Source organism: Ruania alkalisoli, assembly GCF_014960965.1.
Taxonomy (GTDB): domain Bacteria; phylum Actinomycetota; class Actinomycetes; order Actinomycetales; family Beutenbergiaceae; genus Ruania; species Ruania alkalisoli.
On the sequence record NZ_CP063169.1, the window covers coordinates 343,804 to 401,474 of the forward strand.

The following is a 57,671-nucleotide window of genomic DNA, read 5'->3' on the forward strand; positions in this document are numbered from 1 at the left end:
CACGATCCCGCTGGTCGCGAACTTCACCAGTCCGCCCGGGTTCGTGATCCGCCAGGACTTGGCCGACAAGTACGGCATCGGTGAGATCACCGACTACGAGACTCTCGAGAAGTTCCTCTATGACGTCAAGCAGAAGGATCCCGATCTCATCCCCTTCGGGCTCGACGCAGGATATGTGAACAACACCGTGGTGCCCAACCCGGTCGCGCTGTTCAATGCGCAGTCGTGGGACGACCCGGCCAAGTGCGTCCAGCTGCTCGGCACCCACTTCGAGGGGTCGGACCTGACCCCGGTGCCGTTCTGGGAGCAGCCGGACATCCTCGAGTCGCTCGATCGCATGCGGCAGTACTACCTCGACGGCATCCTGAACGAGGACGCGCTGACCCTCGACATGAGCGCGGTCCGCAGCCTATTCGCCCAGGGAAGGTACGCCTCGACCACTGCCGGTGCAGACGGCCTCACCAGCCCCACCTTCGGACCCGTCGCCGACAACGTCGAGGGAGCAGCGATCGCCCAGGTCTTCCCCTTCACGGCCGGCCTGGACGCCGTCATCCCGGCCACCTTCCAGGCGGCGAACAACATGGTCGTGCCCGCCTATGCCGAGACGTTGGAGGAGGTTTTCGAGATGATGGATTGGCTCTCTGTCCAGGAGAACCACGACCTGCTCTCGTACGGCATCGAGGGAGAGGACTGGGAGGCGACAGGCGAACACTCCTACGAACAGATCAGCGGCTATTCGTTCCCCGCGTTCGCGATGTCGTGGCGCACGCCGCTCGAGCGCGGTCTGGCCGGCGCGGTCGAGAGCGACCGCGCATGGGTGGAGTGGACCCGCGACTTCGAGAACTTCACGGCCGACCACCTCGCAGGCTTCTATTTCGACTCCTCCGCAGTGGCCTCAGAGCAGGCGCAAGTCAACGCCGTCTTCGACGAGTACGTCCTTCCGCTGTACGCCGGTGTCAAGGACGTCCAGCCGGGGCTCGACGAAGCGCGCAGCGCGATGGAAGACGCCGGCTACGAGACAGTCGTCGAGGAGTACCGCCGTCAGGCCACCGACTATCTCGCTGGCTCCTGATCGCGCCGGAACCGGACCCACGACCCCACCCCGATAGGACATGATGCTCAGCACCATCTGGCTCGACGGCGAGGACTGGACGCTCCTCGGCTGGCGTCGCAACGACTGGGAGCTGGCGAGGACGCCGGCGGCGGACAAGGTGGCCAACCCGGACGTGGCCCCGGTGGCGATGCCGATCCCGGGCTCGGTCCGTGGCGCGCTGCTCAGTGCCGGCGTCATCGCGGATCCGACGATCGGTCTGCAATCCCGGGACGCGGAGTGGGTTGAGCACCGCGACTGGGAGATCCGACGGCAGTTGCCCGACGGGCTACTCGGCGGCCACGACGGTGAGGCACAACTGTGGCTGCACTGTGCCGAGCTCGACTATGCCGGGGCAGTTCTGCTCGGCGATCGGGAAGTCGGGCGGTTCCAAGGCAGCTTCGTCCCTCATGAGTTCGACCTGACCGAGCCGTACGAGGACGGCGAACGGACGCTACGGATCATCCTCACCGCAGCGCCGGATGGTCTGGCGCAGAACGGGTGGACCTCCCGGATCCGGGCATTCAAGCCGCGTTTCAGTTACGGCTGGGACTGGACTCCTCGGATGGTTTCGGCGGGGATCCCGGGCCGGGTCCGGCTCGAGCAGCGGCCACGGGAGGGCGCGCGGCTTGTCGTCAGCGCTCGGGGTGACGTCGATGTCTCCCGTGAGACGGCGGTCCTGGAGGTCGCGGCCCGTGCCGTGGGCTCCAGGGCCGCGGAGGGCAGTGCCACCGTCGAGGTGCTGCTCGACGGCGAGGTCGTCGGCACGGGCCCGGCACCTGCACTCGATCTGCGCGTCGACGTGCCGGCCGATCGCTGGGAGCTGGCTGGTCGTGGCGAGCAGCCGTTGTACGAGTGTCGCGTGCGCCTTGTTTCCGGCGGCGGCTTGACCCTCGACGAGACGGTCCAGCGCCTGGGCTTCCGGAACGTCTCCTGGTCCTCGCCCGAGGGGGCCCCGGCCGACGCTGACACCTGGCTCTGTTCGGTGAACGGCACACCCATGTTCCTCGCCGGGGTCAACTGGGTGCCGATCCGGCCGGACTACGCCGATGTCACCGAGGCCGACTATCGGCTCCGGCTGCAGCAGTATCGGGAACTGGGTTTCGCGATGGTCCGGGTGTGGGGAGGGGCGGGCCTCGAACGCCCCATCTTCTATGACCTGTGTGACGAGCTGGGGCTGCTGGTCTGGCAGGAGTTCCCGCTGTGCTCCTCTGGTCTGGACAACGAGCCGCCGAGCGATCCGGAGTTCATCACCGATCTGGTGAGAGTCGCTGAGAGCTACGTGCAGCGCATCGGGCACCACGCGTGCCTCGCGCTGTGGGGCGGCGGGAACGAGCTGACCCGGGTGGACGAACCCGCGGTCCCTGGCTCGCCGCTGACGAGTGACCACCCGACCCTCGGGGCACTCCGCCGCGTGATCGCCGCCGAGGATCCGATGCGCAGATACATCGCCACATCCCCGACCGGTCCCCGCTTCGAGGCTGACGCAGCCGAGTTCGGACTGGGCCTGCACCACGACGTGCACGGTCCCTGGGAGTTCACCGGGACCAAGGAAGAGTGGCAACAGTACTGGGACCACGACGACGCCCTGATGAGATCCGAGGTGGGCGTCGTCGGCGCATCGTCCATGAGCCTGCTGGAACGGCACGGGCTGCTCGAGGCGAGCTCGGGGGCAGAGTTGCGACAGTTGTGGACCCACACCTCCGGATGGTGGTTGGCGCCGCTCGACGACTGGTTGGAGGAGGGGCACGACCTGTCGGAGCTGCCGCACTGGATCGAGCGAAGTCGGGTGCGCCAGGCCGAGATGCTTGCCTACGCGGCGCAGCGCAGCAAGGACAGGTTCCCCCAATGCACCGGCTTCTTCGTCTGGCTCGGCCATGACACCTTTCCGTGCGCCGTGAGTCTGTCGCTCCTCGACTATGACGGCGAGCCGAAGCCAGCCGCGCGCGCACTGGGTGAGGTCTTCACGGACTGAGTCAGCGGCCCTCACGCATTCCCCGTGCCCAGCGGCCCCGGTCGCACGGCCAGTCGCTCAGGGCCCACCGATTGGTATGACCGCACCAAGGAGATTTCGAATGGACCACCAACTCGCCGACGCTCCGGCCGCCAGAGCGCTGCGACAGACCGGGCCTGACCAGCAGCGCTCGCTGAGCGTGCCCAACAGTCGCATCGTGCTCAACCCACAAAACTTCTTTGCCGAGGCCAGCGAGGTCGAGCAGAACTGTGCCCCGTCGCTGCCGCTCGGACTCGGGTACTACGCCCACGACCAGGCATTGTTCCTGCCTCGGTTCCTCACCCTGTGGGCCGTGCCGCGCAATCCGACGCCTCCCGTGCCGGTGTGCGAGTATCTCGACGCTGCGCACTGGAGTGCGGGACCGGACATCCGGCTGCACGCGGACGGCACCGTACTCGAGGCAGCGATCGCCGCAGCGCACGCACACAGCGGGTCGATTCGGCGGCGAATCCGGGTCGATCCCGCGCGCCCGATCCTGCGGGTGGGTATCGGATCGGTACATGGCCAATGGGCGCTGCGCCTGCGCAACGATGCGGGCCGCACTATCCACGTGCAGGACGGTGCGGCCACGGTCGGCCTGCACCGCTACGACCTCGCCGCGCTGCTCGGCGACACGGACGGCTGCGATGTGGAGCTAATCCTGGAGCTCCTCAGCGCCGGGGCATCAGTGCGGGTCGAGGAGATGGCGCTGGTCCCGGAGCGGGATGAGTCCATTGCCGGGGCGCGGCAGTTCAGCACCGACTGGTCGCCGGGCGGCCTGGGCTTCGCGGCCGACTATCCCGGGGGGGGAGCGCTGCACGGCAACGACGTTTTCGTCGGCGAGCACGGCGTGCTCCGCGAGGTGACCCTCGACCATCGCCTGGGTGAGAGCGCCACCCTCGTAGTGGCCGGCGAGTACGTCGGTGACGTCGAACTCGACCATGCAGCTGGTGTGGTCCGGTTGCGCGCCCCGCACGCGTACCTGGCCGTCACCGTTCCGAACGGGTCGCAGATCCGCTACTACGCCGACGAGACCGAACTTCAAGCCGGTGGTCCGGGCTCGGCCGAACCGCGCGCGAGGACCGGGCTGTGGGCGGTCACCATCGCACCGGACGTCGGGTCGTTCCGCCTCGGTTGCGGCTTCTCGCCCACTGACCCCGACGGAGCCGCGCAGGCGGCCACGACTGCTGCTGCGCACTCCGCCGACGAGCGCGCCGAGCACTGGGACTCGTTCTGGGACGGCGTGCTCGCGCGGGTCCCGCACCCGCACTCGTTCTCGCTGCTTGGCCTCTCCGACGACGAGGGAGTGGGTCCGCAGGACGTACGGGCGGCCTACTACCGAGCATTCCTCGGGCTGTACGCGAATGTGTTGCCGGCGCAGCCGGAGAGTGGGTACCACCACCCCACCGTGGCCACCGGCAAAGGGTCGATGTGGAACTACGGCGCGCCGGGCGCACGCACCGCCGCCGCCTGGGAGACGTTCCTGGCGATCCAGTTCCTCGCGTACGTGGATCCGGAGGTGGCCTGGGCGTCGTTCCACGGGCTGATGACGCTCGTTGTCGAGGACGGCTCACTCGCCGGGGAGGGCCTGCCCAGCCGCAAAGCCCAGACGGCGTGGATCCTGTTCGCGCTCACCGGAGACCGCGACGCTCTCGCCGCCCACTACCCGGCGCTGCGCCGACTGCTGCACTGGCAGGCCCAGCACCCGCGATGGGTCTACGGCGACTACGACTACCTCGGCGAACAGGACGCGGAGTTCATGACCTCGGCGGTGATCGATCTCGGGTTCGCCCAGCAGATCGCTGCAGTGCTCGGTGAAGCCGCCGACGTGGCGAGATATGAGGAACGACGGACCGCACTGCTTGCCGATTATGCGGCGCACTGCTTCCGGGGCGTGGAACGCGCGGCGATCCAGCACTGGTTCCCGGATGACCCGGCCTGCGGACCACGAGGTGGTTGCGAGGGGCTGGGTTTGCAGGTAGCGATGGGCCTGGCGATCGACGGCCTGCCGGACTGGCAGCGCGCATCATTGCTCGCCCGGTTCGACGCCCAGTTCGATCCGCACGATCAGCTCGGGGGCTTCGACGTCGTCAAACACTCCAACCTCGGGTACACGGTGGATGGGCTGATGCTCAGCGGCAGATGGGAGCAGGCCCAGACGCTGGCGAATATCGCTCTCCGGGACGTGCTGCGGAGCGGATCCTTCGCCGAGGTGTACGACCGGAGCGCGTCCGGGCCGCGGCCCGGAGGCGTGCGGCCCTCGATCTTCGGCATGACCCAGGTCATCGACACGGTCTGGCTGAACAATGGAGTCCGGATGGACGGCGGGGCGCCCCAGGTCATCGGACTTCCGGACGTGCGTGGCGGGCTCGACGGTGTGCGTGTGGGATCGCGCACCTGGCAGGTGGAGGTAGACGTTCCCCGCGGTGGTGCCTGGCTCACCGACGCCACCACCGGGCAGCGACAAGCATTCGCCCTCCCCACGGGATCCAGCGTCCCCATCACTGCCAGCAGCCATCTCGAGACGGCGATGCCTGCGCCGCGCACACCGACCCCCGCCGCCCACGAGTAGGACTCAGCCGACCATGACCCTCACCGACGTGGATGTTGCCGCGATCGAGACCGCCATGTCCACCGGAGCACCCACCGGCCCGGACGCGCCGCCCCGGCGCCTGCCGCCCACGCTGACGAGCTCGGCCACGGGCCTCGACCGACTGTACGAGGAGGCGCTGCACAACGTGTTCGTGGTGAACACGCTGCGCGATAGCAACGGCCCCTTCGTCCGTGCTGGCGGTGGCTACCCCACGCCGTGGACGCGCGATGCGGCGATCAACTCATGGAGTGCGCTCTCACTACTCGCGCCCGGACTGGCCGAAGCGACGTTGCGAGCGGTGACCGAGTCCAGCGCAGCCGGTCCGATCGTGGCCCAGGACGACCAGTGGTGGGACCAGGCGATCTGGGTGGTGGCGGCGCGGCGGCACGCCTCGCTCACCGGGAATCGTGAGTTCGCCCGATGGGCGTACCAGGTGGGGCAGAACACCCTGGAGACGCTGGAGCAGTACCTCGATCCTCGATGGAATCTGTACACCGGACCTGCCGTCATGCAGGACGGGGTGGCGGGCTTTCCTCTGCCAGACGGCGCGAAGGAGTCCACGGCGTTCGTGCTCGATTACCCCTGGGCGCGCTCGCTCATGTGCTTATCGACGAACCTCATCTATGCCGCAGCCTTCGACGCGCTCGCCGCTCTCGCGCACCTCCTCGGAAAACCGACGACGCACCTGAGCGCCCGGGCGGACGGCATCCGATCGGCCATCGAGGAGCACCTGTGGACCGAGCGAGGTTACGCCTACCTTCGCCACACTGATGGCCGGCTCGAGCACTACCAGGAACTACTGGGCCTGGCCTTCGTTCTCGAGCACGGGGGTATCGATGATGACCGGGTGCGCAGCATCGTCACGGGCATCCATCGCTGCAAACGCGGTATCCCGCTCGTGTGGCCACACTTCCCGCGGTACGACGATGAGCGACCCGGCCGCCATAATGTCGCCTTGTGGCCGATGGCAACGGGACAGTGGGCCGTCGCTGCGGCCTATCGGGGGCAGGCCGCCGCATTCAGCGAGTCCTGGCACGACCTGTGCCAGCTGATCGAAGGTTCCGGCGGTGAGTACTACGAGCTCTACTCCGCCTCCGACGGCGCGGTGCACGGCGGGTGGCAGATCGGGCAGTTGTGGGCTTCCGAGCCGCACCAGACGTGGAGCGCCACCGCGTTCTTGCGCATGGTGCACGAGGGTCTGCTCGGTCTCAGGGTGAGCCAGGACGGACTGCGTCTCGCCCCGACCCTTCCCGATGGGGTCGAGGACGTCACTGTGCGCAACCTGCGGATCCGGCAGGCTCGTCTGACCGTTGAGGTGACCGGTCACGGGAACCGGGTCGAGTACGTCTCTGTGGATTCGATAGTGCGTGATGACCCGAACCGGCCGATCCCGCTTGCGGAACTCAGCGGTGACCACATCCTGCGCGTGCAGGTACGGTGACGCCGGAGCCGGCCATGTCCGCGCCCAGCAGGACCGGGGGCTACCGGACCCATCCAAACGGTAGATGCTGGACTCCTAGGAGCCGCGACGAGGTTGACCCTGGGGCGGCGGGAAGGCACAGCAAACGTGGCTAGGGTGGTGGAATGGCGAACCCGTCCCTGAACGCAGACGTCCTCGAGCAGGTGAGGGCCGCCGTCGCCCCGGACGCCTGGAGCACCGCACCGGCGGACTTGGCGGGGATGGCGCATGACGCCTCCCACTACCTGCTCCGCCCACGCGCGGTCGTCACGCCGCAGAGCTTTCCCGAGCTGGTCGCCGTCCTCACCTCCGCCCACCGGGCCGGGCAGCCGGTGGCCTTCCGTGCCGGGGGAACCTCCCTCTCCGGTCAGGCCGGGACCGACGGGATCCTTATCGATGTCCGCCGCCACTTCGATGCCGTCGAGGTGCTCGATGGTGGGGAGCGGGTGCGGTGCGGGCCCGGTGCGGTGCTGCGCCGGGTCAACGCGATGCTCGCCAGGCATCGTCGCAAACTCGGCCCGGACCCGGCCAGCGAGATCGCCTGCACCATCGGCGGTGTGGTCGCGAACAACTCCTCGGGCATGACCAGCGGCATCGCCGCGACGGCGTATCACACGATGGAGTCGATCCGGTTCGTGCTCCCCTCCGGCACGGTGGTCGACACTGCCGACCCGGGCGCTGATGCGCATCTGCGCGACCGCGAGCCGGAGCTGCATACCGGCCTGCTGCGGCTGCGCGACCAGATCCGCACCACACCGGCCCTGCGGCGCACCGTCGAGCACCAGTTCTCGATGAAGAACACCATGGGCTACGCCCTCAACTCTTTCCTCGACCACGATGAGCCTGCCCAGATCCTCGGCCATCTCATGGTCGGCTCGGAGGGCACCCTCGGGTATGTCGCCTCCGTGGTGCTGCGCACCGTCCCCGTGGCTACTGAGCACGCCACCGCGCTGCTCGTGCTGGACTCGGTGGACCGTGCTACCGACGCGGTGGCGGGCCTGCTCGGAGCGGGTGCCAAGGCGGTCGAGCTCATGGACGCCGCTGCCCTGCGGGTCGCGCAGGACCTGCCCGCCGCCCCCGACGTGATCCGTGACATCCAGGTGAAGGCGCATGCGGGCCTGCTGGTGGAGTTCCAGACCACCGATGCCGGCGAGCTCGCTCAGCAGGTCGCCGCCGCCGGCCCGGTGATCGAGGCGCAGCGGCCGACCACACCGGCCGCGCTGACCGCCGATCCGGCCCAGCGCTCGGCACTGTGGGTGGTGCGCAAGGGCCTGTATGCCGCGGTCGCCGGGGCGCGCCGGCCGGGCACCACCAATCTGCTGGAGGATGTCGCAGTCCCTCCGGAGGCACTGACCGCCACGGTGCAGGGGCTCATCGGGCTCTTCGGCCGCTACGACTACGACGACGCGGTCATCTTCGGGCACGCGCGGGACGCGAATCTGCACTTCATGATCACCCCCAACCTGGATGATCCCGCCGAACTGGCGGGCTACGAGGCGTTCACCGAAGACATGGTGGACCTCATCCTCGGAGCGAACGGCACTCTCAAGGCCGAACACGGAACCGGACGCATCATGTCCGCCTACGTGCGCCGTCAGTACGGGGACGAGCTGTACGCCGTCATGGGCGAGATCAAGCGGCTCTGCGACCCGCGGGGCATCCTTGCTCCCGGGGTGCTTCTCGACGACGACCCCCGCGCCCACGTGCGCCACCTCAAGGTGGTGCCCACCGTCAACGGCGCCGTGGACCGGTGCGTCGACTGCGGCTTCTGCGAGCCAGCCTGCCCGTCCCGGAACACCACCACCACGCCCCGGCGCCGGATTGCGCTGCTGCGGGAGGCGGACATTGCCGGTGCTGCCGGCGATGAGGCTACGCGGGAGGCGATCGAGTCCGCCTACTCCTACGACGCAGTGGACACCTGCGCCGCCGACTCCTTGTGCGCCCGCGCTTGCCCCGTGGACATCGACACCGGTGCGGTGATGAAGTCCTTCCGCGCCGAGCGGCATGGGGCGTTCGCTCAGCGGGCCGGGAGCACGGTGGCCAGCGCGTGGGCGCCGCTCACCTCGGTGCTGCGCACCGGTCTCACGATTGCCGACGGCGTCCCTTCTTCCCTGCTCGCGGGCGTCACCTCCGCAGCGCGCACCGTGCTGCCGCATGAGCTGCTGCCCGCTGTGGGTGAGGATCTGCCCGGCCCGGGGCGCAAGCGCAGCGACCTGGGCGTGCCCGAGACGGGTGGAGCGAGTGTGCCGGACGTGGTGTTCTTCCCCTCCTGCACCGGTGCCCTGTTCGGGCCGGCTACCGGGGATGTGGGGGCTTCGACGGCGATGCTCGAGGTGTGCGAGCGGGCGGGGCTCCGGGTCGAACTCGTGCAGGGTATCGACGGGCTCTGCTGCGGCACGCCGTGGGCGTCGAAGGGGTTCACGCAGGGTCAGAACACGATGGCGGCACGGGTGGCGGATGCTGTGATCGCGGCGACCGACGGCGGACGGGTTCCGCTGGTGTGCGATGCGGCCTCCTGCACGCACGGGATCGCTGATCTGGGCGGCCATCTCGACCCCGTGCGCGCGGCACTGTGGGACGAGATCGAGGTTCTCGACGCCGTCACCTATGCCCGGCGGGAAGTGCTGCCCCGGCTGGAGGTGCCGGACGACGCGCGCCTGGACTCCCTGGTGCTGCACCCCACCTGCTCGACCGAGCACCTGGGCACCGGAGCTGACCTGACGGCCGTGGGGGAGGCCGTAGCGCGCGAGGTGACGGTGCCGCCGTCATGGGGGTGCTGCGGGTTCGCCGGGGACCGGGGAATGCTGCACCCGGAACTGACCGCGGGGGCGACCGAGGCGGAGGCGAGAGAGGTCGCCGAGGTCGTGGCGACGATCGAGGCAGCGGGCGGGCCGGCTGATCGGACGGCGTTCGCCTCCTGCAATCGGACCTGCGAGATGGGCATGAGCCGCGCCACGGGTCAGGACTACGAGCACGTGCTGGAGACGCTGGCCAGGGTGACCCGGCCGGCGTAGAAGCGGCGCCACACCGAACAACCGAGAAGGGGCCGAACTTTCGGCCCCTACTCGGTTCAGGGGTGCAAAGTTCGGCCCCTTCTCGGGGTCGGTTGGCGCGGATCGACCGTCGAGCCGGAGCCGAGGTCGGGCCAGTCACCTCGTGCGCTCAGGCGTAGGTCGTGCGGCCCTGGTCGAACCAGGCCCTTGCGCGGAACAGCAGACCGCATGCGACCGCAACCCAGACCATGCCGACCACTCCCGCGCCTCCAGCCTCCATGATCATGCTGATGATGCTCATGATCAGGTAGATCGCCCCGAGCGCCAGCAGACCGTACAGCCCGACCTTGCTGCGCCGGAACGCCAGGATTGCCAGCACGATCGCGGCGATCCCGATCACCAGCATGACGCCTCCGAAGACGGGCATCATGTCGACGAATTCGCTGGTCATCCCGGCATCCATCAGTTCGTCGGCCACCCCAGAGGCGCCGAGCAGGACGAAGCCGATCACCACCAGGATGGCGCTGCCCACCCAGGTCATGATCGCGGCCGCGGTCACGCCGCCCGGTCGCGCATCTGACGCGGTGGAACCGGAGGTGCCGTAGCTGCCGTACTCACCCATGGCCGGTGCCGTCGGAGCGACGGGCGGCATCGGCCGATCAGTACCGGGACCTGGCACCTGCGCAGCGTAGGGCGGTGCTGCGGGAGGCACCTGGGGTGCGTTCGGGTCGGTCTGGCCGGGGCTGGTGCCGTAGCTCGGTTGATTCGGGTCCGGTCGCTGCTGTGCGTTGTATGGGTCGTTCGGCTGATTTGGATACGACATGTGTGGTCACCCTCTTCGTTCTCGTTCTGCCACGGTACGGCCACCGAGCGGGGTCTGCCATCGGCACTGCGGGGGAGAAGTCCCCGCCCGTCTCCGCCACGCGGTGGATCCTGGCTCCCATCGGGACCTACCGTGACGTCGCACACTTGATCCCGTGAGTCGGCCCGATGGCACCGTCACCCGGGCGCCGTATCTCCCGACGCCAACGTCCCCGAGCAGCTCAACCTCCGCCGTCGGGAACGACCAACGGAACGAACCGGTACTGGCCTGCCGTCCGGCAATGGAAGGACTCCCCGGCCCGGTCGACCACGGTCATCGTGGTGCCGACCGGGATCACCATCCGGCCGCCGTCGCAGAGCTGATCCAGAAGCGCTGGCGGAAGCGAAGGCGTCGTGGCGGAGACGAGGATGCGTTGGTACGGCGCCCCTTCCGGACGGCCCAGCACATCTGGGTGAGCGCTGTGGATCCGAGCCCACGGCACCCCCGCGGCACGCAAGTTCTTCCTGCCCATCCGTACCAGGGCCGGACGCACCTCCACCCCGTCCACCAGACCCTGCGGACCCACCAGGTGCGCGAGCAGCGCCGTGGTCCAGCCCGAACCGCTGCCGAGGTCGAGCACGCGGGCTCCGCGGGGCACCGCAAGCAGCGCCAGCATCTGCCTGACCGTGCTCGGCTGGGAGCAGGTCTGCCCCTCGCCCAAGTGCACCGGCCGGTCCTCGCCGGCCTCAGCCTGTGCCGCGGACGGCAGGAACAACTCCCGTGGGGTAGCTGCAAACGCGGCGTCCAGCGCAGCGTGCGGGGTCGTCTCGAGATCGTCGACGTTGTCCATGCTCACTTCCTGGATCTCAGAATACCGGCGACGCTCAGCAGCCTCCTTCCGAGGCGCTCACATCGGTGCCTTGAACGAGTCCGACATCTCGCGTTCAGCTAGCGAGTCACTGATCGGCGAGACCGCGTTCACCGAGCGTGCAGTGGTCGCGATCGGCACCCCCTGCCTCGTGACGTTACTCCTGACCCGGCAGCGCTCGCGGCGCTGCTCTCAGGCGTCCTCGCGGACCGTGGGTGCGTCGCCGGTGCCGCCCGGGGCTCGGCCTCCTTCGTTTCCGCCTGCCGGTGCACCACCACCGCCGCCCGCGTCGGTGGTGGTGTCCACGCCAACGGCCAGAGTCACCGTGTACCCGGCAGCGACATCCCCGGTGACGGTGGCGAGCTGGCTAGCACCGCCGTCGTCGGAGAAGACGTTGTCCGAGTCCAGGCTGACGCGGGCGAGATTGTCCACCGACGCCTCGTACCCCGCCTCGGCGTAGACGGTTTCGCAGACGTCCTGAGGGAGGGCCACCTGCGAAGTCGCGATGACGTTGGCGACATCGGTGATGCTCTCCTGGTCCGGATACACCTCGAAGTGGATGTGCGGCCAGCGTCCGTCGTAGCAGGCCGGGAAGATGCTGGTGTAGCTGACCAGGCCCGCCTCGTCGGCGATCTGTACCCCGCGCAGGAAGTTCTCCTCGGTCACGCCTTCGGAGTACATCGAATACCCACCCTCACGGGTGCAGTGCCACACGTACACCGCCACACCTTCGAAGGGTGCGCCGTCGTTGGCGAGGTCCACGATGGTCAGGTCGAGCGTCATCGGCACTCCCTCGGCCACCCCTGAGGACTCCCCGATGCTCGTCGTGATGTCACTGCGCACGATGCCGGATTCCTGCAGTACATCGGGCCCATTCGAGCCGTCGCCGGGGTAGGGGCCTGCCGTCTCCTCCGGGATCTCGGTCAGTGCGTCGGTACTGGACGTGGTGCTGCCCGCCGTGCCGCCGCCCGAACCATCTGTTCCGGTGACGGCGCTGCAGGCAACCAGACCGAGTCCGGCGGCACCGGCTCCGAAAGCGCCGAGCATCGTCCGCCGCGACATCAGCGTGGCCACGTCGAAAGCGAGGCCCTGATCCACGACCTCCTCGTTCTGGTGGGGCAGTACCCGGCCCTCGTAGGTCCGCAGCGTCGGGGTGGAACTCATGGCGATCTCCTCGCAATCGTGACTGTCGGTGATGACGCCAGACGCTAGAGCGCGCAACTGCGGTCCTTCCGGGAGAACGCTGGGAAGTTGCTGAGCCCGGCCGGGGATCGCTACAAGGCCCGTAAGGGTGTCATCGGCTGGGCGCGCCGGCTCCCAGGATCCGGCGAAGTTCCGCCGTGTATCGCGGGCCCAGATCCACCTCACGGCCGTGGTGGCGCCAGGTGATGAGATGCTCCGGCGAGAAGCGACGGGCGCACGTCGCGCAGGCCATCGGCCGCGTGGGCCGGCGATAGCGGTGGTGCACATGACCGGCGCGGCAGTGCCCCTCCCATGGGGCCGGCGGTGCGGGCGCATCCGCCGGCAGGCACCGCTCGCCACTGGCGCCGATCTGGACGGCGATCGCCCGCCACCGGGGTCCGTGGCCAGTGCGGGGGCCGGCCAGGGCGTGGGCGATCTCGTGCAGCACGGTGTCCCGGACCGCGGATTCCTCCAGTAGCGGGATGAGGTGGCGGCTCAGGCTGATCGTGCGCCGGTCGTAGCGGCACAGTCCGGCCCGCCGGCGCGCAGAGTCCAGCGTCAGCCGCCAATCGGTCAGACCGTGCTGGTCGAGCAGGTCACGCCCCAGAGTGAGGGCTGCGTTCAGGTCCACGTGCCTCCGCCTATCGTTGCGCTCTGATTGTCAGGGACGGTATCGGTACCCGCCGACATCGAGCCACGCGGGTGCCGATCTCGGTTCGCGGGTGCCCCACCGCGCAGCGCTCAGGCCTCCGCGAGCGCCTTGCGCAGTCGTTTCGGTGAGACGGGTTCGCTGGTGCCGAGTTGCTGGGCGAAGAAGCTCACGCGCAACTCTTCCAGCAGCCACCGCACCTGCTCGAGCCGGAGGCGCCGGGCCGGGTCGTGTTCGGCGCTGCGCGTCGCCGCCCACCACGCATCCCGCAGCTCACCGAGTTGCCAGGCCAGTGTCGCGTCCCGCCCGGGGTTCTCGGCGGCCTTCTGCAGGCGTACGACGGCGGAACGTAGGTACCGAGGCAGGTCGCCCAATCGTTCGGGCGGGGTGGTGGTGAGGAACCCGTCGTGGATGAGCGCCGCCTGCTGGTCTCGCACATCGGTGAGCACGTCGAGCAGCGTCATCGAGGTGGTCGCCTTGATCTGGGCATCCAGTTCCCGGGAGACCGTCAGGGTGTCTGCAGCGATGCCGGCGAGGCGGTGGGTCTCGTCCTCCAGTTGGTCGCGCAGGCCGGTGACGAGGGTCTCGAACGCGGACCGGGTGCGCAGCCCCGCCAGGTCGGTGCCGGCGGTGAGGGAGGCGAGTGCCGCGCGCTGTAGCTCGGTCACCAAGGCGTCGGTGCTCGCGTACGGGCTCGCGGCCAGGGCCAGGGAGCGCTGGGCGTCCCATCGGGAGGTCACCCGGCTGGTGGGGAGCACCAGCCGTTGCAGGAGGAGCGCCCTGATGCCTTCGCGGTGCTGCAGTGCCTGCTCGCCCGCGTCGGTCAGCACGGCGAGCCGGACAGAACTGACGGCCCTGGGGAACTCCGTGCCAGATAAGGCACGGAGTCGCCGTGGGCCGTCGGTTGTGTCCGCGGCTTCGTCCACCAGGGCCGGGTAGCCGCGCACCTCCAGCCCGCCCGGGCCGGTGGAGGTGACCGATGCCGGGATGGCATCGATCGATGGCCAGTCGGCCAGACCGGTTTCCTCGGCGAGCCCCGGGGTGAGCCCAGCACCGGCTGGGGTGGAGGAGCCAGCAGTCTGGGCCTGACCTCGGCCGCGATCACCGCCGCGCCGATCACCGTTCCTGCGGTCCTTCGGCAGCGGGCGACCGGCCTCCCGCAATGCGCCTCGTACGGCGGAACGGACGGCGTCGGCGGACTCGCGGGCAAGCCGGCGCTGCAGGGCCGCCAGATCGCTGCCGGTACCGAGCACAGCGCCACGCTCTGACTCCACCTGGAAGGTGACCTGCAGGTGGGCCGGGATACGGGAGGTGTCCACATCATCGGGACGTACCTCGACCTCGCGCACCTGCGCCGCGGCGGCGGCGAAAGCTCCCAAGAACGAGGGGTCGCCGTCGGGGGCCACCTGAGACCACGCGGGCAGGCGCGCCACGATCTGGGCCGCGACGTCCGGGGCGGGCACCAGCTGGCGCCGGATCGGCTTCGGCAGTGCGCGGATTGTGGCGACCGTCAGCTCCTCCACCAGCCCGGGCACCAGCCAGTCGAAGCCTTCCGGTCGCACCTGGTTGAGCACCGCGACGGGGATGTGCACGGTGATGCCGTCGGTCTCGGTGCCGGGCTCGAACTGGTAGGTCAGCGGCAGCGTGAGATCGCCCTGGCGCCAGATGTCGGGAAAGGCATCCGGGTCGAGTTCATCGGCCTGCGGGAGCAGCAGGTCGGTGGTGAAGGTCAGCAGGTCCGGGGTCTCATGGCGGACCTTCTTCCACCAGGAGTCGAAGTGCGCCGCCGTGGTGACCTCGCGAGGGATACGCGCGTCGTAGAAGTCGTAGATGCCCTGATCATCGAGCAGCAGATCGTGGCGGCGCTCGCGGGCGGCCAGCGACTCCGCCTCCGCGAGGATGCGGGCGTTCTCGGCCACGAACGCGTGGTGGGAGCGCCAGTCGCCCTCGACCAGCGCGCGGCGGATGAACATCTCCCGCGCGACCTCGGCGTCGATCCGGCCGAGCGGCACCATCCGATCGGTGACGATTGGTACTCCGTACAGGAGCACCTTCTCCTTGACCATCGCGGCGCCGCGCTTGGCCGACCAGACGGGCTCGTTGTGGACGCGCTTGACCAGGTGCTCGGCCAGGGGTTCGGCCCATTCGGGTTTGATCCGGGCCACGGTGCGGGCGAACAGCCGCGAGGTCTCCACCAGTTCCCCGGCCATCACCCAGGCGGGGTTCTTCTTCGCCAGATGGGAGCCGGGGAAGATGACGAACCGGGTGCCGCGCGCGCCGGCGTACTCGCGGCGGCGTTCGTCCCAGGCGCCGATGTGGGAGAGCAGCCCGGCGAGCAGGGCCTGGTGAATGGAGTCCGCCTTCTTCTCCGCCTGTTCCTTGGTGTCGAGGTTGCGGTCGTGCCGGTCAGAGTCGTTCGAGCCCATCGGCAGCTTCAGTTGCTTGACCATCTGCCGCAGCTGGGAGTGCACGTCCTGCCACTCCCGGATGCGCAGGAAGTGCAAGTACTCGGCCTTGCACTGGCGGCGGAATGCCGAGGAGGACAGTTCTCGCTGCTGCTCGCTCAGATAGCGCCAGAGATTCAGGATGGCGAGGAAGTCGGACGTGGGGTCGGCGAAGCGGCGGTGCTTCTCGTCGGCGGCTTGCTGGGCCTCGGCCGGCCGCTCACGCACGTCCTGCACGGACATCCCGGCCACGATCACCATCACCTCGCGCAGGCAGCCCAGGCGTGCAGCCTCGGTGATCATCCGCCCCATTCGCGGGTCGATGGGCAGATGGGCGAGCTGGCGTCCGACGGTGGTCAGCTGGTTCGTTCGAGGATCGATCGCGCCCAGCTCGTGCAACAGCTGCGTGCCGTCGCGGATCGCCCGCGGGTCGGGGGCGTCGAGGAAGTCGAAGGCGCTGATCTCACCGAGTCCGGCGGCGGCCATCTGCAGGATCACCGATGCCAGCGAGGTGCGCAGGATCTCCGGTTCGGTGAACTCGGGGCGCCCGGAGTAGTCGCGCGCCGAGTACAGCCGGATGCAGATGCCGTCCGCGACTCGCCCGCAGCGCCCGGCCCGCTGGTTGGCGCTGGCCTGGCTGACCGGTTCGATCGGCAGACGCTGGACTTTGGTGCGGTTGGAGTAACGGGAGATGCGGGCGGTACCGGTGTCGATCACGTACCGAATCCCCGGCACGGTCAGGGATGTCTCGGCCACATTGGTGGCGATCACGATCCGCCGGGTGGTGTGGGCCTCGAACACCCGGTGCTGCTCGGCGGCCGAGAGCCGGGCATAGAGAGGCACCACCTCGACGGCGTTCGCCGCGTGGGCGGACTGCCGGGCGGTGCCTGCTTTCACGTAGCGCGTGCCGAGGTGGGAGGCGAGGGCGTCGGTGGCATCGCGGATCTCGCGTTCGCCGGAGCAGAACACCAGGATGTCACCGGGGCCTTCGGCCATCAGCTCATCGGCGGCGAGGCAGATGCCGGTGGACTGGTCGATGGCGTCCTCGCCCTCGGCGACCCACGGCTCCGGTGACGTCTCGGGAGAGGAGGCTGCTGTGTCACTGTCGGCGGGTCCGTCTGCGTTTTCCACATCGGGCACGAGCGGCCGGTAGCGCACCTCGACCGGATACGTGCGCCCGGAGACCTCGATCACCGGGGTCTCACCGGCGGCCTTCGCGAAGTAGCCGGCGAACCGTTCGGAGTCGATCGTGGCGGAGGTGACGATCACCTTCAGGTCGGGGCGCTGGGGGAGGAGCTGGTGCAGGTACCCGAGCAGGAAGTCGATGTTGAGGGAGCGTTCGTGCGCCTCGTCCACGATGATCGTGTCGTAGCGGCGCAGCAGCGGGTCGCGCTGGATCTCGGCGAGCAGGATCCCGTCGGTCATCACCTTGACCAGGGTCTGCTCGGAGACCTGGTCGGTGAAGCGCACCTGGTACCCCACAACCCCGCCGAGGGGGACGGAGAGCTCTTCGCTGAGGCGTTCGGCCACCGTGCGTGCGGCGATCCGGCGCGGCTGCGTATGCCCGATGGTGCCGTGAATACCGCGGCCGAGCTCCAGGCAGATCTTCGGGATCTGCGTGGTCTTGCCGGAGCCAGTGGCGCCGGCCACGATCACCACCTGGTGGTTCCGGATCGCCGCGGCGATGTCCTCCACGCGCGCGCTCACCGGCAGCTGGGGCGGGTAGGAGATGGCCGGCCGGGCGGCCTCCCGGGTGGCGATCAATTCCGGCGACGGCGGCCGGTAGCCCTGGTGTTTCGGGTTCGGCCTGCGCTGAGGGGCACCTGAGCGGCCGCGGCGGGGGTTGCCGGAGCGGCCGCGGCGCCTGGGCTGCTGATTCGGGCGCGCAGGTTCGGGGCGGGGGTTAGTCTCGCTCACTCGTTCGGTGGGTCGGGGGCGGGAGTCTGGACGTGCTCTGCCCATTCTCCCTGATGTGTCAGCACCTTTTCCTGACAGTGCTCGCTCGTGCCGGTGCGAGCCACACTGCCGGCTGTCCACGGTCTCCGACACCGTGTGACCTGCTTCACCACCATATCGACGTCGGATCTCGGAACAGGGGCGGTGTGAGGGGTGTTGGGCCTGTTGTGAGATCCCCTGCGCCGAACGCCTCCCCCGCGTCAGAGCCGACCGCCCCCGCTGTGCCCATCCAGGAGCGACTCGGGTTCGGATTCGTGCTACTGCTCAGCGCGCTCGTGGCGGTCGGACCCCTCACCATCGACCTCTACCTCGCCGCATTCCCGCAGATCGTGACCGATCTGCGCACCACGCAGGCGAGCGTCCAGCTGACGATGACCGCCACGCTGGCAGGTCTCGCCGTCGGGCAGATCGTGATCGGCTCGCTCTCGGACTCCTACGGTCGCCGCCGCCCGATGCTCATCGCGCTGGTGGTGTACGTGCTCGCCTCGGTCGCGATCATCGGGGTACAGAGCATCGAGCTGCTCACCGTGCTGCGGGTGGTGCAGGGCATCACCGGCTCAGCCGGGATGGTGCTCGCCCTCGCTGTCGTCCGCGACAGGTTCGGCGGGATGGGCATCGGCACGGTGATCTCCCGGCTGATGCTCGTGGTCGGTGTCGCACCGATCCTCGCCCCCACGCTCGGTGCCCAGATCCTGCACTTCGGCAGCTGGCGGATGATGTTCGCCGTGCTGGCCGTCTTCGGGTTGGTGCTGTTCGCCGTCGCCGCCATCTTCCTCAAGGAGTCACTCCCACCGGAGCGCCGCCGCAGCGCCGGAGTCGGGGCAGCGCTGGTGTCCTACCGTTCCCTGCTGACCGACTGGTCCTTCATCGGTGCGGTGCTCATGGGAGCGATGTACATGGGCGCCCTGTTCACCTACGTTTCCTCCTCGACCTTCGTCTTCCAGGAAGGTTTCAACCTGACGGCGAGCGAGTTCGGCTACATTTTCGGCGCCGGGGCGCTCGCGGTGACCATCGGGTCCCAGATCAACGGTGCACTCGTGCGCAGGGTGCGTCCCGAGAGGATCGTGACGGCGGCCATCACCACAGGCTGGGCGCTCTCCCTGGCGCTGTTCGTGGTGACGCTCGCGGTTGCCGAGGGTGAGGGCTTCTGGTTGCTGCTCGCCTTCCTCATCCCGACGCTGGGCACCGTGGGTTTCGTGATGCCCTCGGTTCCAGCGATCGTGCTCGAGCACAACGGCCACCGGGCCGGGTCAGCCGCCGCGCTCAATGGCGCCATGGGGTTCGTCATGGGAGCCCTCATCTCCCCGGTCAGCGGACTGCTCGGGGGAACGGCCCTGGCGATGGCGACCGTGATGTTCGTCGTCATCAGCATCGCGGGGATCCTGTTGCTGGCCATGCGGCGGCAGTGGCGCCGAGCCGAGCGTGATCGTGTGGCGGCCCTCTCGGCCGCCGTCTCGGAGCGGGCAGCGCAGGAGGGGCCGGTGGATGTCGAGCGGGAGGCCGTCGGTCGCTGAGACGACCTCCCACCGGTGTCAGCCCGTTGTGGTGGCGACCGGCCGCGGACCGAGCGCTGCCGACCCGAGCAGCCGGCCGTGGGTGATGCGGTCAAGGTTGCGTGCGTAGATGCGGTGGCGATCAGCCTCGCCGATGTCGAGCGCATCGATGATCCGGATCATTTCGCGGATGTACATCGGGCCGCCCTCGGGATCGAAGGGGCAGTCCGAGGCGAACAGGACCCGCTCACTGCCGAAGAACTCCAGCCCGCATCGTGTGCCGATCGCCGAACCGGAGAGTGCGGTGTCGGCGTAGAAGGAGCGGAAGTAGTCGATCGGCTCCTGGGTGAGAGCGTCCAGGGCGGCTCGGGGCCCGTCACCGTGGGTGCGGCTACCGAACTGATCGGCCCATCCCAGTCTGATCCGCCCCTCCAGGAACGGGATCATCGCCCCCATGTGGTGGGTGATGATCGCCAGATTCGGGTAGCGTTCGAGCACGCCCGAGAAGACGAGCCGGGCCATGGCGGCGCTGCTCTCGTACGGCCACCCGAGTGCCCACCAGATCTCGTACTGTGAGGTCTCCTCGGTGGCGTAGTCGGGCGTCTTGGCTGATCTCGTCGGATGCAGCCAGATCGGTAAGTCGCGCCGCGACATCTCGGCATAGAGCGGCTCGAAGCCGGCGTCGTCGATGGGCAGCCCGTTCACGTTGGTGAACATCTGCACCCCGACCGCGCCGAGGGTGTCGATCGCGTAGTGCAGCTCCGCCAGTGCGGCCGGCACATTGTTCAGCGGCAGCGAGGCGACGAAGGCCGGAAACCGGCCCGGGTGCTCTTCGACCAACTCGGCGAGGGTCTCGTTGGCCAGGCGAGCCAGTGCCGCTGATTCCTCGGGAGGGGCCAGCAGCTCGATGGGTGGTGACGAGAGAGTGAGGACCTGCTGGTACTCCGGCCCGAACTCCTCCATCATCGCCAGTCGGGCCTCGATGTCGTGCAGCGCTGGCAGGTCGAGCCATCGGGTCAGCGCACGTGGGTCGGTCACCAGTTCCCGCATCGCCGCGAAGTAGCGCGGCGGGAGCACGTGACTGAACGCATCGATCTTCATGACTTCTCCTTGCTCGTATCCGGCACCCAGCCGGTCAGTGCCCGGTCGACCATCTGGACGAGTCCGACAGCGCCGAGGGCCACGACGATGATCACGATCAGCACTGCGAGCACCGCTGCTCCGTCAAAGGACTTTCCTGCCTGGGTGACAAGCCGGCCCAGCCCGGTCACGGCGATGAACATCTCACCGTTGATCATGCCGAGGACGGCGCGCCCCATCCCGAGCCGGATTCCAGCGAGCATCGTCGGGAGGGCAGCCGGGACGATCACCCGGGTGACGAGCTGCCACTCCGAGGCGCCGTAGCTGCGTCCCATCTCCAGCATCGATGCCGGAACGTTCTGTACGGCTGAGGCGGTGTTGATGATCATCACGAAGGTGGAGTACATGACCACGACGGCGATGATCGAACCCTGCCCGGCGCCGAAGATCGAGAAGAAGATGGGTGCGAAGACCAAGGACGGTGCTGTCAGGAGCGCATAGACATAGACGCCGAGGGCTGCACGCACCCGCCAGTACCGGCCCATAGCCGTTCCCACGACGACTCCGATGACCAGTGAGATGGTGAAGCCGGCCACGAGGTTGCTGAGGCTGACCGCGAGGTTCCCGACGATGTCGCCCCGGCCGATCATCTCCATGAGCGTGCCGACCACGACCGTGAACGGCGGGAAGAACGGGAGCGCGAACACGCGGCCGACCAGTTCCCAGACGAGTACGCCGAGAGTCAGGGACAGGGCGCTCATTCCGACACCGCCCAGCCGGAATCGGGGAACGGAGCGGGAGGTGCGCGGCGTGGTGCTCTGTGCGATGGCGGTCATCGCACGGCCTCGACGTCACGATGCTCGCTGTGCATGGATCGCAGTTGGTCCCACAGGTGCGCGGTGATCTCGGTGTACTCCCGCGATCGCTCGAGCCCACCGACGTCGCTGGACCGGGGCCGTGCGAGCGGGACCTCGACGATCTCGGAGATCTGCCCGGGCCGGGCACTCATCAGCACCACCCGGTCGCCGAGCAGGACTGCCTCCTCCATCGAGTGCGTCACGAACACGACGGTGAGCCGGTTGCGCTCCCAGATGCTGAGCAGCTCCTCCTGCAACAGTCGGCGGGTCTGCTCGTCGACGGCGCCGAACGGTTCATCCATGAGCAGGATCTGCGGATCGACCGCGAGTGCCCGCGCGATGCCGACCCGTTGCTGCATACCACCGGAGAGCTCACCGGGCCGCTTGGACTCGAAACCGGACAGGCCCACCATCTCGATGAGTTCCTGAGCCCGCTCTTCCCGGGCGCGGCGTTCGGTACCCCGCAGCCGTAGTCCGAAGCACACGTTGTCCATGACCGTGGCCCACGGCAGGAGTGCGAAGTTCTGGAACACCATGCTGCGATCCGGGCCCGGCCCGGTCACAGCCTTGCCGTCGATGGTGATCGTTCCCCCATCCCAGCCCTGCAGGCCGGCGATCATCTTGAGCATCGTCGTCTTGCCGCAGCCACTGGGGCCGAGCAGGGTGAGGAACTCGTTGTCGTTCACCGTCAGGTCCACACCACCGAGGGCGTGGACGGGTGTGCCGTCCTGGCTGGTGAAGGTCTTGGTGAGCTGATTGATCTCGATCATGAACGTGCCTTTCCTGCCGAGGGCGCCCAGGGGGCGATCCGCCGTTCCAGCCAATGGGCGGCGGAGATGAGGACGAGTGCTTCGGCGATGATCGCCACGATCACCGCGTACAGGGCCGGGCCGTTGAAGCTCCCGCGGTACTCGAGGATGAGGCCGCCTAGGGCCAGGGAGACCATGAGCAGCTCCACGATCACCATCCCGGTGACCGCTCGGCCCAGTCCGAGCCGGATCCCGGTCATGATCGACGGCAGCGCTCCGGGCAGCAGGATCTCCCGCCAGATCTGCGCTTCACCTGCGCCGAAAGTGCGGGCCATCTGTATCAGTGAAGGATCCACCTGCCGGATGCCTGCCCGGACATTGACGACGATCATCACCACCGCGAACAACGTCACCAGGATCACCCGGGAGAGGAGGCCGAATCCGACGGACATCACCAGCAGCGGGATGATCGCTGCCATGGGGGTGACGAGCAGGATGTTGAGGTAGACGTTCGAGAGCCGTTCGAGGGTGCGGAACCGGCCGAGCACGATACCGGTCGGAACTCCGATGGCGACGGCCGCGGCGAAGCCGAGGACCAGCGCCTGGTTGGAGACGACGAACGCCTCCCAGAACTCGGCGCTGGCAAACGTCGGCACCAGTGCTGTCACGGTCTCGGTGAAGGTCGGCACCAGCAGGCCACCGAAGTACGTGCCGTAGATCTGCCAGCCGATCGCGAAGAGGGCGAACGTCAGGATCTGGTAGGTGAGCGGTCTGTCCAGGCGGCTCAGCACCATCGACCGGTCAGGTCGTCCGGGTTCATGCGTGAGGCTCGTCATGAGGCGTTCTCGATGAAGGAGAGGTCGGCCACATCCTCAGCGGAGAGTTCTCCGACCACGCCGGCACCGACGAAGAAGTCGATCGTGCCCTGGACGTTCTCGGGTGTGAGCGCAGCGGCGTCGAAGAGACCGCGCTCGACGTAGGTCTCGGCGATCCGCTGCAGGTTCTCGTCTCCGACGATGCCCAGATGTTCCTCCGCGAGGGTCACCAGGAGCGCCGGGTCGGCGTTGATCTCGGCATGGGTATCGACCAGCGCGTCGACGAACGCCTGCGCGAGGTCCGGCTGGTCGGCGAGGAAGTCGGAGTTCGCGTAGACCGTCTGCGGATGCAGGTCCGGCAATGAGGTGCCGAAGTTCGCGAGCTCGTGCAGGTCGGCATCGGTGGTGCCGGCCAGGGTGACCACGTCGGAAACCTCGAGCGCGGTGGCGCTGATCTCGCCGGTGACGAGCGCCTGCGCCCGCACTTCGGAGCCGCCGATCACCAGATACTCCGGTTCACCGGCTGTGCACTCCTGCGCCACCCAATCGCGGACCATCGCCGTGGCTACCGCACCCTCGGAGAAGATGCCGACCGGCTCACCGACGAGGCTGTCGCAGGAGGTCAGGTCGGACTGGCTGTAGATGGCCCACTGGTTACCGATCACGTCGGCGATGATCTGGATGGGCGATCCGCGCTCAGCCGCGATGAGAGCAGGGCTCGTTGCCTCGGCCGAGATCTGGTAGTCGCCTTGTGCCAGCCCTTCGATGGCGAGCTCGGGCTCGGCGAGCTCGACGATGTCGATCTCCATCCCGTCCTGGCGCAGCTGCTCGGCTGCGGCCATCAGCGGCACGGTCGTGAGGTCGGGCTCGATCAGCGCGAGCGTGAAGCCGTTGTCGTCGCTGCCCGAGGTGGAGCAAGCGGCGAGCGCTGCTGCCAGCGCTCCAGCCGCGAGTGCGGCGGGGATGCGACGCGAACGAGATCGATCCCGGCTGGAAGGGGAGTGGGCTGGCGCGCTTGTGGCGCTGGTCATCGCGTAGGTAGGAGAACTCTGGGACATCGTCGTCGCCCTTCGTCGTTAGTGGACGAGCGACACGTTAGCGGGATCGATCCCGCTAGGTCAATCGTGACGACGAGGTGAGGTCACCGATTCACGCGAGACCAGGTGGGGTGCGCGCCTGGTGATCGGCTCACCGTCGGTCGCGGCTGCGCCATCCAGGAGCCTGCTGACGGCGTCCGCCGCGATCTGCGCGAACGGTACGGCCAGTGAGGTTAGGGGAGTGGCGAGGTGGGCCGCGATGGGGGTGTCGTTGTAGCCCACCAGCGACAGGTCCTCCGGCACCCGCAGCCCCGATCGCAGGGCGGCTGAGATCAGCCCGACGGCGAGACTGTCGTTGGCAGTGAACACCGCCGTCGGAACCTCGGCCAGTGCCAGGAGCAGGTGTCCGGTGCGCACCCCCGCCTGCATGCTGAAGTCCGTCTCGTGGATCAGCTCCGGCGGTGCGCTGAGCCCGGCTTCGGTCATGGCCCGCAGGTAGCCCGCGCGGCGCCCCTGAGACGAGGAGGCGTACGGAGCGCCACCGACGAAGGCGATGCGCTCGTGTCCGGCTTCGATCAAGTGCCGGGTTGCCATCCAGCCGCCGGCTTCGTCGTCCCCGAGGGCGGACGGGCTCTCGCCGTCGGTGCGCAGGGCGAGGCAGAAGGGCACGCCGCGTTCACGTAGCTCCAGCAGGAGCGGGTCCGCACCGTCCGTACGTGCTGTGGTCACGATGAAGCCATCGACGCGCTGGTCCAGCAGCGCCCGCCCCCGCTCGAGCTCGGCTCGGTGGTCATCGTCGGTGGTGACGACTGTCGCCTGGCATCCGCGCTTGGCGCACTCGGCCACGATCGCCTCGTAGAGCATCGCCATGACGGTGTCGGTCAGGCGCGGGACGACGACCCCGATCAGCCCCGTTCGTTGCCGCCGGAGATTGGCCGCGCGGGAGTTGGGGACGTAGCCGTGCGCTGCCGCGATCGCCCGCACGCGTTCTGCCCGTGCGCCTCCGACGGGGGCGACGCGATCAAGGGCGCGCGAGGCGGCTGATCGGCTCACCCCCGCCAGGCGTGCGATGTCGGCCAGCGTCAGTGGTTTGGAGTCGTTGCTGGAGCTCACCAGGTATTCCCTTCCATCGGGATCGATCCCGAAGCGACGGCCAGTCTGCCATCAGTGTGAGGGCCGAGGTGAGGTCCTGGCACGACGGAGCCGTCACAGTGGACCCGGCCGATCGTCGTCGGGGCGTCGTTGCTGCTCGGGCTGGGACGGCTCTCAGACGAACCGGATCGACTGCTGCAATCGTGTGCGCTGGTCGAAGAGCTGGTCCTCGGTGAGGATCTGCACCCCGGGGAGGCCGACGGTCAGCGTCCCGGCCAGCGCGCTGCGGCGGATGGCGAACCTCGGCACCCGGCGGCCCGTCCCCAGGGGGAGCAGCAACGTCTCCAGCTGATCGTCCGCAACGACCACGAGGATTGCATCCAGGCGCACTCGCCACCGCTTCGTCACGCGTGCTCGCCGGCTGAGCGCTTTCACCGGACGGGCCTTCTCCGGCAGTCCGGCGCTCGCGAGATCGCGTCCCTTGCGGCGCACCGGAGCACCCCAGTCCTCGGACTGCACCACGAAGAGCCCCGTCGGGCCCAGCACGACGTGGTCGAGCTTGGCCGGATCGGTTGCGGGAGCGCTCGCATCCGCGCTCCAGCCGTCGTGGCCAAGCGCTGTGGCGACATCGTGCCAGACGGTGAAAGCCGAGCCCAGCTCGGCCAGCCGCTTGGCCGTCGCCTCCTCGGCGAGGGCATCGGCGAGGGCGTGCCGGATCTCCTGGGGTGCGCGGGCGACCAGATCAGGAGCGTAGGGGTTCTCGACCGTGACGCCTCGTCCGACCCACTCCCGAAGCAACGTCAGATAGCGCTCCCGGGACCATCCGCCTGGGTGACCGTAGGTCCGGGCCTTCGGGCGCGGGCGAGTGCCACCCGGGGTGCGGCCTGCTGTCCACACTCGAGGGCCGTCGTCGGGGCTGCTTGCGGACGGGGCCTCGCTTCCACGGGGGCGGGGTCGAGCGCTGGCGGTGGTGCTCGAGCGGGCGTCGTAGCGGCGCCGGGCGGCCGGTGTTCCCACGAGTTCCCAGGCCAGCTGGACCTCGTGGAAGAGCTCTGCGCTGCCTCCGGTGTCGGGGTGAGTTTCCCGCAGGCGCCGACGGTAGGCGCGGCGCAGGTCCTCGGCAGGTGCGTTGTGGGGCACCCGGAGGATCTCGTACGCGGTGCCACCGCGGGACTGCTCGCTCACGTGTGCAGTACGCCCCTTCGTGCCCGGAAATTGTCGCCCTCAGGCTACCTGGGGCTGGCCGCGACGCCGTCCGTCACCAGGCGTCCAGGTGTCGGTGGTGGGCGCCGGGCGGCGGGGTGTACTCGGTCCGGTCGGACTCGTCGAGATAGGTGCGCGCGAATGTCAGCGACGCCTCCAGGTCGTCCACGCGCTCGGCCGCTGTACGGGCGCGCCGGGTCTGGATCTCGATCACCACGTCGCCTTGGAAGTCGCGCCGGGTCAGCTCGCGCAGCAGTTCCCGGCAGGGCTGATCGCCCCGTCCGGGCACGAGGTGCTCGTCCATCATCGACGCCGTGCCGTCGGCCAGGTGCACGTGCGCCAGCCGGTCTGCGAATACGTCGAGGAGGTCGAGACTGCTCTGCCGGGCCACGGCGGCGTGCGAGACGTCGAGGGTCACCTGGTCGTAGTCGTGCTCAGTCGGGTCCCAGCCAGGCAGGTAGGCCTTCATCTCGCGGTTCGCGCCCCGCCACGGGTACATATTCTCGACGGCGATCGTCAGGTCGTCCTCGGCGTTGACCTCGCGTACGTGCTCGGCGAAGCCCCGGGCGTAGCGGTACTGCCAGCGGAACGGCGGATGGACCACCACCGTGGGTGCGCCGAGGGCCCGCGCAAGTTCGGCGGTGCGGTCGAGCTTCTCGCGCGGGGAGGGCCCCCACACCCGGCGGGAGAGCAGCAAGGTGGGAGCGTGCACGCTCGTGACCGGCAAGTCGAAGCGGTTGCTGAGCCGCTCCAGGTGCGCGACATCCTGGCTGGTCGGATCGGACCAGACCATCAGCTCCAGCCCGTCGTAGCCGAGCTCGGCGGCGATCTCGAAGGCGTAGGGCGTCTTGCGCGGGTAGACGCTGACGCTGGACAGGGTCACCGGGATGCGCCGGGGCGACTGAGGTGCGGACGTGGTGTCCGGGTTCTCGTCGGCCATGCGCCCAGGGTAGCCCCGGCTCCTGGGAATCGCCTGGGAGGTGGGTGTGCGTCTCGACGGCCGGAGAGTCGTAGTTTCACAACGCGTGCTTTGCGTATTCCCGGATCGCGTGTATAAGGTGAGGCTGTCCTCACTTAGGCAAACCTTATTGATCTCACGCGTTCGATCGCGCTGCTGATCCCCAACATCTCTGGAGACGTGATGCCCCCATCTGCTGTCGCGCGCGGTCGAGGCCTGTTGGCCGCGATGCTCGCGCTCGTCCTGAGCATGCTCGGCCTGACCGTGGCCACTCCCGCAGCCGCTGCGACCGGAACCGTGACCGATGCCTCCGTCAGCTGGGGCGTGCGTGCGTCCTTCGTGAACTATGTGCTCGGACCGATCGCCCACGGGTCGATCGAGACGGACGGTGTGAGCGAGTCCGGCGGCATCTTCACGTGGAGCGGTGGAGCAGGTGCCGTGGACACCGAGGAGCAGACTGCCTCAGCAGCGAGCACCGGCTCGGTGCGATTCACCGGTCACGATGGTCAGCTCGACCTGACCGTGGCGGACCTGCGCGTGGAGGTCGGTCCCGAAGCCGCCTACCTGGTGGCCGACTTGACGTCCAAGGCGATCGGAGCGAGCGAGGCCACGGTGATGACCGGGGTGCAGGTGGCCACGATCGATTCTGCGGCCATCACCTTCGGGGCTGAGGACGTGGCGGCCACCGGTGCGGCCACCACCCTGACGGCCGCGGGTGCCGAGGCGTTCGCGGGCTTCTACGAGGCGGGTGAGTCGATGGACTCTGCGAGCTTCGTGCTGCCGTACACGGTTGATGAGCCGTCTGAGCCGTCTGAGCCGTCTGAGCCGTCTGAGCCGTCTGAGCCCACGGAGCCGACCGACCCGAGTGAGCCGACGGAGCCGACGGAGCCGACGGACCCGACGGACCCGACGGACCCGACGGACCCGACGGACCCGAGTGAGCCGTCTGAGCCCACAGACCCGACCGACCCGAGTGAGCCCACGGACCCGACCGGTCCCACAGATCCCACCGATGACGATGAGAACCTCAGCCTCACTGTCACCGACAGCACCCTGACCTGGGGCATCAAGGACTCCTTCGTCTCTTACATCCAGGGACCGATCGCGCACGGCTCGATCGAGACCTCCGATGGCGTGACCTTCAACGGATCCGTCTTCTCCTGGACCGACGGCACCGGAACCGCTGACGACGAGTCCCAGACCGGTCTCGTCGCCTACCCCGGTGAGATCCGGTTCACCGGGCACGGCGGTCTGCTCGACCTCACCATCTCCGATGTGCGACTGCGCCTCGACGGCCCGGAAGCGGGCACCATCGTCGCCACGCTGGTGTCGAAGGCGCTCAGCTCCGGCGAGTACGAGACCTACATCGGTGTGGACCTGGCCACCCTCTCGTTCGAGTCCGGCGCGATCGCCCTCGATGTGCCGGCACGGGTCTCGGGCAGTGGCGGCACCGCCAAGTCCCCGTTCGTGGCGCCGGTGGTCCGGGCTCCCGCGGCTGCGACCGGCACCCTCGCCGTGAACGATGCGGTCGCCGAGCTGACCGCGGACGGTGCGCAGGCCTTCGCGGGCTTCTACGAGCCCGGCACGGCCCTGGATCCGGTGAGTGCCTCCGGGCAGCTCAGTGCCGAGTCCGAGCAGACCGAGGTTCCTGACCCGGTCGACCCGGGGACGCCGTCAACGGATGGCTCCTCCGGTGACCAGACCGCAGACTCCGACGGGGACGGCTCGAACGAGGAGAACGGCACCGGCGACGAGAGCCCAGGCGGCAGCACCGACGTCGAGGAACAAGTGTGCGTGGCCAACGCGGTCTCCGGTGCGAGCCTCACCTGGGGCCTGAAGTCGAGTTTCCGCAGCTACATCTCCGGCGGCATCGCCAACGGAGGCTGGGACCTGGCCGGTCCGATCTCCGACGTCTCCGGCGGATGGCGATGGACCGGCGGCTCCGGCAGCATCAACACCAGCACGCTCACCGGCACGGTCTCCTTCGGCGGCTCGCTGCACTTCACCGGTCACGACGGCGTTCTCGACCTGACCCTGAGCAACCTGGTGCTGCGGATGACCGGACCCACCAGCGCCACGCTCTACGCCGACGTCACCTCCAGCGACATGGAGGGCAACCCCGGCTCCTACCCCGGTGTCGCGTTCGCATCCGTCGCCTTCCCCGCCACTTCGGCCTCGGGCGGCAGTGTGAACGTCACCGCAGCGACGACGACGCTCACCTCGGCCGGTGCCGAGGGCTTCGCCGGGTTCTATGAGGCGGGGACGGCGCTGGATGCGCTCGCCTTCGAGCTCCCGGTCGGCGGTGAGGTGGAGTGCTCGGCCGCGACCGGCACGCTCGCCGAGACCGGTGCCGAGCCCAGCGGGCTGCTGGCGGTGGCGGGCGTCATGGTGCTGCTCGGTGCGGTCGTGCTGGTGCGCCGCCGCGCGATGCACAGCTGACGATGCGCATCCCACGTAGCCTGCGATGCCTGATCGCCGCCGTCCTGGCGCTGGTCACCCTCACCGGGTGCACCGGCGCCGGGACGGCGGCCGGCCCAGCCGGGTCCTCGCCCTCGGTCTCGCCTGCGTCACCGTCCTCTACCTCGTCACAGTCACCCTCGTCGCCGTCGGAGGATCCCGACGGCGCAGCCTCACCTGGACCGGACCCGCGCACCCTCGTAGGCCCCTCCTCCGCGGCCGCCCTGCCCGAGGTGGAGCCGGTCGCCGAGGGCGCCTCCCCGCAGCTTCCGGTCACCACAACCGGAGTGGACGGCGTGGATGCCACGTTCACCGACATCTCACGGCTTCTGGCGCTCGACCTCTATGGCACTCTCACCGAGACCGTCATCGGGCTCGGCCTCGGTGACAGGCTCGCCGGCAGGTCGACCTCCAGCACCGAGGCCTCGATCGCGGACCTGCCGGTCGTCACGCAGAACGGTCATGAACTGAGCGTCGAGGCCATCCTCGGGCTCGACCCGACGGCGGTGATCATGGACACCACGATGGGACCGCCGGAGGTGCCCGAGCAGTTGCGCGCAGCCGGGATACCCGTGCTCGTCGTTACCTCCGAGCGTGGGGTGGACCTGATCGCCGACCAGATCACCACGGTGGCGCAGGCGCTCGGAGTTCCGGAGGCCGGGAGCGCGCTCGTCGATCGGTTCGACGCTGATCTCACCGAGGCCCAGGTGTACGTGGAGCAGGTGGCCGGCGACTGGGATCCGCTGCGGATGGTCTTCCTCTATGTGCGCGGGACCGGAAGCGTGTTCTTCGTGATGGGTGAGGGGTCCGGCGGTGACGACCTGATCGAGCACATCGGCGGGATCGACGCCGCCACCGACGGCGGGGTCAGCGACATCGCACCCGCCACGGCCGAGGCTGTGATCGCGCTCCAGCCGGAGGTGATCCTTACGATGACCGGTGGTCTGGAGTCCACCGGGGGTGTGCCGGGTCTGATCGAGCGGCCCGGCATCGCGCAGACGCCGGCGGGGGCCAGCGAGCGGGTCGTCGACGTGGCCGACGGTGATGTGCTCTCGTTCGGTCCCTCGTTCCCGGCGGTCCTGGTCGCCCTGGCCGACGCGGTCTACCAGCCGTGACCGTGGCGACCAGGCCGCTCGGTCGGCACGGTGGGGTCGGCGTGAAGGCGAGCTCCGCCGTCGTGGGCCGGCGCACATCCCGGGCGACGGTGACCGCGGTGGTGCTGGTGGCGACGATCATCGCCCTGTCGATCGTGTCGCTGCACCTGGGGCAGTACCGGATCTCGCTGCCTGAGGTGGCCGACAGCCTGTTCGACCGGGTCGGGTTGGGTGACGGGGCGTCGTCCATGGCGGACGGCGTGCTCTGGGACGTGCGCCTGCCCCGGATCCTCGCCGGGCTGCTGGTAGGGGCCGGCCTCGGGGCGGCCGGGGCGATCACGCAGGGCCTGTTCGGCAATCCACTGGCCGAGCCGAGCGTCGTGGGTATCACCTCCGGCGCCGGGGTCGGCGCCGCTGCGGCGACGGTCCTCGGAACGGCTGCGACCATGACATTCGTGGTCCCGGTCGCCGCATTCGCCGCCGGTATCGCGACCACGATGCTCGTCTGGGTGCTCGCCGGATCGGTCCGCGGCGGCGGAACTGTGGCGCTGGTCCTGGTCGGGATCGCGGTCAACGCCGTGGCGGGAGCGGCGTCGTCGTTGCTGATCTTCCTCGCTGACAGCACCAGCCGGGAGGCGGTCGTCTTCTGGCAGTTGGGTAGCCTCAACGGCGCGATGTGGTCTGATGTCCGGGTCGCCGGTCTCCTCGTCGGTGCCGGTCTGGTCTGGGCGCTCTTCCTCGCCCCCGGCCTGGACTCGCTCGCGCTCGGTGAACGCGCCGCCGCGCACACGGGCCTGGATCTTCGCAGGTTCCGGATTCAGGCGGTCCTCGTGGCCGCCCTGCTGACCGCGGCGGCCGTGGCGGTGGCGGGCATCATCGGCTTCGTCGGTCTGATCGTGCCGCACCTGCTGCGCTTGGTCGTCGGACCTCGCCAGCGTTCCATTCTCCCGCTCTCCGCGCTCGGTGGAGCCGCCCTCATCGCCGGCAGCGACCTCGTGGCGCGCACCACTGTGCCCTTCGTGGACCTGCCCATCGGTGCGCTCACCGCCGTCGTCGGTGGCCCCGTCTTCTTCTTCCTGCTACGCACGCGGATCTCGGCATGAGCAGGATCGAGCTCGACGGCGGCCCCGCCCTGGATGTGCCCGTCACCGGGGGTGGAGGTACAGCGGCGCGCACCGGCCCAGCGGTTCGGGTCGAGAACCTCAGCGTCGACCGGGGCTCGCGGCGGGTGCTGGACGGCGTCAGCCTGGCGGCCGTGCCAGGTACGGTGACCGCCGTCATCGGACCGAACGGCAGCGGGAAATCCACCCTGATCGGTGCGATCGCCGGTGACGTTCCGCTCGCCGACGGCCGGGTGTGGGTGGCCGGCCGGAACGTGCACAGCATGCGCCCGGCCGAAGCGGCGCAACGACGGTCGGTCTACACCCAAGAGACAGCCGTCTCCTTCGACTACTTCGGTGCCGAGATCGTCGCGCTCGGGCGGCGGCCCTGGCGCTCGCAGGAGACTGCGGCCGAGCGCGAGGCGATCGTCGCCGCAGCGCTGGACGAGACCGAGATGGCGCAGGCATCGCGCCGTCGGGTGCTCACCCTCTCCGGTGGTGAGCGGGCACGGGTGCAGCTCGCTCGGGTGCTGGCCCAGGATGCGGCGGTGGTGCTGCTGGACGAGCCCACCGCAGCGCTCGACCTGCGCCACCAGGCACTCGTGCACCGGTTGTGCCGCGACGTTGCGGCTGCCGGCGGCACGGTCCTGGTGGTGCTGCACGACGTCGATGCGGCGCTCGCGGTGGCAGACCAGGTGCTGTTGCTCGATGAAGGTCGGGCAGTGGTGCAGGGGTCACCGGCTCAGGTCAGGGCCGAGCATCTCGAGCACGTCTACGGCTATCCCGTCGACATCGTGACCCATCCGGTCGACGGGCGCCGTCTGGTGCTCCCGCGGCGGGTTCGGCACTGAGCCGGGAGTGCCTCGACATGCCTAGCTGATCTGGAGTGCCTCCAGCACTGCTGCCACTCGTCGCCGTTGCTCCCCGTCCAGCCCACGGATCGGAAGCGGGAGGCACGGCTGCTCGGCGATCCCGAGCAACTCGGCGATGGTGGCGATCACCCGGATGCTGCCTCCCATCTCGGTGAACAGTCGCCATAACGGTGCCAGCCGCACGTTCTCGGCCTCGGCCTCTGCGGCGTTGCCTGCCAGTGCCGGGCGTGCCAGTCGTAAGGCCACCTCGGGCAGGGTGCCGGCGATCACCGAATACCAGGCGTCGCACCCGGCAGCGAGGCCCGCCGTGGCGAACGGGTCGCCGGAGACGCCGATGGTCACGCTCTCGCCGACCGCCCCCCGGATCCTCGCAACATGCTCACGCGCCGCCGCCGGTTCGGTCGGCACGCCGGGAATCTTGATCGACGCCACCCCTGGCACGCGCGCCACCCGCGCGTACAGTTCCGGCGTGAAGGTGACGTGTGTCGTCCCCGGGTTGTCGTAGACGATCACGGGCAGCGGGCTGTGGGCCGCGACCGTCTCCACGAGCCCGACCACGTCGTCATCGGTGAGCGGGTGGTAGGACATCGCGGGCAGCAGCACGGCCGAGGCGCCCGCATCCGTGGCGTCGTCGACATGCCCCAGCACGTGCGAGGTGCGTAGTGCTCCGACCCCCACGATGACCGGGACGTCGCCCGCATGTTCCACCGCCACCCGCGCCACCCGCGCCCGTTCGGCTCGGCTCAGATAGGGGTACACCCCGGTCGATCCCAGCGCGGCGATCGAGTCGACGCCCGCCGCCGCGACGCGTGTGACCTGGGCGGCGAACGCGCGCTCGTCCACGGAGTCCTCGCGTATCGGGGTGAGGGGGAATGCGCTCAGTCCTGTGCAGGTGATGATGGGCCTCCTTGTTCCCACCACTCTAGCCCTGTGTACTGTATACAGCGACGGAGACGAGGAGGCCCGTGTGACCCTGCGATCTGACCGGAGCGCCTGGCAGGACCATACCCAGCTGCACCAGAACAGGGCGCCCGCCCGTGCCTACCTGGTCGGCTATCAGGACGAGCCCGCCGCCCGGAGCATGGCCCGCGAAGCGAGTGCCCAGTGGCGTTCCCTGAATGGTGACTGGCACTTCCGCTTCTACGAGCACCCGCTCGACGTGCCAACCGGCGTCGCCGAGCACCCGCACCCCGACGGGGCCGTGATCACCGTGCCGAGCCTGTGGCAGCTGCAGGGCTACGGCCGCCTGCAGTACACCGACGAGGGCTATCCCTTCCCGATCGATCCACCGCTCACGGTCACCGCGAATCCCACCGGCGTCTACCAGCGCACCATCCACGTCGACCCCGACGACCTCACCGGGCAGGTCCTGCTCCGGTTCGACGGCGCCGACTCCTTCCTCCAGGTCTTCCTCAACGGCACCGAGATCGGCTTCTCCAAGGGCAGCCGCCTCACCGCCGAGTTCGACATCACCGCGCACCTGCGCCCCGGTGCGAACCTGCTGACCGCCCTCGTCCACCAGTTCAGCGACGCCAGCTATCTCGAGGACCAGGACATGTGGTGGGCCTCCGGCCTGTTCCGCGAGGTCAGCCTGCTGGTCCGCCCCGCGGCCCGCCTCGACGACGTGCACACCTGGACCACCTTCGACGCCCCGCCGGACCAGGTGCCCACGGACGCCATCCTGCACGTGCGCGCCCGGGCGAGCTCCGCCGTCGGGAAGCTCGGCTACCGCCTGCTGGACCCCGACGGAGCCGAGGTTGCCACGGGGCACCTTGCGGAGTCGGCCGACGGTCTCACCCTCGACGTCCCCGTCCACGCTCCTGCCCAGTGGAGTGCCGAGGAGCCGCACCTGTACCAGCTGCTGCTTGAGACCCACGACGGCGCAGGTGCCGTGACCGAGATCGTCCCGGTGCGCATCGGGTTCCGCGAGGTGACGATCTCAGGTGGCGTGCTGCGCCTGAACGGGCGTTATCTCGCCCTGCACGGGGTGAACCGGCACGACCACGATGACGTCACGGGCCGCACGGTCAGCCTGGAACGGATGGAGCAGGATGTGCGGCTGATGAAGGCGCACAACATCAACGCCGTCCGCACCTCGCACTACCCGAACGACCCCCGCTTCTACGAGCTGTGCGACGTCTATGGCCTCTACGTGCTCGCCGAGACCGACTTGGAGACCCACGGCTTCAGCTACACCGACAACCTGTCGCGGCTTGCCGAGGATCCTGAGTGGCGTCCGGCGTTCGTGGACCGGATCGAACGACACGTGCTCGCCCAGCGCAACCACCCCAGCATCGTGATGTGGTCCCTGGGCAACGAGTCCGGCATGGGGGAGAACTTCGCTGCCATGTACCGCCGGGCGAAGGGGCTCGACCCGACCCGCCCGGTGCACTACGAGGAGGACCGCGACGCCGAGGTGATGGACGTGGTCTCCACCATGTACTCCCGGGTGCAGATGATGGACGAGCTCGGCCGGTACCCCCTCGGCAAGCCCCGGATCCTGTGCGAGTACGCCCATGCGATGGGCAACGGACCGGGCGGGCTGGCCGAGTACCAGGAGGTCTTCGACCGCCACCCCTCGATCCAGGGCCATTTCGTGTGGGAGTGGATCGACCACGGCATCCGCACGAACAGCACAGACGGGTCCGACGGTCAGGTGTACTGGCGCTACGGCGGCGACTTCGGGGACGAGCCGCACAACGGCAACTTCTGCATCGACGGGCTCGTGCTGCCGGACCAGACCCCGAGCCCGGGCCTGCGCGAGTACGCCCAGGTGATCTGCCCCGTGGTGGTCGAACCAGCCCCCGACGGCGGACCTTCCGCAGGCGTGCGCGTGCGGTTGCGTAGCCGGTACGGCGTGCGCGACACGGCCGGGATCGACCTCGAGGTGCGGACCCTGCACGACGGCGAGACCGTCGCCACCCGCACCGTGCCCGCCCCGGTGCTGGGCCCGGGAGAGGGGGCCGTGGTGGAGGTGGCCCCAGCTCCACCTTCGACCGGTACAGCGACCGAGCGCTTCCTCACCATCACCGTGCGGCACCGGGAGGCCACCCGCTACGCCGCGGCCGGACACCCGCTCGGGGTCTACCAGGTGCCCCTGCCCCCGGGCCCGAGTACCGCGCCGCCCGCTGCCCAGGTGAGACGCGGCAGGCTGGAGATCGAGGACGACGGACGGGGCGCCGTCGTGCGCCTCGCCGAGCAGACCTGGCGATTCTCCCGCCGGGAAGGCGCCCTGGTGGGCCTGACCGACGGCGGCCGAGACCTGCTCCGCCGGCCTCCCCGGGTGCAACTCGACCGCCCCACGATCGACAACCACCAGGTGGAGCGGGACACGCTCTGGGCGCCGCGGTTCTGGCATCTGATGCGCACCCACCCGCGGGCTTTCGCGATCGAACGCGAGGGCGAGACAGTCCGGGTGCGCACCACCGCGCTGCACGCACCGCCCGCGTACGAGCTCGGGGTGCGGGTCGCGGCCGACTACCTACTCGGCCCGGATGGTGCGTGCCGGATCGAGATCGCCGGCGAGCCGTACGGCGACTACACCGGCGTGGTGCCGATGCTCGGCGCCACTCTCGGCGTGGATCCGGCGCTGACCGAGGTGGAGTACTACGGCCTCGGTCCCGGCGAGAACTATCCGGACTCGCGCGCCGCGGCCACGATCGGGCGCTATCGCAGCACCGTGGACGCGCTGAACACGCCCTATGTCCGCCCGCAGGACACCGGCAACCGTGGTGGGGTTCGTTGGCTGGCACTGACCGACAAGGGCGGCTCGGGGCTCTGGATCGGGGCGGACAACCCGGTGGAGGCGGCCGTGTGGCCCTGGTCCGGCCCTGCCCTCGAGACGGCGGCGCACCAGTGCGACCTCGAACCCGAGGATGTGCTCACGGTGACCCTCGCCGACGCGCTGCTGGGCCTGGGCTCGAACTCATGGGGCTCCGAGGTGTTGCACTCGCACCGAGTGTGGCTGCGCCCGTTCCGCTTGGCCCTCACACTGATCCCGATGCGACCAGGTGGCGCCCCGGGCCAGAGCGCCGCAACGAGCAGGAGGCCGGCATGCTGATCCGCAGCACGAGCGAGATCGAGCCGATCCTCGCGCAGCAACGCCCGTGGCGCCGGGTTCTGGAGACGCTGCGCCGGTTGGCCGAGTCGCCCGAGCGGATCTCCGACGGCGCCGCTCGCTCCGTGGGGGACGCCGCCACCTACCGCCTGCTCACCGCAGCCGACGTGGATTCCGCCGACCTGGTGCGGCATCGGCGCTATCACGACGCCTTCGCCGTGCTCGATGGGGTCGCCACGCTGGAGGTCGCCCCCGCCGACTGGCTCACCGTCGTGCGCTCCTACCGCGACACCGACGACACCGAGCTCCTCTCAGGTGCCGGCACCGTGGTGCAGATCGGCGCCGGCCAGATGGGCGTCCTGGCGATCGACGAAGCGGTCCGTGTGGTCGAGTTGGAGGGCCGCTGCGTGCTGTGGCGGGTCACGGTGGAGGGTTCGCATATCCCGTCCACCTGACTGCGCTTGACATCAACTGTGTGCTGTATACAGAATACAAGCACTGAAACCCAGACCAAAGGTGGTTCCCATGTCTCAGTCCGTGACGCGCTCCCGCACGCGCATCCGAACCCACGGCGCCGTGGCCGTGCTCGCCGCCGGCACCTTGCTCCTCAGCGCGTGCAGCGGCAGCGGAAACAGTGGTGGCGGCTCCAGTGACGGCAGTTCCACCGTCACCTGGTCCACCTGGGGCAGCCCGGAGGAGCTCGAGCGCTTCGAAGGCTTCAACGAGCAGTTCATGGCCGACCACGAGGACATCACCGTGGAATTGCAGCCGACCGCCGGCTACAGCGACTACCACTCCAAGTTGCTCGCCCAGCTCACCTCGGGCACGGCGCCTGACGTGTTCTACGTGGGCGATGACCGGATCGGTGAATTCGTCGACGCCGGTGTGCTGCTGCCGCTGAGCGACCTGATGGACTCCGATGCCAGTCAGACCCCGGTGGACGCATTCAACCCGGGCGTGCTCGGCGCCGGGCAGACCGAGGATGGCGAGATCTACGCCGTGCCGAACGACGTGAACCCGGACGCCCTCTGGTACGACAAGGAGGCGCTCGCCGCCGCCGGGATCACCGAGGACCCGGCCGAGCTGGCCGCCAACGATGAGTGGACCACCGAGACGTTCCTGGAGATGAACGACAAGCTCGCCGAGGCGGGCCTGATCGGCTCTATGTACTGGAATTACTACGGCACCCACTGGAGCTGGGTCTCCTCCCAGGGGGGCACCGCCTACGACGAGAGCGGCACCTTTGTCGGCAACACGGACGCCACCACGGTGGACGCGGTGCAGACTTTCGCCGACTACATGCAGGACGGCACCTTCGTGGTGGCCGACACCATGCCGGAGGGCGCCGGAGCGGACTCGGAGTTCGTGACCCACGGCGCCGGCTTCTTCGCCCAGGGTCGCTACACGATCGGCACGCTGGAGGAAGCCGGGGTGGCCGAGTCCTACGACATCGTGCGCTGGCCGACCCCCGACGGCACCGCCGCCCCGACCACCGTGGCCGCCTCCTACCTGGTGATCAACGCCGACACCCCCGACCCCGACGCCGCCTTCGCGTTCTGGACCGCCTACCTCTCCCAGGAGGGGCAGGAGTTCCGGCTCTCCGAGGGTGGGAACGCCGTCCCCTCGATCGAGGGCGCGGACGACGTGGTGCTCGCCGACGGGTACCCCGAGCACGCACAGACGTTCCTCGACATGCGCGACATGGGCTTTGCGAACTATGCCGCTGAGTCCACCGTGCCGGGCCTGAGCACTGACATCAACGAGGCCATGCTGAACCTGTACCAGGGTGCCGGCGGCACCGCGCAGGAGACGCTCGACCAGATCGCCGCTCTCGCCGCGGACGGCTGAGGCGACCGCCGCGCTGATGACTGCTTCGACTCCTGCCCCGACTGCCCGCCCGGCGGCGCCGAGGGAGCTCCGTGGGGAGCCCACCTGGCGCCGCCGGCGGCGGCGGTGGGGGCTCGCCTTCGTCGGGCCGCAGGTGCTCGGCATGACGATCTTTGTGGCCCTGCCGTTCGCCGGGAGCATGGTGCTCGCCTTCGCGGACTGGAACGGGCTCACTGAGCTCAGCTGGGTCGGGTTCGACAACTTCCGCGACCAGTTGACCAGCCCCAAGTTCGGCCGTTCGATCCTGAACACCCTGCTGATCGCCCTGATCACCGTGCCGATCGGGCTCGGCCTGGCCGTCACCATCGCGGTGGCGTTGGAGAAACTGAAGGTCCGCACCCTCTATCTGCTGCTGTTCTTCGCCCCCGTGGTCACCTCCCAGGTCGCGGTGGCCACGATCTGGCAGCAGCTGTTCCGCGCCGACGGGATCGTCTCGGGCTGGATCGCCCGGGTGCTGCCCATCGACCCACCGAACTGGCTCGGCGACCCGCGGTTGGCGCTCATCGCGGTGTGCATCGTGACCGTGTGGGCCTCGCTCGGTCTGAACGTGGTGATCTTCCTCGCCGGACTGCAGAACGTCCCGCCCACTGTGGTGGAGGCCGCCCGGATCGACGGCGCCGGCCCGGTCGCCTTGTTCTGGCGGATCCGGCTGCCCTTGCTGAGTCCGATCATGTTCTTCTCGTCAGTGATCGCGTTCATCAGCTCACTGCAGACGTTCGACCTGGTGTTCATCCTGACCGACGGTGGCCCGCAGGACGCCACCCGCACGATCGTGCTGCACATCTACGACGTTGGCTTCGGCAGGTTCCAGTTCGGCCTGGCCAGCGCCGCCTCGATCATTCTGCTGGGCATCACCTTGGTGATCACCGCGGCGCAGTTCGGGGTGCAGAAGTACTTCGTGCACTACGAGGAGGACTGAGGGCCCGATGACTGCTGTCTCTGTGACTGCCCCGAGCAATCGCCGCCGCGTACCGGCCACCACGGTGGTACTGCACACCCTGCTGATCGTGGGCGGCCTGGCCATGGTCTTCCCCTTCATCTGGATGATCCTGACCAGCCTGAAGACGCTGCCCCAGCTGCTCGCCGAGCCTCTCAGCCTGCTACCGGACCCGCTCACGGGCGAGAACTACCCGGAAGCGCTCAGCGCGATGCCGTTCGGCCGGGCGTATCTGAACTCGGTGTACATCGCAGGTCTGATCATCGCCGGCACCCTGGTGACCGCCTCGATGGCCGGGTACGCCTTTGCACGCATCCCGTTCCGCGGCTCCAAGGCCCTCTTCATCGGCTTCCTCGCCACCCAGATGATCCCCAAGCAGGTCACTCTCGTGCCGTTCTACCTGCTGATGTCGAGACTCGGCTGGGTGGACTCGCACCTCGCGCTGATCGTGCCGGCGATGCTGGCGAACCCGTTCGCGGTGTTCTTGATGCGTCAGTTCGTGCTGAGCTTGCCGAAGGAACTGGACGAGGCTGCCACCTGTGACGGTGCCGGCCCGGTGCGCACCTTCTTCGCGGTGGTGCTGCCGAATCTGCGGCCCGGGCTGAGCGCGCTGGCGATCATCGTGGCGCTGGACACCTGGAACAACTTCCTCTTCCCGCTGGTGCTGCTGAACTCTACCGAGCTGTTCACCGTGCCGCTGCTGCTCGCAGGCTTCGAGGGGCAGCACGGCGGGGTCAATTACGGCCTGGTGATGGCAGCCAGCGCGGTCTCCACGGTGCCGGTGCTGATTCTGTTCGTGATCGCGCAGAAGCGGATCCTGAACTCGATGGCCACGTCCGGGCTGGGTGGTCGTTGATGGAGGGACTCGATCTGGACGCCATCCCCCTCTCCCTGCCCGGCTCCCGGCTGTTCCTCACCGCTGAGGCCGAGGGTGTGGTGCTGCACAGCGCCGAGTACGAACGGTCCCGCACCGAGGTCCGGCTGCTGGAGGCCGTGCAGGTCCTGGCCCCCGACGGCGCACCTCGCGCCCTCGACCTGATCGAGCCGGGGGTGCTGGCCTGGGGGCCGGTCACGCTCACCTTCGCCGGCGAGCGTGCCCTCTCCCTGGGATCGGCCGATGGCGCGGGCATGCGTCTGCGCGCTCGCATCCCGGCCCGGATGGGCCTGGTGGTGCAGGAGTGGCCCGACGGCGTCCTGATCAGGACTGATCTGCGCGTCGCCTCGCGGGTATGGGTCCGTGGGGCGCGTCTGGACGAGGCGACCGGTGATCTGCTGGCCGACGGCCCGGTGACCGTGCACCTGGATGAGCCGCCACCGGCACCCGCGTCGGAGCCATACCCGCGGCCGGATCCAGCCACGCACCAGCGTCACCTCGCCGCCACCCGAGCCACCTGGGCCGAGTGGTTGGCCCGCTGCCCCCGGGTGCGCGAGGACCTGGCCCCGATGGCCGTCCTGTGCTGGTACGTGCTGGGCGCGAACACGGTCCGCCTCGGCGCCGACGGCGGGGGAGGGCTGGGTGTGGTGCCTGCGCTGCGCGGCTACGCCGGCGTCTGGCAGTGGGACGCCTACTTCATCGCTAGCGGCCTGCGGCATGGCGCCCCGGCGCTCGCGGCCGAGCAGCTCAACCTGGTGCTCGGCACGGCCCGTCCGGACGGCCAGCTGGTGGACGTGGTCCACGACGACGGCGTGCTCGCCTCCTCCGACGATCTTCCGCCCGGTGACCTGGAGAACCTGCGCCGGCTCGCCTCCCCGGTGGCCGACCCGGACGACCCGGTGGCCCTGACCAAGCCGCCGCTGGCCGCATGGGCGCTGGCCCGGCTTGCTGACGGTCCGCACCCGCCCGAGCCCGCCTGGCTGGACCGTCAGATGGAGCGGGTACTCGCCTCCCAGCGCTGGTGGTTCGCCACGCAGGACACCGACGGTGACGGCCTGCCCGAATACACCCACCCGTATTCCTCCGGGCTGGACGACTCGCCCGTCTTCGACGCCGCGGTACCCCTGACGTCCCCGGATCTGGCCGCCTATCTGGTGGTGCAGGACCAGCTCCTCGCTGATTGGGCCCGGCGGACGGGCCGCCCCGAGGTCGAGGCCGAATGCCGCGCCCGGCGCACGGCCACCCGGGCGGCCCTGCTCGGACTCTGGGACGGGACCCGGTTCCGCGCCCGCGGCCACCACGGCACGGTCGAGACCGAGACCATCCTGGAGCTGCTGCCCCTGCTCATCGGTGACCTGCCGGCGGACCTGACGGACGCCGTCGTGGGCCGCCTGGGCGATCACTTCGCCGCCCCGGTGGGCGTACCCACGGTGGCCACGGACGATCCGGACTTCGACCCGGATCAGATGTGGCGCGGCCCCAGCTGGGTGAGCACCAACGCGCTGCTCGCGCTCGGGCTGCGGGCCAGCGGCCACCCGGACGAGGCTCGGTGCGTTGCCGAGGCGACCGTGGCGATGGTGGTCGGTGCCGGTGGGCCGCACGAGTACGTCAACCCCGTCACAGGCGACAAGCCCCCTCGTGCGGTCACCGCATTCTCTTGGTCGGCCGCACTGTACGTGGACCTGGCGGTGGCGCTCACTGAAGGCTCGTTGTGACTCCTCAGTCGGCGGCCGGCTCGGCCACCTCGAGCAGCCGCTGCGTACCGCCCGCCCAGTTGTTCGCGAGCGCCTGCTTCGCGCCTTCGACGTCTCCCTCGGCCAGGCACGTGGCGATGGCGGCGTGCTCCTCGGTACGGCGAGCAATGAGCTGCTCGTCGTTGACGAGCAGGGCCTCGTACCTGTGCATCGTGGCCCGGACGTTCTCGATCACGACCAGCAGCCGCTGGTTCGGGCAGACCGAGAGCATGTGCCGGTGCCAGGAGTCATCTCGCTGGTTCAGAATGGCGTGCTGCACCGTCTCCTCGGCGAAATCGTCGGACATCGTCTGTAGCTCTGCCCCGATCCGGCGCAGGTCGTCGATATCGCTGAGATCGAGGGCCAGGCCCTCCAGGGTGGAGAGCACGGGTGCCAGCTCGACCAGCTCGGTCGCGCTCAGCGGCAGGAAGCGGAAGCCCCGGCCAGACTCGCTGGCGATCTGTCCTTCACCTTCGAGGGCGATGAGGGCTTCACGCAGCGGCGTGCGGGAGACACCGAGCTCGGCCGCGAGCTGGACCTCGTTGATCTGCTCACCTGGCTTCACCGAACCCGTCCGCATGCGATGCAGGATCTCCTCGCGCACCTGGGCGCGCAGCGCGGAGCGCTTGATGACCATGCTGTCCTCCTGTGGTGGTGCCGGCTGGAGTGCCGACCGGCGACCGGCGAGCATCCTGCGCCTCATCCTAGGAGCGGGACGGTTCTCGTGTCGCTTCGTCGTGTAATGTATACAAAATACAGTGGACGTGACAATCGATGGACGCCGCCGTCCGAGGGAAGTGATGACTAGTGACCACACCGTTCGTGCACCCCTACCTACCGAACAGCGCCCCCGAAGTGCGGGCCGAGATGCTCGCCGCCGTGGGCGCGGAGTCGGTGGAGGAGTTCTACGCCGACATCCCTGCCGCTCTCCGGCTCACCGGTGACCTGGACCTGCCTGAGCCCTTGGTTGCCGAGGCCGACCTGAGCCGGCACGTTCGTGGCATCCTCGGCAAGAACCGCACCCGGCTGTCCTTCCTCGGCGCCGGCACGTACCACCACCACGTGCCCGCCGTCGTGGACGAAGTGATCGGCCGCAGTGAGTTCCTCACCGCCTACGCCGGTGAGCCGTACGAGGACCACGGCCGCTTCCAGGCACTGTTCGAGTACGCCTCGCTCCTGGCCGAGCTGCTCGAGGTGGAGGTGGTGAACGTGCCCACCTACGACAGCCTGCAGGCGACGGCCACCGCCCTGTCCATGGCCGTGCGCGCCACCGGACGCACCCGCATCCTGGTCGCCTCCGACGTCCGCGCCGACGTGTTGAGCAAGGTGGAGGACTTCATCCGCCCGTATGCGAGCCTCGAGCACGTGCCCACCGTCGATGGCATCGCCGACGTCGCCGCAGTGACCGCACTCCTCGGCGACGACGTGGCCGCCGTCTGGGTGAGCACCCCCTCGGCCACCGGCGCGGTGGAGACTGCGATGACGCAGCTCGCCGAGGCGACCCACGCCGTCGGCGGCCTGCTGGTGGCCCAGACCGACCCGATCGGCCTCGGGGTGCTCACTCCGCCGGCCGCCCAGGGCGCCGACATCACCTGCGGTGACATCCAGTCCCTCGGCATCCACGCGTGGTTTGGCGGCGGCCACGCCGGCTTCGTCGGCGTGGCCGACGATCCGCGGCTCGTGATGGAGATGCCGCACCGGTTGTTCGGTCTCGCCTCCACCTCGGTGGAGGGTGAGTACGGCTTCGGGGACGTCGCCTGGGATCGCACCGCCTTCGCCCACCGCGAGGAGGGGAAGGAGTGGGTGGGCACCGCTGCCGCCCTGTGGGGGATCGCCGCCGGGGTGTATCTGGCACTCATGGGACCGCAGGGGATGGTCGAGCTCGGTGAGACGCTGCTGGCCCGCACCGCCTACGCCCGGAAGGTGCTCACCGCCCTGCCGGGGGTGAGTGAGGCCGACGGCGCCGTGCACCTGCGCGAGTTCGTCCTGCACCTGCCCCGCCCGGCCGCCGAGGTGGTCGAGGAGCTGCGCGCGAAGGAGATCGAAGCCGGTGTGGTGCTCGGCGAGCACGAACTGCTCGTGTGCGTCACCGAGATGACCACGCAGGCCGATATCGACCTGCTCGCCCGTGAGCTCGGTGCCGTTCTCGGCACCGCTACTGACGCCACCACCCACACCCCCGTCCTCGAGGAGGTCGCCCGATGAGTCTGCCGATCGCCACCAAGCCCGCCCTGCGCCGCTTCCACCAGGCACGCTGGGACGAGCCGATCGTGTTCGAGCTGGACGCCCCGGGGGAGCGCGGTGTGCTGCCACCTCAGGTTGAGCCCGGCGTGCGGGAGACCGTGGGCGACGTGCTCGCCGACCTGCCCGAGTCCCTGCGTCGCCCTGCTCCGCCGACGCTGCCCCGGATCGGGCAGGCCCGGGTGCTTCGGCACTACCTGCGCCTGTCCCAGGAGAATCTCGGCGCGGACCTGAACGTCGACGTCGGCCAGGGCACCTGCACGATGAAGTACGCCCCCAAGGTGAACGACCAGCTGGTTGCCGACCCCGGTCTGCGGGACGTGCACCCGCTGCAGGGTGAGGAGTCGGTGCAGGGGGCGCTGGAGATCCTGTGGCGCACCGAGCAGGCGCTGACGGCGATCTCCGGGATGGACAGGGTGAGCCTGCACTCCACCGGCGGCTCGAGCGCCATCTGGACGAACGTGGCGATGATCCGCGCCTATCACGCCTCCCGTGGTGAGGCCGAGCAGCGCGACGAGGTGATCACCACGATCTTCTCCCACCCCTCGAACGCCGCCGCGGCCGCCGTGGCCGGCTACAAGGTGATCACCATCCACCCGGACGCCGACGGCTACCCGGATCTGGACGCGCTCAGGGCGGCCCTGTCCGAGCGGACCGCGGCGATCATGGTGACCAACCCGGAGGACACCGGGATCTACAACCCCCGGATCGTCGACTGGGTGGAGGCGGCGCACGCCGTCGGGGCGCTCGCCTCCTACGACCAGGCGAACGCGAACGGCATCCTCGGCATCACCCGCGCCCGGGACGCCGGTTTCGACGTGTGCCACTTCAACCTGCACAAGACCTTCGGCACCCCGCACGGGTCCGGCGGTCCCGGTGCCGGGGCGAACGGGGTGGCCGAGCACATGGCGCCGTTCCTGCCCGGGCCGATGGTCGAGCGCGACGGCGACCGGTTCCGTCTGGCCGCCGGCGGTGAGCTGTCCATCGGTGCGGTCTCGGCGTTCTACGGCGTGATCCCCACCATCGCCAAGGCCTACGCCTGGATCGCCGCCCTCGGCGCGCCCGGACTGCGGGCCGTGGCCGAGACCGCGGTGCTGAACAACAACTACCTGATGAGCAAGATCCTCGCGATCCCAGGTGCCTCCGCCCCGTACGCGACGGGAAGGCGCCGGGTGGAGCAGGTGCGCTACTCCTGGCAGGAGCTGTACGAAGACACGGGCATCACCTCCGAGGAGATCGGGGTGCGGGCCGCCGACTACGGCACCCACTACTGGACAAGCCACCACCCGTACGTGGTGCCGCAGCCGTTCACCCTGGAGCCGACCGAGTCCTACTCCATGGCCGAGCTGGACGAGTACGCGGCCATCCTCGCGCAGGTGGCTCACGAAGCCCGGACGGACCCGGAGATGGTGCGTACCGCACCGCACAACCAGACCGTGCATCACACCCATCACGACGACCTGGACGACCCGGACCGGTGGGCGGTCACCTGGCGCGGCTACCTGCGCAAGTACCCCGACGCCCCCCAGCACCGCCGACCGTGATCAACGCTGCCGCACCTCGGCTGGGGTTGGTGGTCAACCCGGTCGCCGGCCTTGGTGGACCGGCCGGGTTGAAGGGCAGCGACGGCGCCGCGATCCAGGCCGCTGCCCGTGCCGCTGGGGTGCGGGCGCGGGCGGGCGAGCGAGCCCGACAGGCGCTGGAATCCCTCCCTGCCGGGACGCCGGTGCTCACCGGGCCCGGCGACCTCGGCGAGGACGTGACGCGCGAGGCCGGGATGGTGCCGGTCCCGGTCGACCTCCCCGACCCAACCGGGACCGGCGCGGACACCCGAGTAGTTACCGCGGCCCTGGTGGCGGCCGGTGCGGAGCTGGTGCTCTTCGCCGGTGGCGACGGGACCGCCCGGGACGTGGCTGCCGGGCTCACGGTCTCGGGATCGAGAATCCCAGTGCTCGGGGTGCCAGCCGGGGTGAAGATGTACTCGGCGTGCTTCGCGGTCTCCCCACAGGCCGCCGGGGCGCTCGCGGCTGACCTGCTCGTCGGCGCCGCCACACTGGTGGATGCGGAGGTGCTGGACGTGGACGAGGAGCAGGTCCGCACCGGGCGAGTGGACCCCAGACTGTTCGCCCTGGTCCGCACACCGGCGCACCCCCAGCGTTCCCAGGGCCGCAAGGTCGCCACCCCCACCGGTGACGGCGCGGCCGTGGCCTCCGTGGTGGCCGGGCTGGCCGCCCAGCTACGCCCCGGGGTGACCTACCTCGTCGGCCCCGGAGGCACCACGGCCGCCCTGCTGCGGCACCTCGGTCTGAGCGGCACCCCATTGGGCGTGGACGTGCTGCGCGACGGTGAGCTGCTCGCCACGGACATGGACGAGACCACGGCACTGGCCGCCGTCGGGGCATCGCCCGAGGGGACCGGCGGGACAGACGGCCATGACAGGCCAGGGGCGGGAGTCGTCGTCGGGGTGGTCGGCGGACAGGGGTTCCTGTTCGGCCGCGGCAACCAGCAGCTCTCCGCGCGGGTCCTGACGGCGGCCCTCGGCGATGCTGATCACCTCGCCCGCGACCGCCTCCTCGTCGGCGCCACCGAGCGCAAGCTCACCGAGCTCGGCGGCCGGCCGCTCCTGATCGACACCGGCGAACCGGGCATCGATCTTGCTCTGTCCGGCATGCTCCGGGTGACCACCGGGCCCGGACGCACCAGCATGTACCCAGCAACCGCAGCGAACGGAGTATGACCATGAATGACCTCACCGGCAAGACTGCCATCGTCACCGGGGGAGCTGGCGGGATCGGCTCGGCCACCGCCCGCGCGTTCGCCGCGGCGGGTGCGCAGGTGGCCGTGGTGGACCTGGATGGCGAGGCCGCTCAGGCCGTGGCTGACGCCATCGTGGCCGACGGCGGTCGCGCCCTCGCCATCGAGGCGGACGTCTCTGACGAGGCCGCTGTGACTGCGCTGGTGGACCGGGTGCAGGTTGAGCTCGGCGGGATCGACGTGCTGTTCAACAACGCCGGCATCATCCGCCGCACCACCGCCACCGAGCTGGACGCCGACACCTGGGACCTGGTGATGGCGGTGAACGTGCGCTCGATCTTCCTGCTGTGCAAGTACGTGGTGCCGGTGATGGCCGCGGCCGGTGGTGGATCGATCGTCAACACCGGCTCCGGCTGGGGTCTCAAGGGCGGCGGCCGGGCACTTTCCTACTGCGCGTCGAAGGGTGCCGTGGTGAACATGACCCGGGCGCTCGCGATCGACCACGGCCCGCAGGGAATCCGGGTGAACTCCATCAATCCCGGCGATGTCGACACCGGGATGCTGCCCGACGAGGCCCGCCAGCTCGGCCAGGACCCCGCCGAGTTCCTCGCCGAGTCCGTGGACCGGCCGCTGGGCCGGATGGGTCAGCCCGAGGAGATCGCCGCGGCTGTGGTGTGGCTGGCCAGTGACGCCGCCTCCTATGTGACCGGCGCGGCGCTCGTGGCCGACGGGGGCGGGATCGCCTGAGCATCAAACTGCCCGCTGCCGAATCTCACGAGGGCGGCCTGGATGTCGATTCCGTGCCTGTCGACGACACTCATGCCGCGCTCGCGTAGTCCCCGCCCGGCAGTCGCATCTGCTCGGCGTCCGACGTTAGGTTGAGGCGTATGACTATCGCCCTGCATTCACGCCTCAAGGACGGCCACGAAGAAGCCTACGAGCGCGATCACCAGCGGATCCCGGACGATCTCGCGGCCGAGTTCGCACGGCTGGGCATCCACGAGTGGCGGATCTGGCGTAGCGGCCGGGACTTGTTCCACCTGGTGGAGTGTGACGACTTCGAGGCGGCGATGATCGCCCTGGAGACCAGCCCGGCGAACGCGCGGTGGCAGGAATTCATCAACCAGCACCTGGAAGGGTTCGCAACCTTCACCGACGGCCCCGCCGGTACCGCGGTGCCGCAGGTGTGGACGCTGAGCGAGCAGGTCAGCACCAACTGAGCAGCGATCCCGACCTCGTCTCGTGCGGTCGCATGCCACACTCAGGCTTCGACGGCACCTGGTAGACCGGAGGAGCGGGCGTGGAGATCGCGTTGGTCTCGTTGTTCTGGATCATGCTGGCGGCCGTCCTGGCCCCGGTGATCGCCTCGGCGATTCCCCGGCGTGCGGTTCCCGAGGTGGTGCTCCTCATCGGCGCCGGCATCGTGCTCGGGCCGCAGGTGCTGGATCTGGCAGGGACTGCGCACGGGGTGGAGCTGGTCCGCGAGCTGGGCCTGGGGATGCTGTTCCTACTCGCCGGGTACGAGATCGAGACCGAGGAACTGACCAGCCACCGCGGGAAGCGGTCGGTGCTCGTGTGGGTGGTGTGCTTCGGGTTAGCCGTAGGCGTTGCCGGGGCCGCCGGTCTGTTCGCGGACTCGGCGGTGGCTGGATTCTCCGTCGCGATCGTGCTGTGCGCGACTGCGCTTGGCACCCTCATGCCGATCCTTCGTGAGAGTGGCCTCACCGGCACCCCGGTGGGGCGTGCCGTGATGAACCACGGCACCATCGGGGAGGTCGGGCCAGTGCTCGCCATGGCGATCCTGCTCGGTGCACGCGGCACAGTCGCATCCCTCGGGGTGCTCGCGGTGTTCGTTGTGGCCGCGGTGCTGATCGGCAGGGTGCCGTTGCGAGCCCAGCGCGTCTCGTCGAAGGTTCTGCAGGTCATCCGGTACAAGTCCGAGAGCACCTCCCAGACCACTGTCCGCGCGACCATGCTGCTGCTCGCGGCCCTGCTCGCCGTGGCCGCAGTACTGCAGCTGGACATCATCCTCGGGGCGTTTGCCGCCGGATTCATCCTGCGGCGGGTGCTGCCCAGTGGCGATGAGGCTCTGGAGCGCAAGTTGGAGGGCTTCGGGTACGGCTTCCTGATCCCGGTGTTCTTCGTGACCTCGGGGATGGCGATCGATCCGGGTGCGGTCGCGGGAGCGCCGGGCCTGCTCGCGATCCTGGTGGTCGCGTTGCTGCTGGTGCGCGGGCTGCCGGTGTTCCTCGGTGAGCGGTTCGTTGGTGCAGACCGCCTCGGTACTCGTGAGGCGGCCCAGGTGGGTCTCTACTCGGCGACGAGTCTGCCAATCATCGTGGCAGTCACCCAGGTGGCCGTCTCCGCTGAGGCCATGCCGGCTGACGTGGCGTCTTTACTCGTGGCGGCCGGGGCAGTGAGCGTGTTGGTGATGCCGTTGGTGGCCGGTGCGCTCGGCGGCTCAGAACAGGGCCAACACCTCGCTCCGGTCCACCGCCGCGAGTGAGTCGTGCCGCCACCGCGGTCTCTGATCACGATCCACCAGCACAGCTCGCACCCCTTCGATGAAGTCCTGGGCGGGGGCGCCGTTCATGAAAGCCGTCCCGAGCCGGAGATCCTGCGCCAGGACGTCCGCCACGGTCGGGAGCTGGGCAGCACGCCTGATCGCTGCCAGGGCCACGGCCACGGAGAACGGGCAGCGGGAACGCAAGGTGGCGGCGGCGCTCTGGGCCTCCGGCTCCTGCCGGGCGTCCAGGCGGGATTCGATCGTGGCCGCGTCCTCGCCCTCGAAACTGGCGTCGATCCACGGTCGCTGAGCAGCCAGGTCGCTATGAGGCTCTGGCCGTGACGGTCCGATCAGCACCGACAGCGGCGCACCCGTGGCCCAGTGCGCGCACAGGTCCTCCCAGGCGCCGGTCTCGATCATCGCGTCGGCCAGCCCGACGGCGATCGCGTCCGATCCCGTGATGCTCACCCCGGTCAGGGCGAGGTAGGTGCCGAGCTCACCAGGGGCCCGCGACAGCGGGAAGAGCGCCCCGACGTCGGGGAAGAACCCGATCCCCGTCTCCGGCATGGCCACTTGCGTGCGTGGCGTGACCAGGCGGAGCGAGGCATGCCCGGCGAGACCGATTCCCCCGCCCATCGTCACACCGTCCATGAACGCCACCACCGGGAGCTCGGCCTCGGCAATGAGTTGATCCAGCTTGTACTCGGCGCGCCAGAACTCCACCGCCCGATCGACGCCTGCTGCCCGCTCGGTGTCGCCGTACCGATGGCCGGCCAACAGCCCGTCGTGTATGGCGCGCACGTCACCCCCGGCGCACAGGCCGCGCTCCCCGGCACCATCCAGCGCGACAGCCTGCACGGATCCTTCCGCGGCCCAGCGGCGCAGCTGCGCCGTCATGGCCGTCACCATCTCGAGAGTGAGCGCGTTGATCGCTCGCGGCCGGTTCAACCGGATCCGGCCCAGAGCGCCCTGCCGGGCGACCAGTACGTGCTCGCCTGCCGGGGCCCAGGTGAGGTCGCGCTCCGCGGGGCCGGCGTTGCTGGTGGCCATGGCGTGCTCCTTTCCCGCGCGGAATCCGACGTCGATCTGGCGGTTCGGATGGCCGCATCACCACCGTATCGACGTGTGAACTCCGGAGGGCCGGAAATTGCGCGTCAATCTGGCGGTTGCGCCGGGTTGGCTCAACGACCAGATCGACGTTGAATTTCGGAGGTTCCCCGCCTGTGAGGTCGGACCCGTATGGACTCGTGATCTCAGTCGGTGATACGCGGTGGAGACGGAGAACGAGACCGGTAGCATCAAACGCACACCATCCAGAGCGGCTGAGAGTCCTGGCTCGACGACGCCGCAGCAACCCCTCAACGGAAGCCTCCCGCGGGGAAGGGTGCTACAGCCAGGTTCGATGGAGTTATCGATGCAGGCACAGTGTTTCCGTTCCGTGGCGCGCACGCCATACCCGACCGGCGGTGACCGGACATGACCACCGCCACTCTTTACCGCAGCCCGCGGGCCACGCCCAGTGTCTCGTTCGAGCTCTACCCGCCGCGCACCCCGCGCGGGCGGGAGACGATCGGCCGCACCATCGGCGCGCTCGCCAGCCAGATCCCGGACTACTTCTCGATCACCTACGGTGCCTCGGGCTCCACCAGGACCACGTCCCGGGAATTGATCTGCCGCGTTCTCGACGACACCCCGGTCACGCCGCTCGCGCACCTGACGTGTGTGGGGGCCAGTGCCGAGGACCTGTCCGAGTATGTCGCCACGCTGCTCGAAGCAGGGGTACGGGACTTCCTCGCGCTCCGGGGCGACCCGCCCGCTGGGGAGCCCGACTGGCAGCCGCACCCGCAGGGCCTGACGCGCGCCAGCGAGCTGGTCCACCTGCTGCGTCAGACCGCTCGCGAGCACCTCGGCGACGAGGGAGACGAGGTCAGCATCAGCGTGGCCACCTATCCGGGTGGCGCCTACGCCGACGACGGCACGCCCATGATCGCCCGGGACGACGTCGCGGCGCTGCTCGAGAAGCAGGCCGCGGGGGCGGACTTCGCGATCACCCAGCTCTTCTACGACGCGCGCCACTACGCCGAGCTGGTGCGCCAGGCCCGCGCCGCCGGGGTGCATATCCCGATCGTTCCCGGTGTGCTCCCGCTCACCGACCCGAACCGGCTGCGCCGGATGGTCGAGCTGACCGGTGTGCCCGTGCCACCCGACCTGCTCGACCATCTGGACTCAGCCGCCGACAAGGACGAGGCCTACCAGCGCGGTCTCGCCGCCAGTGTCCGTCTCGTGCACGAGGTCGTGGAGACCGGTGCGCCGGGCATCCACTTCTACACCTTCAACTCCTCGCGAGCAGTGCTCGACCTGCTACGCGAGTCCGGTCTGCGCTGAGACAAACCCCCCTGACCGGTCGGCTCCACGGCTGATCGGTGATCCGTCACACCCATCACACCCCACCCACGCCCGGCGGCGAACGCTGGGTTGCTCGGCTTCCAAGCCTCGAATGCCGAGCAACTCAGCGTTCGGCCCCCGGGATGCCAACCCCACCGGAGGATCCATGTCCCAGCCCACCCACCCCACGTTCCCCGCCGCCACGATCCTCGGCTACCCCCGCATCGGCCCGCGCCGCGAGCTCAAGCGGGCGCTCGAGTCGTTCTGGTCCGGCACCACCACCGAGACCGACCTCGCCACCGCTGCCGCCGGGCTCCGGGAACGTACCCGCACCCACCTGACCGACCTCGGCCTCGACCCGCAGACCGCGGCGATCCCCTCCGACTTCAGCTACTACGACCAGGTGCTCAGCACCGCCGTCGCCGTCGGTGCCATCCCCGAGCGGTTCGGGATCGACGCCTCGGCCTCCATCAACCTCGCCGACTACTCCCGGCTCGCCCGCGGCGACGCCGAGACCGCGCCGCTCGAGCTGACCAAGTGGTTCGACACCAACTACCACTACCTGGTGCCGGAGATCGGCCCGGACACCCCACTGCAGTACGTGCCCGGCTCGGGGCCGGTGGCGGAGTTCGTCGAGGCCAAGGAGGCTGGTGTGCACACCCGGCCGGTCGTCGTCGGGCCGGTCACGTTGCTTGCCCTGGCGAAGGGCACCGATCCGCTCGCCCGGCTGGACGAGCTCGTGGCCGCCTTCCAGAAGCTGCTCGTCGAACTGGCTGAGACGGGCGCCACCTGGGTGCAGTTCGACGAACCCGCCCTGGTCAGCGACAACGGCACCATCCCCGCCGCGCAGCTGAACGACGCCGCCGACCGCGCCTACCGCGCCCTCGCCGCCACCGCTGACCGCCCAGGCATCCTCGTCGCTGCACCCTACGGCGACCTCCGCGAACGCTTCGCCACCCTCGCCGGTACCGGCGTGGAGGCGATCGCCCTCGATCTGGTCAAGGGTGAGATTCCCGACGACGGCGCCCTCGCCCAGGCGCGTGGCCTCACCCTGGTCGCGGGGTTGGTGGACGGTCACAACGTCTGGCGCACTGACCTTCACGCTGCCGCCGAGCGCTTGCAGCGGCTGCGCACCGCCCACGATGGTCCGGTCAGCGTGGCGACGTCTACGTCGCTGCTGCACGTGCCGCACACGGTGGCCGACGAGACCGACCTGCCCGAGCAGCTGCGTTCTTGGCTGGCGTTCGCCGACGAGAAGGTAGGCGAGGTGCTGGCCCTGACTGCCGGACCCGAGGCCGCGGCGGAGGCGTTCGCCGCCTCGCGTACTGTCCGCGCGGACCGTGCGAGTGCCCCGGGTGTGCGCCGCGAGGACGTCCGACGGCGTACCGGCGCCCTGACGGCGGCCGACACCGAGCGGGCGGACGCCTCCGCCCGGGCAGCAGCCCAGCAGGAGCGCCTGAATCTGCCGCCGTTGCCGACCACCACCATCGGGTCATTCCCGCAGACCTCCGACCTGCGCCGGGCCCGGGCCCAGCGCCGCAAGGGTGAGATCAGCGACGAGCAGTACACCGAGGTGATCCGCGGCGAGATCGCCCGGGTGATCGAGCTGCAGACCGAACTCGGCCTGGACGTGCTCGTGCACGGGGAGCCGGAGCGCAACGACATGGTGCAGTACTTCGCCGAGTTGCTCGACGGGTTCGCCGTCACGCAGCACGGGTGGGTGCAGTCCTATGGGTCGCGGTGCACCCGTCCGTCGATCCTGTGGGGAGATGTCTCCCGCCCGGCACCGATGACGGTGGAGTGGACCCGGTACGCGGCCTCGCTCACCGGCAAGCCCGTCAAGGGCATGCTCACTGGCCCTGTGACGATCCTGGCGTGGTCATTCGTACGTGATGACCTTCCGCTCGGGGAGGTGGCCGACCAGGTGGCGCTCGCCCTGCGGGACGAGGTCGCGGACCTGGAGGGGGCCGGCATCGGCGTGATTCAGGTGGACGAACCGGCCCTGCGGGAGCTGCTGCCGCTGCGCGCCGAGCAGCACCAGGCCTACCTGGACTGGTCCGTGCGCTCGTTCCGGCTGGCGACCTCCGGTGCTGCCCCGCACACCCAGGTGCACACGCACCTGTGCTACTCCGAGTTCGGCGAGGTGATCGACGCGATCGACGGCCTCGGGGCCGATGTCACCTCGCTCGAAGCCGCACGCTCGGCGATGGAGGTCGTGCCCGAACTGGCGCAGGCCGGGTTCTCCCGCGGCATCGGCCCGGGTGTATGGGACATTCACTCCCCGCGCGTACCGAGCACCGAGGAGATCGTCGACCTGCTGGGCCGTGCACTGGCCGCGGTGCCGGCGCAGCAGCTCTGGGTGAACCCGGACTGCGGCCTGAAGACCCGCGGGTATGACGAGACCACGGCGTCGCTGCGGAACCTGGTGGCGGCCACTGAGCGGGTGCGCGCCGCCCTGTAGCTGCGATACCCCACGGCCGAACGCTGACCTGTTCGGCGTTTCGTGCTCGAACGCCGAGCAACTCAGCGTTCGGCCGTGGGGGTGGGTGAGTGTGGGGGAGGTGGGCCCTGGTGGGCGGGGCATGGCACCACGCCGCTAGGGTGGTGCGCACACCGAACGCAGCTGGGAGGACGCATGAACGGCAAGATCGCTTTCGTCATCGGCGCCGGTATCGGCTACGTACTCGGCACCCGTGCCGGCCGCGAGCAGTATGAGCGGATCAAGGGCGCCACCCAGTCCGTGTGGCAGAACCCGAAGGTGCAGGAGCAGGTCAGCGCTGCCGAGGAGCGCGTGGGCTCGGTGATGCGCGAGCAGGGTGCGCAGATGACTGACAAGGCCGCTCAGGTGGTCAAGGACCGGATCGCTGGATTCACCGGCAATGGCTCGGGTTCTGCAGCCAGCCCGGGGAGCACCCCTGCCGCCGGGGGCGCGACTCCCGGTTCGACGAACACCGAGGCGGACGACCGCGGCTGAATCGACGGTGCCGCCCACGGCTGGGCGCGACACCACAGCGGTCGCCTGCGCAGCCGGTTGAGACCAACCTCCCTCGCGCTCAGCGGTGGCGTGGCCGCCGCTCCCGGGCGCCATCACACAGCCGCAAGAACGCCCCCACCGCAGCGAGGTCCGTGGGGTTGGAGGGAATGCGGCGCGTGAGCGTGGCCGAGCGAATCACGATGGTGGCCCATCGTGACGCACCGATCGCCGCGCCCCAGCGCTCGACCGAGAGCAACTCCGCCAGGTGACCCCGCACGTCCTGTTGTGTGGAGGCGGCCAGTGAGCAGATCACGACGGCGGCCCGTGCGTTCCCGAGTTCGTCCACCGTTCCGATACGCACGTCAGCAAGGCCGCCATCAGCCTCACCCAGATCGCCGCCGATCTGTGCTGCCTGCTCGGCCGACGACGTCACCACCAGGATGTCCGATGCGGCGAGTGAGTGGCTCCCAGCCTCAGTGGTGAAGGCCCGGCCGATGAGAGACTCCACCTGCGCCACCACCTCAGCCGACTCTGGCGCCGACCGGACGCTGCTGCCATGGTGAGTGAGGTTCACCTGGTGCAGTCCCGGAGCCAGGCCATCGAGGCTGTGGACCGGCGAGGCTCCCGCACCTAGCATCGGCTGGGGTGAAGGCGCCCCGTCAGCGGGAGTGCCTCCCGCTCTGGCGGCACGACGGTCCGCCGGTGCGGACTCACCCTCAGCCTCCGTCGGAGCACCCACCGCCTCCGTCGGACCACCCACCGCCTCCGTCGGACCACCCACCGCCTCCGTCGGAGCACCCACCGCCTCACCCGGGCCGAGCGCCGCCCGCTGAGCGAGCAGCCAGTCCCGCAGGCGGAACGTGGACAGGCAGTCATACCGGTTGTAATCGGCCAGCTCGTCCAGCCGCTCGGCGAACCCCGTCTCGTCGCCGGCCTCTCGCAAGGCGCACGCCGCCTCGTAGGCGAGCACCGAGTCGGCGCCAGTGGTGACGCCGTCGTCGTCGCGGAGCATGGCGCCCATGTAGAGCGGTTCGAGCTTCTTCAGCGAGTACGAGGACTGCGAGACCCGCACCGACGCCTTCACCGTCCGGTACAGATCGACGAATACACCCCCGTCGAGCAGCTCGTTCACCTCCGCCACACCGACGTCGTGCCGCCGGGCCAGGGCCCGCAGCGTGTACTGCTCATACCCGGCGTAGTGATACACGTGCATCCCCGGGAATCGTGCGCGGCGCTCGCGCAGATAGGCGAGGAAATCCTCCAACGCCCGCCCCTCAGCGGACCGATCATGCGCCCAGAACGTCACGTACGATCCATCGGTTTCCATCAGGCCGAACAGGTACTCCAAACCCCAGACGCTCCGATCCGCGTCCACCCACAGCGGGTCGCCCTCGAAATCGAAGAACACATCGCCCGGATCCGGCGCGGGCAACTCGTCCAACCGGGCCCGATCCAGGGTCTCACTGAAGACCTGCGGCGCTCCCGCAACCGCGGCCTCCTCCTGCCGCCGTTGCAACACCGCCTGTGCGTGCAGGCCCGCCCACGTGCGGGCGTCCACCCCTGTCGGAGCCCGATCGGCCGCGGCGACGGCGTCGATTGTCTTCAGCCCTGCCTGGCGGAGGGCCTCCCGGTGCCGCGTGCGCACACCCCAGATCATCCGCACGTCCCGGGTGCGCTCGATCTCGGCCTTGCAGTGGTCGCACCACAGGCAGGCGGTGTACCAGTCCTCGCCCCAGCGCACCGGGCCGCCGTCGGCGTGGTGCCGATCGAGCAGTTGCTGTGTGTGCCTGCGCAGCTCGCGATAGACGGCCACACTCGCCGCCGTCTCGTGCTCGGTCTGCGAACCGTCGCCGAGAAGGAGGCGCAGATTCTCTGCGACCGGGACCTGCAGCCGTTGCACCTGATCGGCATAGGCAGCGAGCTGCAGTACCGCCTTCGGCTTCGCCGAACGCGCGAGCTTGGTGTCCACGACGGCGTAGCGCGCCATCTCGTCGACCTCCCCTTCGCGCACCAGGAAGTCGGCACGGCCGTGGAACCGGCCGTCGAAGAATCCACCCTGGTAGATCACGTCCGCCCCGGCGTGCATCGCGGCGACGGTCGCGTCCTGCTGACGAGCGAGAGCCGCTGGGGAGAAGTCCAGGTCGGCGGTGCCATCAGAACCCGGCACACGTTGGTCGCTGATCTCGACGACCCCCGCACCGAACCGCTCCTGATACCCGGCCAGCACCGTCGCCTCGTGCTCACGCCCCAGACGAGCGGCCCGATCGCGGAGGGGGTCCGTGCTCTCGAGCCTGGGCACCCGTCCCAGCCGTTCATCGAGGCGGCGCAGCAGCTGGAACTCGCACTCGTGGGCGATCGCCAGGTCGGTGGCGCTGTAGACGAGAGTGTCGCCGGTCAGGAACACGCGCGTCCCTCCTCTCCTGGCTCGCACCGAAGACCCGGTGCCCGTGCGAGGAGGCTACCGGCGCGGACCGACAGTGGGGGCAG

General features: G+C 69.5%; 43 protein-coding genes and 1 riboswitch (2 of these 44 only partly in view). Of the genes, 25 read left to right on the forward strand and 18 right to left on the reverse strand.

The window, feature by feature from the left end:
* From IM660_RS01560 to IM660_RS01580, 5 genes are all read left to right on the forward strand, one after another.
* A protein-coding gene (locus IM660_RS01560; RefSeq protein ID WP_193497698.1) for an ABC transporter substrate-binding protein crosses the window boundary here: on the forward strand, positions 1-1,072 show its 3' portion. It extends 428 nt beyond the left edge of the window; 1,072 of the gene's 1,500 nt are visible here — the last part of the coding sequence; the start codon falls outside the window, past its left edge; the stop codon is at positions 1,070-1,072.
* Positions 1,073-1,112: 40 nt separating this feature from the next.
* Positions 1,113-3,065: a glycosyl hydrolase 2 galactose-binding domain-containing protein gene (locus IM660_RS01565; protein ID WP_193497699.1), complete on the forward strand. Its 1,953-nt coding sequence runs from the start codon at positions 1,113-1,115 to the stop codon at positions 3,063-3,065.
* Positions 3,066-3,165: 100 nt separating this feature from the next.
* Complete coding sequence (locus tag IM660_RS01570) at positions 3,166-5,655, forward strand: hypothetical protein (RefSeq protein ID WP_193497700.1); 2,490 nt, start codon at positions 3,166-3,168, stop codon at positions 5,653-5,655.
* Positions 5,656-5,668: 13 nt separating this feature from the next.
* A complete protein-coding gene (locus tag IM660_RS01575; RefSeq protein ID WP_193497701.1) occupies positions 5,669-7,117 on the forward strand; it encodes an MGH1-like glycoside hydrolase domain-containing protein in 1,449 nt (482 codons plus the stop codon).
* Positions 7,118-7,260: 143 nt separating this feature from the next.
* On the forward strand, positions 7,261-10,149 hold the full coding sequence (locus IM660_RS01580; protein WP_193497702.1) for an FAD-binding and (Fe-S)-binding domain-containing protein: 2,889 nt from the start codon (positions 7,261-7,263) through the stop codon (positions 10,147-10,149).
* Between the two features lie 148 nt (positions 10,150-10,297).
* Here IM660_RS01580 and IM660_RS01585 read toward each other — a convergent pair whose 3' ends face one another.
* From IM660_RS01585 to hrpA, 5 genes are all read right to left on the reverse strand, one after another.
* A complete protein-coding gene (locus tag IM660_RS01585; protein ID WP_193497703.1) occupies positions 10,298-10,951 on the reverse strand; it encodes a tetraspanin family protein in 654 nt (217 codons plus the stop codon).
* A gap of 220 nt (positions 10,952-11,171) precedes the next feature.
* On the reverse strand, positions 11,172-11,780 hold the full coding sequence (locus tag IM660_RS01590; RefSeq protein ID WP_193497704.1) for a protein-L-isoaspartate O-methyltransferase family protein: 609 nt from the start codon (positions 11,778-11,780) through the stop codon (positions 11,172-11,174).
* Between the two features lie 210 nt (positions 11,781-11,990).
* The gene (locus IM660_RS01595; RefSeq protein ID WP_193497705.1) at positions 11,991-12,962 is read right to left on the reverse strand and encodes an intradiol ring-cleavage dioxygenase; all 972 of its coding nucleotides are present in this window, start codon (positions 12,960-12,962) and stop codon (positions 11,991-11,993) included.
* A 130-nt stretch (positions 12,963-13,092) separates the two neighbouring features.
* The gene (locus IM660_RS01600; RefSeq protein WP_193497706.1) at positions 13,093-13,611 is read right to left on the reverse strand and encodes a SprT-like domain-containing protein; all 519 of its coding nucleotides are present in this window, start codon (positions 13,609-13,611) and stop codon (positions 13,093-13,095) included.
* A gap of 110 nt (positions 13,612-13,721) precedes the next feature.
* Positions 13,722-18,035, reverse strand: a complete 4,314-nt coding sequence (gene hrpA / locus IM660_RS01605; protein ID WP_193497707.1) for an ATP-dependent RNA helicase HrpA — start codon at positions 18,033-18,035, stop codon at positions 13,722-13,724.
* Positions 18,036-18,250: 215 nt separating this feature from the next.
* Between hrpA and IM660_RS01610 the strand changes: the two genes are divergently transcribed.
* Complete coding sequence (locus IM660_RS01610; RefSeq protein ID WP_246465087.1) at positions 18,251-19,543, forward strand: multidrug effflux MFS transporter; 1,293 nt, start codon at positions 18,251-18,253, stop codon at positions 19,541-19,543.
* An 18-nt stretch (positions 19,544-19,561) separates the two neighbouring features.
* On the opposite strand, the gene IM660_RS01615 is transcribed toward IM660_RS01610, so the two are convergent.
* The 8 genes from IM660_RS01615 to IM660_RS01650 all read right to left on the reverse strand — a co-directional run bounded on the left by IM660_RS01615 (position 19,562) and on the right by IM660_RS01650 (position 27,295).
* Positions 19,562-20,623, reverse strand: a complete 1,062-nt coding sequence (locus tag IM660_RS01615; RefSeq protein ID WP_193497709.1) for an amidohydrolase family protein — start codon at positions 20,621-20,623, stop codon at positions 19,562-19,564.
* Positions 20,620-21,438, reverse strand: coding sequence for an ABC transporter permease (locus tag IM660_RS01620; protein ID WP_193497710.1), 819 nt, complete (start codon positions 21,436-21,438; stop codon positions 20,620-20,622). The genes IM660_RS01615 and IM660_RS01620 overlap by 4 nt, the downstream gene beginning before the upstream one ends.
* Positions 21,435-22,229: an ABC transporter ATP-binding protein gene (locus IM660_RS01625; protein ID WP_193497711.1), complete on the reverse strand. Its 795-nt coding sequence runs from the start codon at positions 22,227-22,229 to the stop codon at positions 21,435-21,437. Before IM660_RS01625 ends, IM660_RS01620 begins: the two co-directional genes overlap by 4 nt.
* Complete coding sequence (locus tag IM660_RS01630; RefSeq protein ID WP_210769054.1) at positions 22,226-23,044, reverse strand: ABC transporter permease; 819 nt, start codon at positions 23,042-23,044, stop codon at positions 22,226-22,228. The genes IM660_RS01625 and IM660_RS01630 overlap by 4 nt, the downstream gene beginning before the upstream one ends.
* A complete protein-coding gene (locus IM660_RS01635; protein ID WP_193497712.1) occupies positions 23,041-24,054 on the reverse strand; it encodes an ABC transporter substrate-binding protein in 1,014 nt (337 codons plus the stop codon). The genes IM660_RS01630 and IM660_RS01635 overlap by 4 nt, the downstream gene beginning before the upstream one ends.
* An 87-nt stretch (positions 24,055-24,141) precedes the next feature.
* Complete coding sequence (locus IM660_RS01640; protein WP_210769055.1) at positions 24,142-25,173, reverse strand: LacI family DNA-binding transcriptional regulator; 1,032 nt, start codon at positions 25,171-25,173, stop codon at positions 24,142-24,144.
* Positions 25,174-25,326: 153 nt separating this feature from the next.
* On the reverse strand, positions 25,327-26,337 hold the full coding sequence (locus tag IM660_RS01645; RefSeq protein ID WP_193497713.1) for a J domain-containing protein: 1,011 nt from the start codon (positions 26,335-26,337) through the stop codon (positions 25,327-25,329).
* A 73-nt stretch (positions 26,338-26,410) separates the two neighbouring features.
* Positions 26,411-27,295 (reverse strand): sugar phosphate isomerase/epimerase family protein, encoded by an 885-nt coding sequence (locus tag IM660_RS01650; protein ID WP_193497714.1) that lies wholly within the window; start codon positions 27,293-27,295, stop codon positions 26,411-26,413.
* A 201-nt stretch (positions 27,296-27,496) separates the two neighbouring features.
* On the opposite strand from IM660_RS01650, the gene IM660_RS01655 reads away from it, so the two are divergent.
* From IM660_RS01655 to IM660_RS01670, 4 genes are read left to right on the forward strand one after another with little or no spacing between them, the layout of a single operon-like run.
* Positions 27,497-29,752, forward strand: coding sequence for an HtaA domain-containing protein (locus IM660_RS01655; protein WP_193497715.1), 2,256 nt, complete (start codon positions 27,497-27,499; stop codon positions 29,750-29,752).
* A 2-nt stretch (positions 29,753-29,754) separates the two neighbouring features.
* A complete protein-coding gene (locus IM660_RS01660; RefSeq protein ID WP_193497716.1) occupies positions 29,755-30,885 on the forward strand; it encodes a heme/hemin ABC transporter substrate-binding protein in 1,131 nt (376 codons plus the stop codon).
* A 41-nt stretch (positions 30,886-30,926) separates the two neighbouring features.
* On the forward strand, positions 30,927-31,967 hold the full coding sequence (locus IM660_RS01665; RefSeq protein WP_246465088.1) for a FecCD family ABC transporter permease: 1,041 nt from the start codon (positions 30,927-30,929) through the stop codon (positions 31,965-31,967).
* On the forward strand, positions 31,964-32,815 hold the full coding sequence (locus IM660_RS01670; RefSeq protein ID WP_193497718.1) for an ABC transporter ATP-binding protein: 852 nt from the start codon (positions 31,964-31,966) through the stop codon (positions 32,813-32,815). The genes IM660_RS01665 and IM660_RS01670 overlap by 4 nt, the downstream gene beginning before the upstream one ends.
* A 21-nt stretch (positions 32,816-32,836) precedes the next feature.
* Here the strand turns inward: IM660_RS01670 and IM660_RS01675 are convergent, their stop codons facing one another.
* The gene (locus IM660_RS01675) at positions 32,837-33,736 is read right to left on the reverse strand and encodes a dihydrodipicolinate synthase family protein (RefSeq protein WP_210769111.1); all 900 of its coding nucleotides are present in this window, start codon (positions 33,734-33,736) and stop codon (positions 32,837-32,839) included.
* A 67-nt stretch (positions 33,737-33,803) separates the two neighbouring features.
* Between IM660_RS01675 and IM660_RS01680 the strand changes: the two genes are divergently transcribed.
* The 6 genes from IM660_RS01680 (at position 33,804) to IM660_RS01705 (ending at position 42,306) form a co-directional block, all read left to right on the forward strand.
* Entirely contained in the window at positions 33,804-36,896 is a 3,093-nt protein-coding gene (locus tag IM660_RS01680) for a glycoside hydrolase family 2 TIM barrel-domain containing protein (protein WP_193497719.1), read from the forward strand.
* Positions 36,890-37,348: a NanQ anomerase/TabA/YiaL family protein gene (locus IM660_RS01685; protein WP_193497720.1), complete on the forward strand. Its 459-nt coding sequence runs from the start codon at positions 36,890-36,892 to the stop codon at positions 37,346-37,348. Before IM660_RS01680 ends, IM660_RS01685 begins: the two co-directional genes overlap by 7 nt.
* 70 nt (positions 37,349-37,418) lie before the next feature.
* Positions 37,419-38,741 (forward strand): ABC transporter substrate-binding protein, encoded by a 1,323-nt coding sequence (locus tag IM660_RS01690; protein WP_193497721.1) that lies wholly within the window; start codon positions 37,419-37,421, stop codon positions 38,739-38,741.
* Between the two features lie 16 nt (positions 38,742-38,757).
* On the forward strand, positions 38,758-39,699 hold the full coding sequence (locus IM660_RS01695) for a carbohydrate ABC transporter permease (RefSeq protein ID WP_193497722.1): 942 nt from the start codon (positions 38,758-38,760) through the stop codon (positions 39,697-39,699).
* A gap of 7 nt (positions 39,700-39,706) precedes the next feature.
* Positions 39,707-40,573 carry a carbohydrate ABC transporter permease gene (locus IM660_RS01700; protein WP_193497723.1) on the forward strand — a complete coding sequence of 289 codons (867 nt, stop codon included), beginning with the start codon at positions 39,707-39,709 and terminating at the stop codon, positions 40,571-40,573.
* Entirely contained in the window at positions 40,573-42,306 is a 1,734-nt protein-coding gene (locus IM660_RS01705) for an MGH1-like glycoside hydrolase domain-containing protein (RefSeq protein ID WP_193497724.1), read from the forward strand. The genes IM660_RS01700 and IM660_RS01705 overlap by 1 nt, the downstream gene beginning before the upstream one ends.
* 4 nt (positions 42,307-42,310) lie before the next feature.
* Here the strand turns inward: IM660_RS01705 and IM660_RS01710 are convergent, their stop codons facing one another.
* On the reverse strand, positions 42,311-42,961 hold the full coding sequence (locus IM660_RS01710) for a GntR family transcriptional regulator (protein ID WP_193497725.1): 651 nt from the start codon (positions 42,959-42,961) through the stop codon (positions 42,311-42,313).
* A 170-nt stretch (positions 42,962-43,131) separates the two neighbouring features.
* Here IM660_RS01710 and gcvPA point away from each other — a divergent pair, with 170 nt between their 5' ends.
* The 6 genes from gcvPA to IM660_RS01740 all read left to right on the forward strand — a co-directional run bounded on the left by gcvPA (position 43,132) and on the right by IM660_RS01740 (position 49,825).
* Positions 43,132-44,529 (forward strand): aminomethyl-transferring glycine dehydrogenase subunit GcvPA, encoded by a 1,398-nt coding sequence (gene gcvPA / locus IM660_RS01715; RefSeq protein WP_193497726.1) that lies wholly within the window; start codon positions 43,132-43,134, stop codon positions 44,527-44,529.
* The gene (gcvPB, locus tag IM660_RS01720) at positions 44,526-46,109 is read left to right on the forward strand and encodes an aminomethyl-transferring glycine dehydrogenase subunit GcvPB (RefSeq protein WP_193497727.1); all 1,584 of its coding nucleotides are present in this window, start codon (positions 44,526-44,528) and stop codon (positions 46,107-46,109) included. The genes gcvPA and gcvPB overlap by 4 nt, the downstream gene beginning before the upstream one ends.
* Entirely contained in the window at positions 46,106-47,302 is a 1,197-nt protein-coding gene (locus IM660_RS01725; RefSeq protein WP_193497728.1) for an ATP-NAD kinase family protein, read from the forward strand. The genes gcvPB and IM660_RS01725 overlap by 4 nt, the downstream gene beginning before the upstream one ends.
* Before the next feature lie 2 nt (positions 47,303-47,304).
* Positions 47,305-48,066, forward strand: coding sequence for an SDR family NAD(P)-dependent oxidoreductase (locus IM660_RS01730; RefSeq protein ID WP_193497729.1), 762 nt, complete (start codon positions 47,305-47,307; stop codon positions 48,064-48,066).
* A gap of 140 nt (positions 48,067-48,206) precedes the next feature.
* Entirely contained in the window at positions 48,207-48,539 is a 333-nt protein-coding gene (locus IM660_RS01735) for an L-rhamnose mutarotase (protein ID WP_193497730.1), read from the forward strand.
* An 80-nt stretch (positions 48,540-48,619) separates the two neighbouring features.
* Positions 48,620-49,825, forward strand: a complete 1,206-nt coding sequence (locus IM660_RS01740; protein ID WP_193497731.1) for a cation:proton antiporter — start codon at positions 48,620-48,622, stop codon at positions 49,823-49,825.
* On the opposite strand, the gene IM660_RS01745 is transcribed toward IM660_RS01740, so the two are convergent.
* A complete protein-coding gene (locus IM660_RS01745) occupies positions 49,781-50,875 on the reverse strand; it encodes an enoyl-CoA hydratase/isomerase family protein (protein ID WP_193497732.1) in 1,095 nt (364 codons plus the stop codon). The two genes, IM660_RS01740 and IM660_RS01745, sit on opposite strands and share 45 nt — an antisense overlap.
* Positions 50,876-51,131: 256 nt before the next feature.
* A riboswitch (SAM riboswitch) is annotated at positions 51,132-51,234 on the forward strand.
* A 67-nt stretch (positions 51,235-51,301) separates the two neighbouring features.
* Here IM660_RS01745 and IM660_RS01750 point away from each other — a divergent pair.
* The 3 genes from IM660_RS01750 (at position 51,302) to IM660_RS19795 (ending at position 55,184) form a co-directional block, all read left to right on the forward strand.
* Positions 51,302-52,210, forward strand: a complete 909-nt coding sequence (locus IM660_RS01750; protein WP_193497733.1) for a methylenetetrahydrofolate reductase — start codon at positions 51,302-51,304, stop codon at positions 52,208-52,210.
* A gap of 166 nt (positions 52,211-52,376) precedes the next feature.
* Entirely contained in the window at positions 52,377-54,671 is a 2,295-nt protein-coding gene (gene metE, locus IM660_RS01755) for a 5-methyltetrahydropteroyltriglutamate--homocysteine S-methyltransferase (protein WP_193497734.1), read from the forward strand.
* 174 nt (positions 54,672-54,845) lie between these two features.
* Complete coding sequence (locus IM660_RS19795) at positions 54,846-55,184, forward strand: YtxH domain-containing protein (protein ID WP_193497735.1); 339 nt, start codon at positions 54,846-54,848, stop codon at positions 55,182-55,184.
* Between the two features lie 79 nt (positions 55,185-55,263).
* Here IM660_RS19795 and IM660_RS01765 read toward each other — a convergent pair whose 3' ends face one another.
* Together IM660_RS01765 and IM660_RS01770 are read right to left on the reverse strand one after the other, a co-directional pair.
* Positions 55,264-57,588, reverse strand: coding sequence for a TM0106 family RecB-like putative nuclease (locus IM660_RS01765; protein ID WP_193497736.1), 2,325 nt, complete (start codon positions 57,586-57,588; stop codon positions 55,264-55,266).
* On the reverse strand, positions 57,497-57,671 hold the 3' portion of the coding sequence (locus IM660_RS01770) for an HNH endonuclease family protein (protein WP_193497737.1). The gene runs 764 nt beyond the window's last position; 175 of the gene's 939 nt are visible here — the last part of the coding sequence; its start codon lies off the right edge, out of view — the gene reads right to left on this strand; the stop codon is at positions 57,497-57,499. Before IM660_RS01770 ends, IM660_RS01765 begins: the two co-directional genes overlap by 92 nt.

What these genes read in the sequence shown, in the direction of transcription:
- IM660_RS01745 (WP_193497732.1), bottom strand. Translation starts at nt 50,875, where the DNA reads ATGGCCACCAGCAACGCCGGCCCCGCGGAGCGCGACCTCACCTGGGCC.
- IM660_RS01615 (WP_193497709.1), bottom strand. Translation starts at nt 20,623, where the DNA reads ATGAAGATCGATGCGTTCAGTCACGTGCTCCCGCCGCGCTACTTCGCG.
- IM660_RS01650 (WP_193497714.1), bottom strand. Translation starts at nt 27,295, where the DNA reads ATGGCCGACGAGAACCCGGACACCACGTCCGCACCTCAGTCGCCCCGG.
- IM660_RS01635 (WP_193497712.1), bottom strand. Translation starts at nt 24,054, where the DNA reads ATGACCAGCGCCACAAGCGCGCCAGCCCACTCCCCTTCCAGCCGGGAT.
- IM660_RS01730 (WP_193497729.1), top strand. Translation starts at nt 47,305, where the DNA reads ATGAATGACCTCACCGGCAAGACTGCCATCGTCACCGGGGGAGCTGGC.
- IM660_RS01630 (WP_210769054.1), bottom strand. Translation starts at nt 23,044, where the DNA reads ATGACGAGCCTCACGCATGAACCCGGACGACCTGACCGGTCGATGGTG.
- metE (WP_193497734.1), top strand. Translation starts at nt 52,377, where the DNA reads ATGTCCCAGCCCACCCACCCCACGTTCCCCGCCGCCACGATCCTCGGC.
- IM660_RS01585 (WP_193497703.1), bottom strand. Translation starts at nt 10,951, where the DNA reads ATGTCGTATCCAAATCAGCCGAACGACCCATACAACGCACAGCAGCGA.
- IM660_RS01595 (WP_193497705.1), bottom strand. Translation starts at nt 12,962, where the DNA reads ATGAGTTCCACCCCGACGCTGCGGACCTACGAGGGCCGGGTACTGCCC.
- IM660_RS01705 (WP_193497724.1), top strand. Translation starts at nt 40,573, where the DNA reads ATGGAGGGACTCGATCTGGACGCCATCCCCCTCTCCCTGCCCGGCTCC.
- IM660_RS01695 (WP_193497722.1), top strand. Translation starts at nt 38,758, where the DNA reads ATGACTGCTTCGACTCCTGCCCCGACTGCCCGCCCGGCGGCGCCGAGG.
- IM660_RS01590 (WP_193497704.1), bottom strand. Translation starts at nt 11,780, where the DNA reads ATGGACAACGTCGACGATCTCGAGACGACCCCGCACGCTGCGCTGGAC.
- IM660_RS01655 (WP_193497715.1), top strand. Translation starts at nt 27,497, where the DNA reads ATGCCCCCATCTGCTGTCGCGCGCGGTCGAGGCCTGTTGGCCGCGATG.
- gcvPB (WP_193497727.1), top strand. Translation starts at nt 44,526, where the DNA reads ATGAGTCTGCCGATCGCCACCAAGCCCGCCCTGCGCCGCTTCCACCAG.
- IM660_RS01700 (WP_193497723.1), top strand. Translation starts at nt 39,707, where the DNA reads ATGACTGCTGTCTCTGTGACTGCCCCGAGCAATCGCCGCCGCGTACCG.
- hrpA (WP_193497707.1), bottom strand. Translation starts at nt 18,035, where the DNA reads ATGGGCAGAGCACGTCCAGACTCCCGCCCCCGACCCACCGAACGAGTG.
- IM660_RS01575 (WP_193497701.1), top strand. Translation starts at nt 5,669, where the DNA reads ATGACCCTCACCGACGTGGATGTTGCCGCGATCGAGACCGCCATGTCC.
- IM660_RS01670 (WP_193497718.1), top strand. Translation starts at nt 31,964, where the DNA reads ATGAGCAGGATCGAGCTCGACGGCGGCCCCGCCCTGGATGTGCCCGTC.
- IM660_RS01710 (WP_193497725.1), bottom strand. Translation starts at nt 42,961, where the DNA reads ATGGTCATCAAGCGCTCCGCGCTGCGCGCCCAGGTGCGCGAGGAGATC.
- IM660_RS01625 (WP_193497711.1), bottom strand. Translation starts at nt 22,229, where the DNA reads ATGATCGAGATCAATCAGCTCACCAAGACCTTCACCAGCCAGGACGGC.
- IM660_RS19795 (WP_193497735.1), top strand. Translation starts at nt 54,846, where the DNA reads ATGAACGGCAAGATCGCTTTCGTCATCGGCGCCGGTATCGGCTACGTA.
- IM660_RS01660 (WP_193497716.1), top strand. Translation starts at nt 29,755, where the DNA reads ATGCGCATCCCACGTAGCCTGCGATGCCTGATCGCCGCCGTCCTGGCG.
- IM660_RS01735 (WP_193497730.1), top strand. Translation starts at nt 48,207, where the DNA reads ATGACTATCGCCCTGCATTCACGCCTCAAGGACGGCCACGAAGAAGCC.
- IM660_RS01750 (WP_193497733.1), top strand. Translation starts at nt 51,302, where the DNA reads ATGACCACCGCCACTCTTTACCGCAGCCCGCGGGCCACGCCCAGTGTC.
- IM660_RS01685 (WP_193497720.1), top strand. Translation starts at nt 36,890, where the DNA reads ATGCTGATCCGCAGCACGAGCGAGATCGAGCCGATCCTCGCGCAGCAA.
- IM660_RS01580 (WP_193497702.1), top strand. Translation starts at nt 7,261, where the DNA reads ATGGCGAACCCGTCCCTGAACGCAGACGTCCTCGAGCAGGTGAGGGCC.
- IM660_RS01690 (WP_193497721.1), top strand. Translation starts at nt 37,419, where the DNA reads ATGTCTCAGTCCGTGACGCGCTCCCGCACGCGCATCCGAACCCACGGC.
- IM660_RS01570 (WP_193497700.1), top strand. Translation starts at nt 3,166, where the DNA reads ATGGACCACCAACTCGCCGACGCTCCGGCCGCCAGAGCGCTGCGACAG.
- IM660_RS01620 (WP_193497710.1), bottom strand. Translation starts at nt 21,438, where the DNA reads ATGACCGCCATCGCACAGAGCACCACGCCGCGCACCTCCCGCTCCGTT.
- IM660_RS01565 (WP_193497699.1), top strand. Translation starts at nt 1,113, where the DNA reads ATGATGCTCAGCACCATCTGGCTCGACGGCGAGGACTGGACGCTCCTC.